Annotated in this window: 40 protein-coding genes and 3 rRNA genes (1 of these 43 only partly in view); 15 read left to right on the top strand and 28 right to left on the bottom strand. The window is 65.8% G+C overall.

The features are described from left to right. Window positions 1-234: 234 nt before the first annotated feature. Both K254_RS0117215 and K254_RS23850 read right to left on the bottom strand, forming a co-directional pair. Window positions 235-1,089, bottom strand: coding sequence for an EamA family transporter (locus K254_RS0117215; protein ID WP_231391894.1), 855 nt, complete (start codon window positions 1,087-1,089; stop codon window positions 235-237). Between the two features lie 4 nt (window positions 1,090-1,093). Further along, window positions 1,094-1,948 (bottom strand): alkaline phosphatase family protein, encoded by an 855-nt coding sequence (locus tag K254_RS23850; protein WP_196810994.1) that lies wholly within the window; start codon window positions 1,946-1,948, stop codon window positions 1,094-1,096. A gap of 77 nt (window positions 1,949-2,025) precedes the next feature. Here K254_RS23850 and K254_RS0117225 point away from each other — a divergent pair, with 77 nt between their 5' ends. The 4 genes from K254_RS0117225 to rrf all read left to right on the top strand — a co-directional run bounded on the left by K254_RS0117225 (window position 2,026) and on the right by rrf (window position 8,892). Beyond that, window positions 2,026-2,886 carry a LysR substrate-binding domain-containing protein gene (locus K254_RS0117225; protein ID WP_026556415.1) on the top strand — a complete coding sequence of 287 codons (861 nt, stop codon included), beginning with the start codon at window positions 2,026-2,028 and terminating at the stop codon, window positions 2,884-2,886. A 456-nt stretch (window positions 2,887-3,342) separates the two neighbouring features. Next, window positions 3,343-4,869, top strand: a 16S ribosomal RNA gene (locus K254_RS0117230). Between the two features lie 525 nt (window positions 4,870-5,394). Then, window positions 5,395-8,525, top strand: a 23S ribosomal RNA gene (locus tag K254_RS0117235). Window positions 8,526-8,775: 250 nt separating this feature from the next. Beyond that, window positions 8,776-8,892, top strand: a 5S ribosomal RNA gene (gene rrf, locus K254_RS0117240). Together the 16S, 23S and 5S rRNA genes form the textbook arrangement of a ribosomal RNA operon. A 209-nt stretch (window positions 8,893-9,101) precedes the next feature. Here the strand turns inward: rrf and K254_RS0117245 are convergent. The 7 genes from K254_RS0117245 to K254_RS23860 form a co-directional block, all read right to left on the bottom strand. Then, the gene (locus tag K254_RS0117245; RefSeq protein WP_026556416.1) at window positions 9,102-9,773 is read right to left on the bottom strand and encodes a DNA alkylation repair protein; all 672 of its coding nucleotides are present in this window, start codon (window positions 9,771-9,773) and stop codon (window positions 9,102-9,104) included. A gap of 215 nt (window positions 9,774-9,988) precedes the next feature. Next, window positions 9,989-13,291 carry an ATP-binding protein gene (locus K254_RS0117250; protein WP_026556417.1) on the bottom strand — a complete coding sequence of 1,101 codons (3,303 nt, stop codon included), beginning with the start codon at window positions 13,289-13,291 and terminating at the stop codon, window positions 9,989-9,991. Beyond that, entirely contained in the window at window positions 13,292-14,122 is an 831-nt protein-coding gene (locus K254_RS23855) for a DUF4194 domain-containing protein (RefSeq protein ID WP_081710213.1), read from the bottom strand. Continuing rightward, a complete protein-coding gene (locus K254_RS0117260) occupies window positions 14,112-15,581 on the bottom strand; it encodes a DUF3375 domain-containing protein (protein WP_026556418.1) in 1,470 nt (489 codons plus the stop codon). Before K254_RS0117260 ends, K254_RS23855 begins: the two co-directional genes overlap by 11 nt. 157 nt (window positions 15,582-15,738) lie before the next feature. Continuing rightward, complete coding sequence (locus K254_RS26015) at window positions 15,739-17,646, bottom strand: hypothetical protein (RefSeq protein WP_196810995.1); 1,908 nt, start codon at window positions 17,644-17,646, stop codon at window positions 15,739-15,741. Between the two features lie 91 nt (window positions 17,647-17,737). Beyond that, entirely contained in the window at window positions 17,738-21,430 is a 3,693-nt protein-coding gene (locus K254_RS0117270; RefSeq protein WP_026556420.1) for a TM0106 family RecB-like putative nuclease, read from the bottom strand. 166 nt (window positions 21,431-21,596) lie between these two features. After that, a complete protein-coding gene (locus K254_RS23860; protein ID WP_231391895.1) occupies window positions 21,597-23,573 on the bottom strand; it encodes a DUF2264 domain-containing protein in 1,977 nt (658 codons plus the stop codon). A gap of 159 nt (window positions 23,574-23,732) precedes the next feature. On the opposite strand from K254_RS23860, the gene K254_RS0117280 reads away from it, so the two are divergent. The 5 genes from K254_RS0117280 (at window position 23,733) to K254_RS0117300 (ending at window position 29,168) form a co-directional block, all read left to right on the top strand. Then, the gene (locus K254_RS0117280; RefSeq protein ID WP_026556421.1) at window positions 23,733-24,875 is read left to right on the top strand and encodes a substrate-binding domain-containing protein; all 1,143 of its coding nucleotides are present in this window, start codon (window positions 23,733-23,735) and stop codon (window positions 24,873-24,875) included. Window positions 24,876-24,990: 115 nt separating this feature from the next. Then, the gene (locus K254_RS0117285) at window positions 24,991-26,301 is read left to right on the top strand and encodes an ABC transporter substrate-binding protein (RefSeq protein WP_196810996.1); all 1,311 of its coding nucleotides are present in this window, start codon (window positions 24,991-24,993) and stop codon (window positions 26,299-26,301) included. Between the two features lie 10 nt (window positions 26,302-26,311). Beyond that, entirely contained in the window at window positions 26,312-27,238 is a 927-nt protein-coding gene (locus tag K254_RS0117290) for a carbohydrate ABC transporter permease (protein ID WP_051389333.1), read from the top strand. Continuing rightward, a complete protein-coding gene (locus tag K254_RS0117295) occupies window positions 27,235-28,149 on the top strand; it encodes a carbohydrate ABC transporter permease (RefSeq protein WP_026556424.1) in 915 nt (304 codons plus the stop codon). The genes K254_RS0117290 and K254_RS0117295 overlap by 4 nt, the downstream gene beginning before the upstream one ends. Continuing rightward, window positions 28,146-29,168 (top strand): hydroxyacid dehydrogenase, encoded by a 1,023-nt coding sequence (locus K254_RS0117300; protein WP_026556425.1) that lies wholly within the window; start codon window positions 28,146-28,148, stop codon window positions 29,166-29,168. The genes K254_RS0117295 and K254_RS0117300 overlap by 4 nt, the downstream gene beginning before the upstream one ends. Before the next feature lie 174 nt (window positions 29,169-29,342). Here K254_RS0117300 and K254_RS0117305 read toward each other — a convergent pair whose 3' ends face one another. Continuing rightward, complete coding sequence (locus tag K254_RS0117305) at window positions 29,343-30,632, bottom strand: MFS transporter (RefSeq protein WP_026556426.1); 1,290 nt, start codon at window positions 30,630-30,632, stop codon at window positions 29,343-29,345. Between the two features lie 155 nt (window positions 30,633-30,787). On the opposite strand from K254_RS0117305, the gene K254_RS0117310 reads away from it, so the two are divergent. Beyond that, window positions 30,788-32,287: a TIGR01777 family oxidoreductase gene (locus tag K254_RS0117310; RefSeq protein ID WP_026556427.1), complete on the top strand. Its 1,500-nt coding sequence runs from the start codon at window positions 30,788-30,790 to the stop codon at window positions 32,285-32,287. 111 nt (window positions 32,288-32,398) lie between these two features. On the opposite strand, the gene K254_RS0117315 is transcribed toward K254_RS0117310, so the two are convergent. Both K254_RS0117315 and K254_RS0117320 read right to left on the bottom strand, forming a co-directional pair. Next, window positions 32,399-33,709, bottom strand: coding sequence for an MFS transporter (locus K254_RS0117315; RefSeq protein ID WP_026556428.1), 1,311 nt, complete (start codon window positions 33,707-33,709; stop codon window positions 32,399-32,401). Window positions 33,710-33,770: 61 nt separating this feature from the next. Continuing rightward, on the bottom strand, window positions 33,771-35,216 hold the full coding sequence (locus tag K254_RS0117320; protein ID WP_196810997.1) for an aromatic amino acid ammonia-lyase: 1,446 nt from the start codon (window positions 35,214-35,216) through the stop codon (window positions 33,771-33,773). Between the two features lie 339 nt (window positions 35,217-35,555). On the opposite strand from K254_RS0117320, the gene K254_RS0117325 reads away from it, so the two are divergent. Then, on the top strand, window positions 35,556-36,479 hold the full coding sequence (locus K254_RS0117325) for a hypothetical protein (protein ID WP_026556430.1): 924 nt from the start codon (window positions 35,556-35,558) through the stop codon (window positions 36,477-36,479). Between the two features lie 72 nt (window positions 36,480-36,551). Here K254_RS0117325 and K254_RS23865 read toward each other — a convergent pair whose 3' ends face one another. The 12 genes from K254_RS23865 to K254_RS0117380 all read right to left on the bottom strand — a co-directional run bounded on the left by K254_RS23865 (window position 36,552) and on the right by K254_RS0117380 (window position 47,717). Next, on the bottom strand, window positions 36,552-37,403 hold the full coding sequence (locus tag K254_RS23865) for an HAD family hydrolase (RefSeq protein ID WP_196810998.1): 852 nt from the start codon (window positions 37,401-37,403) through the stop codon (window positions 36,552-36,554). Next, window positions 37,400-38,656: a cysteine protease StiP family protein gene (locus K254_RS26020; RefSeq protein WP_196810999.1), complete on the bottom strand. Its 1,257-nt coding sequence runs from the start codon at window positions 38,654-38,656 to the stop codon at window positions 37,400-37,402. The genes K254_RS23865 and K254_RS26020 overlap by 4 nt, the downstream gene beginning before the upstream one ends. Continuing rightward, window positions 38,653-40,083, bottom strand: coding sequence for a phosphoribosyltransferase domain-containing protein (locus K254_RS26025; RefSeq protein ID WP_196811000.1), 1,431 nt, complete (start codon window positions 40,081-40,083; stop codon window positions 38,653-38,655). The genes K254_RS26020 and K254_RS26025 overlap by 4 nt, the downstream gene beginning before the upstream one ends. Before the next feature lie 11 nt (window positions 40,084-40,094). Continuing rightward, window positions 40,095-41,300: an HpcH/HpaI aldolase/citrate lyase family protein gene (locus tag K254_RS0117340; RefSeq protein WP_026556431.1), complete on the bottom strand. Its 1,206-nt coding sequence runs from the start codon at window positions 41,298-41,300 to the stop codon at window positions 40,095-40,097. A gap of 8 nt (window positions 41,301-41,308) precedes the next feature. Beyond that, window positions 41,309-42,235, bottom strand: a complete 927-nt coding sequence (locus tag K254_RS24955; protein WP_155848611.1) for a hypothetical protein — start codon at window positions 42,233-42,235, stop codon at window positions 41,309-41,311. Window positions 42,236-42,237: 2 nt separating this feature from the next. Beyond that, complete coding sequence (locus K254_RS0117350; protein WP_026556433.1) at window positions 42,238-42,789, bottom strand: TerD family protein; 552 nt, start codon at window positions 42,787-42,789, stop codon at window positions 42,238-42,240. Next, entirely contained in the window at window positions 42,789-43,316 is a 528-nt protein-coding gene (locus K254_RS0117355; RefSeq protein ID WP_026556434.1) for a hypothetical protein, read from the bottom strand. The genes K254_RS0117350 and K254_RS0117355 overlap by 1 nt, the downstream gene beginning before the upstream one ends. A gap of 67 nt (window positions 43,317-43,383) precedes the next feature. Further along, complete coding sequence (locus K254_RS0117360) at window positions 43,384-44,577, bottom strand: toxic anion resistance protein (RefSeq protein ID WP_026556435.1); 1,194 nt, start codon at window positions 44,575-44,577, stop codon at window positions 43,384-43,386. 51 nt (window positions 44,578-44,628) lie between these two features. Continuing rightward, a complete protein-coding gene (locus K254_RS0117365) occupies window positions 44,629-45,210 on the bottom strand; it encodes a TerD family protein (RefSeq protein ID WP_026556436.1) in 582 nt (193 codons plus the stop codon). A gap of 111 nt (window positions 45,211-45,321) precedes the next feature. After that, window positions 45,322-45,903 carry a TerD family protein gene (locus K254_RS0117370; protein WP_026556437.1) on the bottom strand — a complete coding sequence of 194 codons (582 nt, stop codon included), beginning with the start codon at window positions 45,901-45,903 and terminating at the stop codon, window positions 45,322-45,324. Window positions 45,904-45,950: 47 nt separating this feature from the next. Beyond that, window positions 45,951-46,544, bottom strand: a complete 594-nt coding sequence (locus K254_RS0117375) for a TerD family protein (protein ID WP_026556438.1) — start codon at window positions 46,542-46,544, stop codon at window positions 45,951-45,953. Window positions 46,545-46,577: 33 nt separating this feature from the next. Next, on the bottom strand, window positions 46,578-47,717 hold the full coding sequence (locus K254_RS0117380) for a DUF475 domain-containing protein (protein WP_026556439.1): 1,140 nt from the start codon (window positions 47,715-47,717) through the stop codon (window positions 46,578-46,580). Window positions 47,718-47,938: 221 nt separating this feature from the next. On the opposite strand from K254_RS0117380, the gene K254_RS24960 reads away from it, so the two are divergent. Beyond that, the gene (locus tag K254_RS24960) at window positions 47,939-49,039 is read left to right on the top strand and encodes a type I restriction enzyme HsdR N-terminal domain-containing protein (protein WP_051389334.1); all 1,101 of its coding nucleotides are present in this window, start codon (window positions 47,939-47,941) and stop codon (window positions 49,037-49,039) included. A gap of 444 nt (window positions 49,040-49,483) precedes the next feature. After that, entirely contained in the window at window positions 49,484-49,840 is a 357-nt protein-coding gene (locus tag K254_RS26235; RefSeq protein WP_081710334.1) for an excalibur calcium-binding domain-containing protein, read from the top strand. Between the two features lie 75 nt (window positions 49,841-49,915). Here K254_RS26235 and K254_RS0117395 read toward each other — a convergent pair whose 3' ends face one another. Then, on the bottom strand, window positions 49,916-50,173 hold the full coding sequence (locus tag K254_RS0117395; RefSeq protein WP_026556441.1) for a GlsB/YeaQ/YmgE family stress response membrane protein: 258 nt from the start codon (window positions 50,171-50,173) through the stop codon (window positions 49,916-49,918). A gap of 120 nt (window positions 50,174-50,293) precedes the next feature. Between K254_RS0117395 and K254_RS0117400 the strand changes: the two genes are divergently transcribed. Next, complete coding sequence (locus tag K254_RS0117400; protein WP_026556442.1) at window positions 50,294-50,668, top strand: PH domain-containing protein; 375 nt, start codon at window positions 50,294-50,296, stop codon at window positions 50,666-50,668. A 16-nt stretch (window positions 50,669-50,684) separates the two neighbouring features. Here K254_RS0117400 and K254_RS0117405 read toward each other — a convergent pair whose 3' ends face one another. From K254_RS0117405 to K254_RS24970, 3 genes are all read right to left on the bottom strand, one after another. Next, window positions 50,685-52,376 carry a nuclease-related domain-containing DEAD/DEAH box helicase gene (locus K254_RS0117405; RefSeq protein WP_035750294.1) on the bottom strand — a complete coding sequence of 564 codons (1,692 nt, stop codon included), beginning with the start codon at window positions 52,374-52,376 and terminating at the stop codon, window positions 50,685-50,687. A gap of 190 nt (window positions 52,377-52,566) precedes the next feature. Next, window positions 52,567-54,003 carry a YqaJ viral recombinase family protein gene (locus K254_RS25820; protein WP_155848613.1) on the bottom strand — a complete coding sequence of 479 codons (1,437 nt, stop codon included), beginning with the start codon at window positions 54,001-54,003 and terminating at the stop codon, window positions 52,567-52,569. Window positions 54,004-54,098: 95 nt separating this feature from the next. Next, window positions 54,099-55,097 carry a sigma factor-like helix-turn-helix DNA-binding protein gene (locus K254_RS24970; protein ID WP_026556445.1) on the bottom strand — a complete coding sequence of 333 codons (999 nt, stop codon included), beginning with the start codon at window positions 55,095-55,097 and terminating at the stop codon, window positions 54,099-54,101. Between the two features lie 181 nt (window positions 55,098-55,278). Here K254_RS24970 and K254_RS23890 point away from each other — a divergent pair, with 181 nt between their 5' ends. Then, window positions 55,279-57,671, top strand: the 5' portion of a protein-coding gene (locus K254_RS23890) for a DEAD/DEAH box helicase (RefSeq protein ID WP_269209038.1). It continues 844 nt past the right edge of the window; 2,393 of the gene's 3,237 nt are visible here — the first part of the coding sequence; the start codon lies at window positions 55,279-55,281; its stop codon lies off the right edge, out of view.

Below are 57,671 nucleotides of genomic sequence, written 5' to 3' on the forward strand. Positions count from 1 at the left end.
CGGCACCCGGGCGGGCCGGCCACGGCCACCAGCTCCACGCAGCCGCACCGGACCTGGACACGCCCCTGCCGCCAACGGACGCCGGGTCCGCCACCGCACACCGGGACCACGGCTGCAAAAATCGCGCCTGTTGATCATTCTCGCGTCCGTCTCCGGCGGCGAAATGATCAACAGGCGCGATTCTGGGTTAAGGGTCCTCCTTGCAAGGCAGATGCAGCCGACCGGGAGTTGCAGCTACCCGAGCTGAAGCGTGGCGATGCCGGCAACTGCAATGGCGGTGAGCACGGCCCGCCTCTTGCTGAAGCGTTCCTTGAAGAACAGGAAACCGATGACGCCGGCCAAGAGAACGCTGGATTCGCGCAGGGCCGAGACCAAGGCCAAGGGCGCCAGGGTCTGTGCCCACACCACAATGGCGTAGGAAATGAGGGACAGCACACCGCCGAACATGCCGATGCGCCACCAGGTGCGAACTGATCCCAGCAAAGCAGATCGGTCCGGGGCCCGGAGCCAGCATATGCCCAGCACCACTACGCCCTGAAGGGCGAAGAGCCACATGGCATAACCCAATGGACTGCCGGATTCGCGGGCACCGGTGCCGTCCACAAGGGAATAGCCGGCTATGGCGGCACCGGTCAGCAGTGCAAAAGCCGCACCACGGCGGCTTCCTGAGACTTTGCCCGATGGCGAACCAACAAATGCCAGCGCAATCAGCGCGCCGGCTACCGCCAGGGTCGCCAACGACTGCAAGGGCGTGAGCGTTTCACCCAGGAAGACTCCCGCTCCGCCGGCAATGAGGACTACGGCCGATCCACGGGCCAAGGGATAGACCTGGGAGAAGTCGCCATGTTTGTAGGAGGCCGTCAGGATCAACAGGTAGGCACTTTGGATGGCCGTGGAGGCTGCAAGGTAGGGCCAGGATTCCACGGCAGGCATCGGAAAGATGAGAATGCCCACACTTCCAGCGGCCAAATGTGCCAGGGAGATCAGACTTGACGCAGCAAGTCGATCAGGAATGGCCTTGGCCACGGCATTCCAGATGCTGTGCAGGAGCGCCGCCACAAGGACCATCACCGCCACTGAGGCAGCCACGGGTTTAGCGGTGCCCGAAGGGGACGCCGTCGAGCCCCTCAAAGTCCAGGCCAAACACCTTCCCGGCCTGGACTGCGATGTCCGCATGGCACAGCCGGCCGATGTGCGGCCCGATCCCTGGACCTGCGGCTGCCATCCAGGCCGTGCGCTCGTGCGTGCTGTCGCCGCCGTGTCCGCCGTTGTCCACATGGCCGTGGTCGGTGACAACGACGACGGTCCAGGCTTCGCCGCCGCTGTTCGCGCGGGCGCTGATCGCCTCGAGGAGGCGCCCAACCCGGGCATCGCACCGTTCAATGGATGCCGTGTAGCCCGCCCCCGTCCCCTTGTGGTGCGCGAACTCGTCGGGCTCACCGAAGTAGACGAACGACGCCACCACGTCCTCCTGGCCAAGCCGCGCGCAGGCGTAGGCCGCCACGTCGTCATCGGCGGCATCCGATGCTGCAGCGACATCGGGCTGGGTTTCAGGGTCGACGTCGGGCAGCCACCCGCGCGAGGAGAACAGGGGCCCGCAGTGGTGGTCTCCGGCAATGGGGAACCAGCTCGCGGCTACCATTGTCGTTGCATCATCGAGCTCCGCACGCAGGCGCTCGAGAAAGTCCGGGTATTCCCGCAGCTCGGCCGGGTGGACGTCGTTGCCCAGCACCCCGTGGCGGTCGGAGTAGACACCCGTGGCGACCGTGGCCCAGACGGGGCCGGACATAGTGGAATTCCTTGCATGCACCTCGACGGGAAGGAGCACGCCGTCGGCAGCCAGCAGATCCAGATGGGGTGTCTGCGCTGCCAGCAGCGTGTCGTACCTAACGCCATCAATGCCAACCACCAATAGATGGGGCGCGGGTGCCCCTGCACGCATAGTCATGCAGCAGACCATACGCGAAGTGGTACCTCGAGGATCCGCCGTATTGACGGCCTCTGCCCGTCCTATAGATTCTGTCTATGAACCTCCACCAGCTGAAGGCTTTCCGTGCTGTTGCCACCGAGCGCAGCTTCACTGGCGCAGCCGCTTTCCTCGGTCTCAGCCAACCCACGGTGTCCGCCCATGTTGGCGCATTGGAGCAGGAGTTCGGCGTGCAGCTCTTGCAGAGAACGGCGCGGGGTACGAGCACAACGGAGCTGGGCGACGCACTGCTGCCGCTGGTGGACACGCTGCTGGAGTCCTGGAACGCAGCCGCCCTGCTCTTGAAGAACCACAGCACGTCCGCGCACACCGTGCTGCGGCTCGGCGCCGATGCACCCATCAATGCCATGGGCATCCTTGAACGATTCACCGAGCGGTTTCCGGCGGTGGACATCAGGCTGACCACTGGCAATTCACGGTCGGTCAGGGCCGACGTTCTCGCAGGGCTCGTCGATGTGGGAGTCGTCTCCGACGGCACCGTGGACCCTGCGCTGAAGTCCTACTGGCTTGCCGCCCAGGATCTGGTGGTCTTTGTCCGCGACGACAGCTATCTGGCGGGGTCCAAATCGGTCCCCTTGGCGAGGCTGGCCCGTGAGGTGTTGGTGATCCGTGAGGTGGGGTCTGTGACCCGCCGAGCGTTGACGGATGCCCTGTCCCGGGAGGATGTGGAGCCAGCGGGCTTCGTCGACGTCGACAGCCGCGAGTCCCTGCAGGCGGCAGTCTTGGCCGGGCTGGGCGTTGGAGTGATTGCCGAGGATGAGTTCACGGACCACCCGCGACTGGTGGTTCTGGATGTGGAGGGTGCGCCAATGCGCGTGGACGAGTTCCTGATCCACCGCACCGACAGGGCCGGAGCACCCGTGGTTGCTGGAGTTGTGGAGTGCCTGCGGCCCGCCTAGTGGAGGAATAGGGCCCTTGTCTGTTTCTCGATTTGCGTGTTCCCGCAAAGGTGTGTAAAGTATTTCGAGTTGCCCCGGACGCCGGGGAAACGAAAACCCCCCCTTGTGAACAGCCGGTGGAACATCCGGTGGTTCACCGCGCCCGGACTTTTCAATCAAAAAGAATTTGGTTGATTTGCTTTCGGACGGCAGGGCGGGTAAGCTTGAAAAGTTGCTCCGGCACTGATCGCCGCGGAAACCGTGATGGTTTCCAGGATGTGCGTGTTGGCCGGAAGCTCCTGTTGTTTGAGAACTCAATAGTGTGCCAAGTTTTATTGATACCAATCATTTATTAATTGGTTATCTGGACCGTTGGCCCCACCCCCGTGGTGGCGGCGGTCCGTTTAGCTGGTTTCAAATTTAGTGCACCACCACCTGCTCCTTTTCCGGGCGGTGGGGGTGTGTCTGTAATAAACATTTATGGAGAGTTTGATCCTGGCTCAGGATGAACGCTGGCGGCGTGCTTAACACATGCAAGTCGAACGATGACCCCCAGCTTGCTGGGGTGATTAGTGGCGAACGGGTGAGTAACACGTGAGTAACCTGCCCTTAACTCTGGGATAAGCCTGGGAAACCGGGTCTAATACCGGATATTTACCCTCCACCGCATGGTGTGGGGGTGGAAAGCCTTGTGCGGTTTTGGATGGACTCGCGGCCTATCAGCTTGTTGGTGAGGTAATGGCTCACCAAGGCGACGACGGGTAGCCGGCCTGAGAGGGTGACCGGCCACACTGGGACTGAGACACGGCCCAGACTCCTACGGGAGGCAGCAGTGGGGAATATTGCACAATGGGCGAAAGCCTGATGCAGCGACGCCGCGTGAGGGATGACGGCCTTCGGGTTGTAAACCTCTTTCAGTAGGGAAGAAGCGAAAGTGACGGTACCTGCAGAAGAAGCGCCGGCTAACTACGTGCCAGCAGCCGCGGTAATACGTAGGGCGCAAGCGTTATCCGGAATTATTGGGCGTAAAGAGCTCGTAGGCGGTTTGTCGCGTCTGCCGTGAAAGTCCGGGGCTCAACCCCGGATCTGCGGTGGGTACGGGCAGACTAGAGTGATGTAGGGGAGACTGGAATTCCTGGTGTAGCGGTGAAATGCGCAGATATCAGGAGGAACACCGATGGCGAAGGCAGGTCTCTGGGCATTAACTGACGCTGAGGAGCGAAAGCATGGGGAGCGAACAGGATTAGATACCCTGGTAGTCCATGCCGTAAACGTTGGGCACTAGGTGTGGGGGACATTCCACGTTTTCCGCGCCGTAGCTAACGCATTAAGTGCCCCGCCTGGGGAGTACGGCCGCAAGGCTAAAACTCAAAGGAATTGACGGGGGCCCGCACAAGCGGCGGAGCATGCGGATTAATTCGATGCAACGCGAAGAACCTTACCAAGGCTTGACATGAACCGGAAACGCCTGGAAACAGGCGCCCCACTTGTGGTCGGTTTACAGGTGGTGCATGGTTGTCGTCAGCTCGTGTCGTGAGATGTTGGGTTAAGTCCCGCAACGAGCGCAACCCTCGTTCCATGTTGCCAGCGGGTTATGCCGGGGACTCATGGGAGACTGCCGGGGTCAACTCGGAGGAAGGTGGGGACGACGTCAAATCATCATGCCCCTTATGTCTTGGGCTTCACGCATGCTACAATGGCCGGTACAAAGGGTTGCGATACTGTGAGGTGGAGCTAATCCCAAAAAGCCGGTCTCAGTTCGGATTGGGGTCTGCAACTCGACCCCATGAAGTCGGAGTCGCTAGTAATCGCAGATCAGCAACGCTGCGGTGAATACGTTCCCGGGCCTTGTACACACCGCCCGTCAAGTCACGAAAGTTGGTAACACCCGAAGCCGGTGGCCTAACCCCTTGTGGGAGGGAGCTGTCGAAGGTGGGACTGGCGATTGGGACTAAGTCGTAACAAGGTAGCCGTACCGGAAGGTGCGGCTGGATCACCTCCTTTCTAAGGAGCACCAAGCACCCACGCCCCGACGCATGTTGGTGGTGGTGGTGTGAGGAAGCAAAGCCCATTGCGAGAACGCAAGTTTCTCGGTGGGTGCTCAAGGGTGGAATATCAATGAAGCAGACCCCTGGTGGGTGGCACCGGTCGTCCCAGTACGAATGCTGCGCTTGCGCAGGGTTCTGGAAGAGACATCGACCGGTGGCTCCCTGATGGGAATCGTTTGGCACACTGTTGGGTCCTGAGGCAACAGGAACCCGCCGCGCTGAAAGGCACGGCTGGTTGGTTGTTGGCTTGGTTTCCTGCGCACGACCCCTTCCCGGGTCGCACCGCACACCTTCAGGGGTGTGCCGGTTCCGGGTGGTGGTGTGTGACGGGGTTGTTGGTTGAGAACTACATAGTGGACGCGAGCATCTTATAAAGGAAGCAATTTCTTATGAGTTGATGAACCTGGATCTGGCACACACGTGTGTGTGCTTGTTTTCATGGTTCTCTCGAATAATTATTTTGAATTCTGTGATCTTTAGTGGTCAAGTTTTTAAGAGCACACGGTGGATGCCTTGGCATTAGGAGCCGAAGAAGGACGTAGGAATCTGCGATAAGCCTCGGGGAGTTGATAACCGAACGGTGATCCGAGGATGTCCGAATGGGGAAACCCCGCCACGCGCTGCAAGGTGACGTGGTGACCCATGCCTGAACACATAGGGCATGTGGAGGGAACGTGGGGAAGTGAAACATCTCAGTACCCACAGGAAGAGAAAACAATAGTGATTCCGTCAGTAGTGGCGAGCGAACGCGGACGAGGCTAAACCGGTCCATGTGTGATAGCCGGCGGGCGTTGCATGGTCGGGGTTGTGGGACTTTCCATTCCAGTTCTGCCGGACTGGTGAGGTGAGAGTGTAGGCATAGGTGAACGGTCTTGAAAGGCCGACCGGAGAGGGTGCAAGTCCCGTAACCGAAATGCTTGTTACACCGCCTGGAGAGTATCCCAAGTAGCACGGGGCCCGAGAAATCCCGTGCGAATCTGTCAGGACCACCTGATAAGCCTAAATACTACCTAATGACCGATAGCGGACAAGTACCGTGAGGGAAAGGTGAAAAGTACCCCGGGAGGGGAGTGAAATAGTACCTGAAACCGTGTGCTTACAAACCGTCAGAGCAGGCTTGGTTCCTGTGATGGCGTGCCTTTTGAAGAATGAGCCTGCGAGTTAGTGTTACGTCGCGAGGTTAACCCGTGTGGGGAAGCCGTAGCGAAAGCGAGTCTGAATAGGGCGAGTGAGTGGCGTGATCTAGACCCGAAGCGAAGTGATCTACCCATGGCCAGGTTGAAGCGACGGTAAGACGTCGTGGAGGACCGAACCCACTTCAGTTGAAAATGGAGGGGATGAGCTGTGGGTAGGGGTGAAAGGCCAATCAAACTTCGTGATAGCTGGTTCTCCCCGAAATGCATTTAGGTGCAGCGTTGCGTGTTTCTTGCCGGAGGTAGAGCTACTGGATGGCCGATGGGCCCTACAAGGTTACTGACGTCAGCCAAACTCCGAATGCCGGCAAGTGAGAGCGCAGCAGTGAGACTGTGGGGGATAAGCTTCATAGTCGAGAGGGAAACAGCCCAGACCACCAACTAAGGCCCCTAAGCGTGTGCTAAGTGGGAAAGGATGTGGGATTGCGAAGACAACCAGGAGGTTGGCTTAGAAGCAGCCACCCTTAAAAGAGTGCGTAATAGCTCACTGGTCAAGTGATTCCGCGCCGACAATGTAGCGGGGCTCAAGTACACCGCCGAAGTTGTGGATTTCGTATAGTAGACAAGCCTTCGTGGTTCAGTCGTACGGAGTGGTAGGGGAGCGTCGTGTGGGCAGTGAAGTCGCGGTGTAAACCAGCGGTGGAGCCCACACGAGTGAGAATGCAGGCATGAGTAGCGAAAGACGGGTGAGAAACCCGTCCGCCGAATGATCAAGGGTTCCAGGGTCAAGCTAATCTGCCCTGGGTAAGTCGGGACCTAAGGCGAGGCCGACAGGCGTAGTCGATGGACAACGGGTTGATATTCCCGTACCGGCGAAAAACCGCCAATACCAAGCAGGGGACACTAACCGCCCGAGACCTGCCCGACCGCCCTTGTGGTGGAAGGGTTTTGGTGGAGCGCGGGACCTGATCCTGGGAGGTAAGCGTATTAACAGGTGTGACGCAGGAAGGTAGCCGAGCCGGGCGATGGTTGTCCCGGTCTAAGGATGTAGGGCGGGCCGTAGGCAAATCCGCGGCCCTTAAATGCCTGAGATCTGATGGGACTCCCGTAAAGGGGGGATTCGGTGATCCTATGCTGCCTAGAAAAGCATCGGCGCGAGGTTTTAGCCGCCCGTACCCCAAACCGACACAGGTGATCAGGTAGAGAATACTAAGGCGATCGAGAGAATTATGGTTAAGGAACTCGGCAAAATGCCCCCGTAACTTCGGGAGAAGGGGGGCCCCACCCGTGATGGAACTTTTCGTTCCGGAGCGGTTCAGGGCCGCAGAGACCAGGGGGAAGCGACTGTTTACTAAAAACACAGGTCCGTGCGAAGTCGCAAGACGATGTATACGGACTGACTCCTGCCCGGTGCTGGAAGGTTAAGAGGACCGGTTAGCCGCAAGGCGAAGCTGAGAATTTAAGCCCCAGTAAACGGCGGTGGTAACTATAACCATCCTAAGGTAGCGAAATTCCTTGTCGGGTAAGTTCCGACCTGCACGAATGGAGTAACGACTTCCCCGCTGTCTCAACCATAAACTCGGCGAAATTGCAGTACGAGTAAAGATGCTCGTTACGCGCAGCAGGACGGAAAGACCCCGAGACCTTTACTATAGTTTGGTATTGGTGTTCGGAGTGGCTTGTGTAGGATAGGTGGGAGACTGTGAAGCTGCAACGCTAGTTGTGGTGGAGTCATCGTTGAAATACCACTCTGGTCACTTTGGACATCTAACTTCGGCCCGTAATCCGGGTCAGGGACAGTGCCTGATGGGTAGTTTAACTGGGGCGGTTGCCTCCTAAAGAGTAACGGAGGCGCCCAAAGGTTCCCTCAGCCTGGTTGGCAATCAGGTGTCGAGTGTAAGTGCACAAGGGAGCTTGACTGTGAGAGAGACATCTCGAGCAGGGACGAAAGTCGGGACTAGTGATCCGGCGGCACATTGTGGAATGGCCGTCGCTCAACGGATAAAAGGTACCTCGGGGATAACAGGCTGATCTTGCCCAAGAGTCCATATCGACGGCATGGTTTGGCACCTCGATGTCGGCTCGTCGCATCCTGGGGCTGGAGTAGGTCCCAAGGGTTGGGCTGTTCGCCCATTAAAGCGGTACGCGAGCTGGGTTTAGAACGTCGTGAGACAGTTCGGTCCCTATCCGCTGCGCGCGCAGGAAATTTGAGAAGGGCTGTCCTTAGTACGAGAGGACCGGGACGGACGAACCTCTGGTGTGTCAGTTGTACTGCCAAGTGCACCGCTGATTAGCTACGTTCGGATGGGATAACCGCTGAAAGCATCTAAGCGGGAAGCTCGCTTCGAGATGAGATTTCCATGGACCTTGTGTCCGAGAGGCTCCCAGCCAGACCACTGGGTTGATAGGCCGGATGTGGAAGCGAGGACTAACGACTCGTGAAGCTGACCGGTACTAATAAGCCGATAACTTACACCACACCCTCCCTGGGTGGACCCGTTCTTCAAAAGGGGTCCACCATATTTGAAGGGGTGGGAAGGTCACTGCATGCTTGCGTCCACTATGTGGTTCCCGACCAACAACTTGTCGTTGTTGGCAGGGGACGAACGCCACACGTTGATCGTGGGATCCTGTTCGGGTCCCGGGTCGGGGTGTGGGATAATTGAATGAAACGTCATCGTTTCCCTAGTTTTCCCCGCCGGGTCCGTCCTGGTGTGTGGAGGTAGAGTTACGGCGGTCATAGCGTGGGGGAAACGCCCGGTCCCATTCCGAACCCGGAAGCTAAGGCCCACAGCGCCGATGGTACTGCACTCGTGAGGGTGTGGGAGAGTAGGACACCGCCGGACAACCATTAAAGGGGGGCCCCGCACCACTGGTGCGGGGCCCTTCCGCTGTTGACACGGCACCTGCGAAGGGCCGCACCCCCACCGGGGGTGCGGCCCTTCGTCATTTAACAACGTTCAACCAGGGCCCGGGGTGGGCAACCAGGGCGGCTGTGGGAAACCACACCTGGTGGATCCCTCCCCAGCCGGCCGATAGGGCGTGTGCGGTCCTTCTAGCCGGCCTGCTGCCTGCGCACCATCTCGGCGATCCAGGCCGGCGCGAACGGCGACGTGCAGTTCGGGGGAGTCGGATAGTCCTTGAGCACTTCAAGGCGCTCACCGATGTCCACGGCCCGTGCCCGCTGCCCAGGGTTTTCAATGCCGATCTGGGCCAGGGTGTGGTTCATGGCCCACTGCAGGCGCTCCGGCGCCTTGCGCATCTGGTCCTCGATGATGTCGAGCAGCCCCTCAAGATCGACGCCTTCGGGGTTCTTCACCACTCGCTCGGACGTCAGCGCCCAACCGGCGCTTGCGACCACCGGATCCTGATCGCTGAACCACGCTGCACGCAGGTCCTCAACGTGCGGATTCTTCTTGACGACGTAGTTGACGAGCCAGTCTTGAACCTTGGGCACACGCGCTTCGCGCAGCATGCCGTCCAGCTCATCATTCCCGAACGCCTTCGGACGGCATATCAGCAGGGACAGCAGCCGTGCTGCGGTGTCGCCGGTCTCCCAGAGTTTTCGTGAGAGGTCCTGCTGCGTCTTCAACCGCTTGGCGACGGCGCGCAATTTGCCGAGGTTCACACCGTGGTCGTCACCGTGCTTTTCATTCACGGCTCGTACCTTCGGGTCCTCAAGCCCGGCCAGTTCGGCCATTACCTCTGCCACCGTTGTCTCGGCCATCTGGGCCTCCTGTCCTTCGCCTTGGGATTCAGCGTACTAGGAAGGAACACCCGGCCCGCCGAAGCCCTCGACGCACCGGAACGGACGACGTCGTGGGTTGGGCATGCCTGGCACAGCGGCCGGAAGCGCTGGCAGGCATGGGAGAGCTGCTTCTCGGGACGTTGGGCAGAGTCCGGAAGCGATGTGGGTGCGCGGCGCTGGGCCGCGCACCCACATCAGCGCAGGATGATGTCGGTTGCCGTGACGGGGGAGCGTCCGGTGGAGACGAAGCCGGACACGGCGGCCTGCGGATGCTTGATGATGTCCGTGACGGATCCCAGGTGCCGCGCCAGGTCCACCTTGTCTTCCGGTGCGGCCAGCAGCAGCTGGAAGCCGAATTCCTGGAGCGCATTGATGCCCGCGCCGGCGTACTCGGAGTTCGCCTGGATGAAGGCCTCATCGATCATGACGGTGCCATAGGTGCTGTAGCCCTGGCTGTCGATGCCGAGCTGGTAGGCCAGCGCGGCGCCCATGATGAAGGACGTGAAGCGCTGCCCCTCGCCACCGGAGAGCGTGCCCGGCTCCAGCCCCAGCTCGGTCTCGCCGTTGGGCCTGTGCTCATTGCAGCTGATGGTCACGTGCTGGCGCACGTCCAGCACGGTGTCGGCCCAATGCTGCTGGGCCGGGTCGTTGAGGGCGTCGACGAGGCGTTCCAGCGCGATGTAGCTGGCGGCCATCTTCTCCTCGGTTGCCTTCACATAGGCATTGCCCAGTGCGTCCTTCAGCTCCGTGCGGAAGGTCCGGGCCTCCTCGGGGATGGTGGTGCGCACCTCGAGCTTGAGCCGGCTGCCCTTTTCAAACGGGACATCGTCCAGGATCTGGTTCAGCGGCAGGATGCGCTCCTCAATGGCGCGGCGCTCCTCTTCAAGCAGCTGCAGCAGGTCCGAGAAACGCTCATAGGAGCGGTTGTTGAAATACTCGCGGAACTCGTCCTGGCGCTGCGGCAGCCCCTCGGAGATGATCTGCTGGTACAGCTCCTCGTAGTGCGCCGCGGCGTCGACGCCGGTGCCGAAGGACGCGCTGTGCTGCGGGCCGAACTCGCGGGCGAAGGCCTTGAAGGTGTCGGTCAGGGCCACCTCGGTGCGCAGCAGCCGTTCCTTCAGTGCCGCCATCCGCTCGCCCAGGGCGAGGGTGCACTGGGCAAAGGCGGGGTCCAGCTGCTCCAAGGTGGCGGGTCCGCCGTCGGGCAGCTGGGGAGCCAACTCCTGGAAAGCCCATTCGGCGGCCGGGTGCGACTGGACGCGGGCGGCGGTGCTGGCCGCCGAGGACTGCGCCGTGGCCAGCTCGCCGTCGATCCCGGAGAGATCGTGGTTCAGCACGGCCAGACGGCCGACGCCGGTTTCCAGCTCCGCCTTCGCCGCGGCGAGGGATTCCCGGATGGCACCCAGCGTGGCGCTGGAATCCACAGTGGCCTGCAGCGCCGTCTGGAGCTTCTCCAAGCCCGCGGCCAGGGCATCGCCGTCGAGCTCGGCAAAGGTGCGCCCGTCGCGGGCCACGCGCTGGAGGGCATCGAGCCGCCCGGCGAGCTGCTCCTTGGCCTTGGAGCGCGCATCGGCCAGGGCCGTGGCCTGGGCGTGGGCGGCGGCCATGCCGTCCGCCTCCGCCTCCAGCAGGGCGATCTTGTCCACGTTGTTGAAACCCAGCAGGTAGTCGCCGGGGTTCACGGTGCGGGTGTCGCGCTCGAAGGTGTTGCTGTTGACCTTCAAGGTGCCGGCGAGGGAGATCGCGCGGTCGTGGCCGTGCAGCTCGGCGTCGCTGTCCACACAGTGGAAACCGAAGTCGCGGGTGATCTTGGCGCGCAGCCAGTCGCCGGCGTCGGAGTTCTTGAACTCGAGCTTGGTCACGAGATCGGCGTCGCCGGCGTCCGCCGGGCGCGGGGCCACGCCGATGTTGATCCAGCGCAGCTTGCCGTGGCCGTCCATGGCGTTGATCGCCTTGGTGACGGCCTTGATGTCCGAACCGCGGATCAGCAGCGTGGTGGCCAGGGACCGCAGCGCCTTCTCCGCGGCCGGGCGCCACGGCAGATGGTCCGCATCGATGTCGACCAGCTCACCGGCGAAGGGCATGTGCTCGACGTCGATCCCGGTGCTGGCCGCGAGCTGGCGGCGGGCTGCCGCGCTGGCGCCGTCGATGTTGTTGCCGCGCCGCGCATAGGAGGCAATGTCCGCGCGCAGCTTCTTCTCGGTGTTCTTGGTGTTGATGGAGGCGGCCACGGCCTCGTATTCCAGGGTGCGGGCGGCCTCGGCCTCGCCGCGTTGGTGCTCGACGGCGGCTGCCGCGCCCAGGCGGGCACTGGCCAGCCCCTGCTCGCTCCACTCGTACTCCAGTCCTGCGGCATCAAGGTCGTCACGGACCGTCGACTGCACGCGAAGACGCTCCTCGAGCTCGCGGCGGGCGGCGCGGATGTCCTTTTCCAGGATCTCGATCGCCCGGCCGCCGTGGTTGGCGTGCTGCTCGGCCAGCTGGGCGACCGCGGCCTCGGCAGCGTCCTTGGCCTCGGCCGCCGTGCGGATCTGCGCGGACTTCTCCTCACGCGCTCCGGCCAGGGTGGTGGAGCGGGCAGCCAGCAGTTCCGCCTGGAATTGCTGGCGGACGAGGGGCAGCTGGACATTTTTTAGCTCAACTGTGCGGTCAAGCTGGGCGCGCAGTTCCTTGTACTGCTGGTGCTGGGCGGGCACATGGGCCAGGGCATCGCGCTGGGCGCGGGCCTCCTCCAGCTGGCGGTAGATGCCGCGCAGGTGGCTGAAGTCCTCCACGGCGCCGCGGGCGGCAGCCAGGGTGGAGGGAATGTCCAGCACCTCGTAGCGGAAGAACTTGTTGACGCCCTTGTCCAGGCCCTTGCCGTTCTGCAGGGTGCGCAGCAGCGAGAAGGCCTTGTCATTGTCGATGCCCAGCCGGCGGCGGAAGCGCTCGGCGAAGGTCTTGTGCACGTCAAAGGCTTCGGAACCGGGCAGCGCCGCGTGCAGGGACGACGGCGAGAAGCGCCGGCTGCCGTGCTTCTCCAGCGCCGCGGTGTCCAGGGGTTTGTCGTGGATCAGATAGTGCTTGCCCACGGAGCCTTCCAGCCCGTTGGCCGGCAGGTCGAACAGGGACGCGATGGTCACGTGCCGGCCCAGACCGTCCTCAAAGACGAGGGCGATGGCGGACCAGGTGGCGCTGGGCCGCTGGAACGTGGTGCCGGCCGCCGTCTTGATCTTGCGTCCGCGCATGTAGCTGAACGTGGTGCGGCGGTCCTTGCGGTCCGCGGCCTCGTGGGCGGACTCGTTCAGCCGGGGTGCGGCGTAGAAGATGTGCTGGATGCCGTCGAAGAGCGTGGACTTTCCCACGCCCGGGTGGCCGGTGAGCAGGGTGCCGGCGCGGTCCACGTACATGGAGTGGCGGCCGTGGAAGGTGCCCCAGTTGACGACCTGGATGGCGCTGAGCCGGAACTGGCCGGGGTTGACGGCCTCGCCGAACGGCAGGGTCTGGGCGATGCTCATCTAGCGGCCTTCCTTCTCTGATGCAGCTGATTCGTCCAACAGGGTGGGCCCGCCTGTTTCGTCCGGCCCGTCGGGCCCGCCGTCGGCGTCGTCGTCCTCGTCGGCGCCCGGCTCCAGATCGAAGGCGTCCTCGGCGTTCTCCCCGAGTGCGTCGTCATTGGCAGCGCTCTCATCCAGTGCCTTGATGTAGGCCGGGATCTGCTCCACGGAATCGAACGGCAGGGCCATGGCCAGGGCATTGCTGACCCGGTAGACATGCGCCAGTTCGGTGGGCAGCAGCAGGCGCAGGGCCAGCAGGCGGGCGATGGAGGAATCGGTGAGCTCCTCCAGCCGCTTGTCATCCACGGCGCCGGGCAGGCGGTGCTCGCCCAGAATCTCCCGGGCGGCAGCGCGGGAGATGGTGGCATCGGTGCCGGAACCGGCGTGGCGGTCCAGCAGCAGCCGCAGCCGCAGGGCCAGCAGCGTCTCCTCGCGGCGCAGGGCCTTGCGGGGCGTGATGGGGGCGCTGTGCGGAGCATCGACATCGGCCGGCGTCAGCATCGCGATCTTGCGCTCGGCATCGATGGACAGCAGCAGGAAGATCTCGCTCAGGTAGCGCTGGATCGCCAGGCGGTGGTCCACGATGGCCGTCCACACCTTGGGATCGGCGGCGCCGTCCACATAGGGGCCGCGCAGCAGCCGCACCAGGGCCTGGCGGATCTGCAGCGAGAACTGGCCGGTGTCGCCGTCGAACAGGGCACGCTCGCCGCGGTAGGCATCGGCTGTGCCCGAAGCGGCGGTGGGACCCGCCGGGGTGAGGCCGTCGTCGGAGAGGTCAACGCTAGTGCTCATGGCGGGAATCCTTCGTGAAGGTGATCAGCGGCAGGTAGGCGGTGCGGGTGGAGCCGTCGATCTGGGTGTACTGCACCTGCTGGAACTGCTGGTCGTCAACGTCAGCATCGGTGCCGCGGGCGGCCAGGACCAGCCCGCGGATGGAATTGATGTGCCGCAGCTCCGCCGGGAGCGTGGCAAACGCGTCGCCCACGGTGGCGCGGCCCTTGGCCGAGGCGGCGCGGACACGGGCGACGGCGTCGTGCAGGGCGGGCATGTTGGGGGCCGGCGTGTTGGGCGTGCGGTGGATGTCGGCACCGCTCAGCGCCGGTGGCGCGGCCAGCCTGGGCGGGGGAATGTGGTCCGCCGGGTTGAAGATGCCCAGGCCCGCCAGCGTCTCAAACTCCGGCCCGTACAGCAGCGGCGCCACCACGGGGGTGCGCGGGCGCAGGTGCTCGGAGGTGGCCACGGCAACCTCGGCGGCGCGGATGGCCTTGCGCAGCAGCATGGAATCGCGGAACTCGTCGCTTTGGACGTAGGTGTGCAGGCTTTCGGAGAGGCGGCCATAGATGGCATGGACCTCCGAGGCCTGGCGGCGCAGCTCCCGCACCAGTGTGGCCAGGGTGGTGCGCTCCTCGGTGGAGAGCTCATCAATGAACTCCCGCTCCAACACCTCATTGACGCTCTGGCGGAACCGCGCCTGCTGGGCCGGATCGTTGAGGAACTCGGTGAAGCCGCGGAAGGTCTCGCCCTCGGCGGTGTTGCGCAGCACCTTGTCGCCCTCGAGGACCTGTCCCACGGCCACGCCCTTGGCCATGGAGGACTCCATGATTTCCTGCCGGATGGTGTGCAGCATGCGCTCCACGCCGTCGCGCATGCGCTTGAAATCCGAGGGCAGGGAGGACGCAAGGTCCAGAACGCTGCGGGCCGCCGCGACGGCGGTGTCCGTGGACAACACGGCGGGGCTTTGGCCGTTCTTCAGCGCCTCCACCTCCGATTGGCGGTCCGCGATCTCCGCCTCCAGCTGGGCGATCCGGGTCTCGGGGTTCGGGTCCGTTTGGTAGGAGAGCGTTTCCAGGCTGCTCAGCAGTGTGGTCAGCCGCGAGCTGTTGAGGTTGGTGCGCTCCGCGGTGAAGGTGTCCACGAAGTTCAGCACGCGCGCGCTGGCGGCGGTGGGTTCATAGACAAACTGGCCGTCCACCATGGGGCGGGCCAGGAACTGGTTCCGGACCCAGGAATCGGCGTAGTTGGAGGCCTGCCAGGCATCGTTGAGGCTCAGCTGCTCGTAGCGGAGTTCCTTGAGGAAGGCGGCCAGCGCTCCGTGGAATTCCTCCAGCGGAATGCGAGGCCTCGCCGGGGTGAACTCGGCCCGCAGGAAGGCCACGGTCCACGGTGCTGCGGAGAGCAGCTTCCAGGCCGGGCCCAGACGGAGCTCCTTCTGGGCATGCCAATTGGCCACGGCGTTGTCAGTGGAGCGCATCACGTACTTTCTGCCGGGCCAGGCTGCGGGGAGGGTAGTGTCCCATTTTATGCCATCCGGCGCCTCCGCCGGTCGCCCGCCAACCCCGGCCAAAGCGCACTTGGGGACAGTGTTGGGCCCCCGCACTGTCCCCAAGTGCGCTTTCGCGGAGGAGGAGTTAGGGTTCCATGTCTTCGTGGGCGACGACGCGGCTGAGTTCGATGGTGCCGTCGGCGCATTTCCAATAGTGCAGGCGGCGGGCGGCGCTGACGCGTTCTTCGACGTGCAGGCGCCAGCAGTGGTCGATGCCTGAGGTGCCGGGGCGGGTGACGCCGGGGGCGCTGCCGGTCTTCCCGGTCCGCAGCTCGTGGGCCTGGCGCTTCTTCAGGGCCTCCGACCGGCCGGCCAGGAGGTCGACGACGGCGCGCAGGGCCTTGACGCGCTTGTCCTTGGGCTCGGCCAGCAGGGAATCGCAGAAGGCCGGCCCCACGCTGAAGGCACGCAGCGGAAACTCCGCCTTTTCCGCGGCGGGGATGATCTTGGCCCACGTCCGCAGCACCTCGAAGCGGACGTAGTCCTCGCTGGTGGCGAACCAGCCGCGGTCGGAGCCCTTGGACTCGCTGCTGGCGGCCTTGCCGGCGTTGCGGTAGTTGGTTTTGAGCTCGCGCAGCTTGACGTCGGCCGCACGCAGCCGCTCCGCCAGGTCCTTGGCCCGGGCGTTGGCTTCATTCACCTCCACGGCCAGGTGGTGCGCCTCCTCACGCTCGCGCTGCAGCTTGGTGCCCAGCTTTTCCAGCTGGATCTGCCCGGCGTTGCCGTTGGCCAGCTGGTGGCGCAGATGGTGGACCTCGTCCTTGAGCGCATTGTTCTCGGCCTTCAACGCGTCCTGCCGCAGCAGCGACTGCTTCAGCGCTCCGGGCGCCGCTGCCGGCGCAGCAGTTGCCGGGGCGGCCGGGGCGGCGCCGGGCAGTGCAGAATCCCCGGGCTCCGGGGCGCCAGTGGTCCCGTCGCCGGCGAAGCCGGCCTCCGCCGGGGCGGCGGGGACCTCCAGCGGACCGCCAACGGCCGCTTCATCGTCGTACTTGTTCCGGCCGAGTTCCAGCCACGGAATGCCGCCCCGCAACAGGGCCGGCGCGGGCACAATGTCCTCGTCGTCGTCCACGTCCAGCATGGACAGCAGCAGTTTTCCGCCCTCAAAGCGGACCCGGACGGCCACCACCTCGCCCACACTGAGGAGATCGTCCGCGGTGTCGAAAACGTTGGACGAGATGCGGGCCAGAGGGATGCCGATGCGCTGGCCGGGGTAGAGCAGCACCTCGGCCTTGTCCGCGTGGACCGATTCCACCAGGGCCAGGGCCACGCTGCCATCACTGTAGATGCCTCTGACACTGGTGGGCGCAGCCGCCGCCGGGACCTTGAAGCTGTGCTGGGCGGCGTCGTAGCTGCCGCGGATGTCCTGGCCGGGGGCCAGCAGCCAGTCGAGGGCGATGCCGGGGAACTGGAACTCCTGGCGGATGGTGGCCTTCGCGCCGCTGGGCAGGGCCACAACGGCCCGGGCGCCGTTGGTCGCCAGGCTGACAACCGTCCCCGTGGTGTCTATGGGTGCCGGTGGGGCCGGGGCCGCCGTCCGCGGCTGGGGCACGATCGCCGCCGCCATCTTCTCGGCATCGCGGACCACCCAGGTGGCCGCATCCTCGCACTCGGCGGCGCTGCGGACCAGGTGCAGGGGGCTCTCGCGCGTATGTTCCAGCCATCGAGTGCCCGGCGGATAGGCCCGCACCGCGTTGCCAAAGATGCCCGCCTCCTTGGAGAGCAGGTCCTCCAGGTCGTACGTGGTGCGCCCGGTCTGGACCAGGGCCAGCACGGCGATGCCATCGAGCTTGCGGCTGAGCTGGACGGCATCCAGCCGGCATTCGGGGAACTTGGCATCGTGGGAAACCACGACGACGACGTCCGTGCGTTGGGGGTCCAGCAGGAGCTCGGCCAGGGCGGAACCGGAGGGCTGCAGCAGCTCGGCGGGCGCGGTGGCGGGCTCCGCCGCCACCGCGGGGGCAGGCTTGGTGCTGCGGTTCCTGCGCGAACCCATCAGATGCTCCCCTCCCGCCAGCCAGATGCGTCGTTGCAACCGGACCGTTGACTGAAAAGACTACGGCCTCTTGCTGGCAGCGCGCCGTGGATTACGAACACAGACCGACAAATGCCCCCAGATCCGTCAAGGCGTCCGGGCGGGTGGGCATGTAGCTGGTCAGCTGGCGGGAGCGGATGATGACGGCCCGCCACTGGCCGCGGGAGATGGCCACGTTGATCCGGTTGCGGTTGAGCAGGAATTCGGCGCCGCGGGGCGTCTCGGCAATGTCTGAACACGCCATGGTCACCAGCACCACCGGCGCCTCCTGGCCTTGGAACTTGTCCACCGTGCCGACCCGGACGCCGGGCAGGCCGGCGGCATCCAACGCATCGCGCACGCGGTGGATCTGCGCGTTGTAGGCAGCCACCACCAGAATGTCCTCCTGCCCAAGCGGGCGGGGGTCCGCTGACGCTCCACCGGTCCAGGCCAGCCCCACGTGCCGCCTCACCTGTGCCACCACCTCGCGGGCCTCCTCCGGAGATGAAATGGTGTTTCCGGAATGCTCCACGAACACCGTTTCCACGCCCGCGGGGACCCCGGCCAGCTGGCGCAGCGACGCCGCCGGGGCGGATTTCAGCCGCCCCTCGTAGCTCAGGTCCGAGACGGCGGAGCAGAGCCGGGGATGCATGCGCCATGAATCGGCCAGGAAGTAGCCCAGCTCCGCGGGCAGCGTGTGGTGGCCCGGCGAGAGCCAGCCCAGTGCCGACTCGTCCACGGGCTCCGGGTGCGAGCCCTGCGTGACCTGGGGCAGCTGCTGGGGATCGCCCAGCAGGAGCAGCCGCTTGGCGGCCCGCGACACCGCCAGCGTGTTGGCCAGCGAGAACTGCCCCGCCTCGTCAATCACCAGCAGGTCCAGCGAGCCTTCGGGGACCTTGGTGCCCGTCATAGTCCAGGCGGTGCCGCCGATCAGGGCGCCGTCGGGCCCGTCCAGCAGGGCCGCGAACCTGCTGTCTTCGGTGACGGTCCAGGCGACCTCGCCTGTCCCCTTGGGCTTCTTGCCCACTCGGTCGGGATCGATGCCGGCCTTTTCCACGGCGGCCGTGAGCATGTTTTCGACGACGGCGTGGGCCTGGCCCACCACGCCCACCTTCCAGCCTGCGGCCACCAGATTGGCTATGACGTGCGAGCCCACATGGGTCTTGCCCGTCCCCGGCGGGCCCTGCACGGCGAGGTAGGAGTGGTCCAGATCCCGCACGGCCGCGGTGATGGCGGCAATGTTGTCAGCGCCGTGGTCGCCGACGACGACGGCGGGCAGCGCGTCGAGCGTGGCCAGCCGGGGCGGGCGGCGGCGCAGGATGTCCACGCCGGGGTGCTTCGGCAGCGAGGGGACCATCGAACCGACGGTGCGTGCCAGCTCGCTGAGCGATTCCTGGATGCTGACGGTCCTGATGGGCTGGTCGGGGGTGAGCGCCATGGGCGCCTGGTCGTACGGCTGGACCTTGAGCGAGGACTTCTCCTGGACCACCAGCACCACGGACTCGGGGTTGGCCGGATCCGGAGCCGAATCTAGAACGGTTGTGCTAAAAAGGCCGCCGCGGGGCGGTATGGATCCCGGCTGTCCGCCGTCGGCCGGTTCCAAGCCCTCCGGCAGGGGGTGGTTGAACATGCGGAACCAGCTGGTGCCGGGCCTGAAATCGGAGCCGTCGGACATCCTGCCCTTCAAGCGCAGGGTGCGCACCTCGGTCCGGGCCCGGGGACCGGACTTGGCCCAGCCCTCAAGCTCCTGGGCCTGGTCCACCACAAAGACGTTGCGGCCCTCGGTCCACTCGTCCACGGACGTGCCCAGCCTGTCGAAGTGCCCCCACCAGAACTGCTTGTTCTCCCGGCGGTGGTATCCGGTGGCCGCCGCGATCATGGCGATGGCGCGCTCGTCGTCGCTGAAGGTGTGGTGCTTGTCCGCGGCCAGCGCGGCCAGGTATTCGTGCAGGCGCACCTCCTCCGGGCTCGGCTCATAGGCGGGCACCCCGGCGTCGTCAGCGGTTCCGGCCAACGTGTCCTGCCGGGCGGCACGGGCCGCCTGCTCCGCCGCCGTCAATCCGGGGACGGGCAGCGCCAGCAGCCAGTCGCGCAGGCGGAGGGTGGAGAGGCAGTCGTAGTGGTTGTAGTCGGCGATGGAGGCGAGGATCCGGGCCGCCTCCGCGCCATGTCCGGCCTCCTGTGCCTGGCAGTACTGCGCGTAGGCCACCACCGAGGCTCCGGCATCCGTGACATCGCCCGAGCGCAGATTGTCCTTCATGTAGAGGGGCTCGAGCTTCTTGATGGAGTAGCTGGATTCGGAAATGCGCAGCGAGTGGCGCACGGTGTCGTAGAGGTCCACCAGCAGGCCGTCCTTGAGCCAGCCATCCACAATGTCCTCCCCGCCCACATGGCGCTGGGACAGGCTGCGCAGGGCCGACTTCTCGTAGGCGGCGTAGTGGTAGACGTGCATGTCCGGATGCTCCGCGCGCCGCTCCTGGACATAGGCGAGGAAGTCCAGGAAGGCCTGGCGCTCGCCGTCGCGCGAGTGCGCCCAGAAGGGCCGGAACGCCGGATCTGCGCTGGCGTTCCCGCCGTCGTCCTCCCGGTGGTTCTCCCCGGCGGGCGCTTCGAGGACGCCGAAGAGGTACTCCAATCCCCAGCCGCCGTCGGAGTCCTGCCACAGCGGATCGCCCTCGAAGTCGAAGAAGATGTCACCCTCGCTGGGCGTGGGCAGGGTGGCGGTGGTGGCGCCGGGGAGCACCTTGTACGTGACGGTGTGCTGCTGGCCGTTCTTGGCGTAGGTGCGCCCGCCGTCGGCCTCTTCCACGCCCGTCTGCATGCGGGCCTGGCTGCGCAGCCGCGCCACGGGGCCGGCGGCCTCCGCCTCCGGCAACGCTGCGAGATCCTCAATGGTGTGGATGTTCCTGGCCCGCAGCTTGCGGCGCGTTCCGCTCGTCATGCCCGCCACCAGCAGCAGATCGCGGGTACGGGCAATCTGGCCGGCGCAGTAGTCGCACCGCCCGCAGGCGGTGAAGCCCTCGGTGCCCCATTCGACGGGGGATGCGGCGGCGCGGTGGCCGCCGGCCAGGGCGATGAAACGCGCCCGGCGCTCGCGGTACACGGGCAGCAGATCCCGCAGCGTGTAGGACTGCCGGCCCATGTCGCCGAGCACCAGGGTGGCCATCGGCGCTGGTTCGATGCCGGCTGCCAGCAATTGGTCCGCATAGGCCGCCAGCTGCAGCAGCGCACCCACCTTGGCATGCCGGGCCAGCTTGGTGTCCCACACGGCGTAGGCGGCAGCGTTCTCCGGCCGGGCTCCGGCGGTTCCCTCTGGGGCCACCGCCACCTCGACGTCGGCGCGGACCAGGAAGTCGGCAAAGCCAACAAAGGCGAATCCGGGCTCCGAGGGGGCGAAGAAGGTGGCCTGGAAGACGACGCCGGCACCGTCCCGCAGGGCCGTGATGGTGTCGGTGTGCTTGGCCTCGAAGTCCGCGCGGGTGGGCGACGCACGGGGCACCTCCAGCACACCGGTGGCGTTGGCAGGGTCCCATGGGCCCAGTTCCACCAGCAGGGAGTCCAGCAGTTTGCGCTCGTGTACATCGCCCAGCTCGGCCGCCCGCCGGTTCATCTCATCGGCGGGGAAGGCGGCCCTGGCTGCGAGGCCCAGCTTCTCGTCCAGGACGCGCAGAGTGCGGTACTCGCATTCGCTGGCGGCCACCAGATCGCTCGCGGAAAAGACCAGATCCGCCGGCTGTCCGGGGGTGGACGGTTCAAGCAGGAACATGGACTCTCCTCAGCCGCGCCACCGGGCGGCTCCCGGCACTGCTTCGAATCTAGCAAGTGCCGCTGACAACGCGGACCCGCCGGATCCACAGTGCCCAACTGGGGCGCAGAAACTGCACGGAATCTGCCGGTTTTGTGCAGTTTCCGCGCCCTAGTTGGGGTGAGGGCTACGCGGGCAGCGCCAACGTCGTCGTCAGCGTCCGGCCGCCGGGGAGGGTGACGGTGCAGGTGGCCGTCCCGCCGTCGTCGTCCACCACAACATCCTGTGGACCGGCCGACGGCGCGGTGCCGGCGAGGCGGACCAGCGAGGCGAAGACTGTGCGTCCGCCGGCGTGTCCACCCTCCAGATACGGAATGGTGCTGTGCAGCCCCAGCGGGGACTGGCCTTCAGCGGACCGGATGCCCGCCCCGGTCCAGCCGGCCAGCGGCCAGATGTTGCTGTGCAGCCCTGGCCTGGAGGCCTCGGCGCGCACAAACGACGCCGGCTCGAAACCGGCGCCGGGGCCCCCAACGGACCCGGCGATGGGCGAACCTCCGGCCAGCGCGTAGCCGCCCTCCCTGACGACGCCGGCGGCGCCGGACCCGCCGTCGTGCGCGGACGGCACGCCGGGGCCCTGGACCACGTGCAGGCGCAGCTCCCAGCCGCCGGCACTGGTGGTGGCCGTGGCAATGGTCCACGGCGACTCCGCCTCGTCCCCGCGGCCCCAGACGGGGCGGTAGAAGCTGGCCACGGAACCCTCGGGGGCCGGCAGGCGGTGGATGCGCATGCGCACCGATGGCACGCCCTCCCCGTCGAGCAGTGCAATGTGGTTGTCCAACGGGCCCGCGGGATCGTAGACCGGTGCGGTGTGGCTGGAGTAGGCCAGGCGGCTGTACTCCACGTTTTCCACCCCGGGGCCGTAGTACTTGTCGCTGCCGTGGTTCAGCAGCCGGGCGACGCCGTCGGCCGCCGTGGAGGCGAGCAGGAAGTTGGGGCCCGGGGCAATCCGGGTGCGGTCGGCCAGCTCCACCGGGGCGGGCTCCTCGACGGCGGTCCAGACGGGGTGGTCGGCGGGCAGCAGCAGGCCGATGAACGCCTTGGAGGTCCAGAACGGCGACGCCGGGCCGGAGTAGCTCTGGACCAGCGGCAGGAATTCGCCCTGCCAACCCAGCGTGGGCAGGCCGGACGGGGCGGGGTAGGAGCCGCCGTCGGCGAAGAACTGTGCGGCACCGCTGGCGATGCGCCGCAGTGCCCCGGGGGCCAGACCCGAATCGGCGCCGGCCAGCTCAGCCATGAACAGCGGAGCGACGGCGGCGTAGCGGTAGATCAGCGAGCGGCCCTGGTAGATCGGGGAGCCGGTGCCGCCAAAGAAGCCCAGGTGGTCGGGCAGGAAGGCCTCGATCCGCCCCACATAGCGGGAGCGCAGCGCCTCGGCGCGTTCCGGATCGCGCCCGGCCACCATCTGCAGCCACAGCAGCGGGTAGAGGTGCATGGCCCAGCCGCAGTAGTAGTCAAAGTAGTCGCCGTCGCCGTCGCGGTACCAGCCGCCGCCGACGTACCAGTCCTCCATCCGGGCCAGCCCGAAGTCGATCTGCTCTGCATTGTGCTCCCGGCCCACGCCGGCCAGGAACTCGGCAATCACCACCTGGAACAGCACCCAGTTGTTCCCGTTGGCCTCGCTGGTGGAGGAGCCGGACAGCCATGCGGCCACCTGGTCCTGCTCGGTGGGGGCCAGGGTGTCCCACAGCCATTCGCGGGTCAGGTGCAGGCCGATGGCGACGGAGGCGGCCTCCACCATGGGCTGCGTGCGGGTGCGGATGGGCGGCCAGGTGCCGGCGGCACCCCCGGTTCCAGCTGTCGCCATGGTGTACGCGGCGGTTCCGGCCAGCAGTCCGGCGCGGTAGCGGTCCAGATGCCCGTGCGGATCAGCGCCGGCCTCGCCCGCCACGCGGAAGGCGGCCAGCAGGAAGGTGCGGGCGAAACCCTCCAGACCGTCGGACAGTCCACCCGAGCTTGAGGCACGGCCCGGCAGCGGGATCAGCGACAGGTCCGCCGTGGCGAACGGCCGCACCGACAGCAACTGGGCGTCGGCAAAATGCAGCCAATGGTCTCGGGTCCACCCGGTGGTGGGGCTCAACTGCATGTCCGGGGCGGGGAAATCCATTGTGACCTCTGTTGTCGGGAGATTGCTGGCATCGACGGTGAAACCTGGGCCGGGTGCGGGCAGCGGTTGCCCTTGGCCATGCATCAAGACTATGTTCGGAGCAATCAAAATTTGAGTAAACGAACAATATCGAACGGGCCGACATGATTGCTGACTGCTGTGATTGCTGACAAACGCCACGACCGGCTGCTGCGCGAAATCCGCCTGCACGGCGCCGTCACGGTGACCGAATTCGCCGCCCGGGCCGGGGTGGCGCCGATGACTGTCCGGCGCGACCTTGCCGCCCTGGAGGCCGCCGGCCTGCTCAAACGAACGCATGGCGGGGCCATCGCCCTGGTGTCCGACGCCGAGCCGGACCTCCGGGGTGCACGGCCCGGGGCGGGGCTCGCGGGAGCCGGCCAGGCGCAGCGGCCAAGGGGCGCGCTGCTCACCATCGGCATGGTGGCGCCGTCGGCGTCGTACTACTTCCCCGAGATCATCCGCGGCGCCCAGGACGCGGCCCGCCGCTTCGACGCGCGCCTGGTGCTGGGCATCTCCAACTACTCCGGCGTCGAGGAGGGGCGGCAGATCCAGCGGCTCATCGCCAGCGGCGTGGATGGTCTGCTGGTCACGCCCAGCGAGGCGCAGTTGGAGGGCACGCCCACCCTGGACCTGCTGGCCGAGGCCCGCATTCCCGTCGTCGTGGTGGAGCGCTCGCTGCGTGAAGTGGCGCCGTCGCTTCCGCTGGACGAGGTCCGCAGCGACCATGTGGCGGGCACGGAGATGGCCATCGAGCACCTGGCAGCCCTGGGCCACCGCCGGGTGGGGCTGGCCGCCCGGGTTGGCAGCCCGACGACGCCGTGGCTGCAGCAGGCGTTTGAGCGCGCCGCTGCGCGCACGCAGCTGGATCCGGGGTTCCTGCATGCCCAGCTGCCCCGCCCGACGGCGGGCGAAGGCATGGACACCACCCACTACGAGCGGCTGCTGGACGAGTGCGTTGCGACGGGCACCACGGCCCTGGTGGTGCACACCGATGAGGATGCCACGGCACTGGCGGCCCTGGCCGCCGAGCGGGGGATTGCCGCCCCCGGCGGGCTGTCGATCGTGGCCTACGACGACGAGGTGGCGGCGCTCGCCGCCGTGCCGTTGACGGCCGTATCGCCACCGAAATACGAGGTGGGCTACACGGCCATGGGCCAATGCTGCGAGCGGATCCTGGACGAGGCGAAGGGCCATGTGCGCGCGCTGCGCCGCGTGCGTCTTTTGCCCACGCTGCGGATCCGGGAATCGACAGGAAGGCTTGCGGAGGACGCCATCGCCTGATGTTCGCAAATGTGCGTTCGGACATGATTGGCTTGACCCGGCCATGACCTGAACATTGTGATGGACCTCATCATCGTTTTCTTATGAGGAGAGTCACATGTTCAGGATGCGGGCAATGAAGCTCGGTGCAGCCGTCGTCGCAGGAGCGTTCCTGCTGACCGGCTGCGGCGCGGCAGGTGCAGACACCCCCAAGCCCTCGGCGGCGCCGTCGCTGCCGTCGTTGGAGAATGCCAGTGGCGAGGTGGCCTTCTGGTCCTCCGTCACCAACATGCAGCCGGTGGTGGATGAGTTCAATAAAACACACCCGAACATCAAGGTCACCTACTCGGTGGTGCCGTCCGGCACGGCCGGCGGCTACGCGAAGCTGAGCACCGCGCTGCAGGCGGGCAACGCCCCCGACGTCGCCACCATCGAGTACCCGTACCTCTCCGGCTATGCCTCTGCAGGCAACCTGAAGCCGATCTCTGACTACGTGGGCGAGGACGTCCTGGGCAAGTTCCCCGGCCAGATCACGGACCTGGTCAAGCTCGGCGGCAAGTCCTGGGCCATGCCATACGACGCCCCGCCGATGGCCTTCTACTACCGCACCGATGTGCTGGCCGAGGCCGGCGTCGCCAAGGCCCCCGCCACCTGGGACGAGTTTGAGGCCGCCGGCAAGGCGCTGAAGGCCAAGAACCCCAACGCCTACCTGGCCTCCTTCTACCCGAATGACGCCAATGTGCTGGCCGGCCTGGCCTGGCAGGGTGGCGGCAAGTGGTTCGGCGTCGAGGGTGACAGCTGGAAGGTCACCATGGACGACCCGGCCACGGCGAAGGTTGCGCAGTTCTGGCAGCGCATGGTGGATCAGAAGATCGTCAAGGTGGAGCAGGCCTTCAGCGACGAGTGGTCCCAGGATCTGCAGCAGTCCAACGTTGTCGGCGTTGTCGGTGCCTCCTGGAGCGCCACCGGCATCATCTCCCGCACCAAGGGCCAGGAAGGCAAGTGGGCCGTGGCTGAGCTCCCCAACTGGGGCAAGCCGGCCAACGCCATGCTGGGCGGATCCACGTTCGCCATCACCAAGGACAGCAAGAACCCCGAAGCCGCAGCAGTGTTCACCCAGTGGATGAGCACCAGCCAGGATGCCGTCAAGGCCCGCGGCAACAGCGGCTCCGCCTGGTTGGCCTACCCGGGCCTGTCGGACATCGCCAAGAACGCCTTTGACGCCTCGCACTTCGGTGGCCAGGACATCTACTCGGTCTACCAGAAGGCCTCCGACGCCGTTCTGCCCGGCTGGAACTGGGGCCCGGACATTGCCTCGACCCTGACGCCGCTGCACGACGGTCTGGGCAAGATCACCACTGGCCAGACCATCGAGGACACCATCAAGCAGGCCGACAAGTCGACCACCGATGCCCTCAAGTCCCGCGGCCTGTCGGTAACGGACTAACCCTCCTGCCATGACCCGCATCGATTCCTCTCCTCGCCCCGTCCGCCGCCGCCAACCCGGCGCCGGCGGACGGGCGGCCGCCATCTTCCTGGCGCCCTTCTTCACGCTGTTCGTGGCGACCATGCTGGCGCCCATTGCCTACGCGGTGTACTTGAGCTTCTTCGCCGAAAAGTCCTCCGGACTGGGCTTCGGCGGAACCCAGACCATCTTCGTGGGGCTGGGCAACTATGCCTCCGTGCTGGCCTCGGAAACCTTCACCGGCGGCCTGGTCCGCCTGGGCATGTACTGCCTGATGTACATTCCCGTCATGGTGGGCATGGCGCTGGCGCTGGCACTGCTGCTCGACGTCGCCGCCAATGGAGCGCGGAAGCTGTTCCAGCTGCTGCTCTTCCTGCCGCACGCCGTCCCGGGTGTCATCGCGGCGCTGATCTGGATCTACCTGTACACCCCCAGCATCAGCCCCATCGTGCAGGCGGCGGCCTCGGGTGGAATCGAAATCAACTTCTTCGACGCGCATCTGGTGCTGCCGGCCATCGTGAACGTATCCGTGTGGGAGTGGACCGGCTACAACGTCATTATCCTCTTCACGGCCCTGCAGGCGGTGCCGCGCGAGGTCATCGAGGCCGCCGTCATGGATGGTGCCTCCGGGCTGCGGACGGCGTTCAGCGTCAAGCTGCCGCTGATCTACCCGGCCCTGGGCGTGATCATGCTGTTCACCATCATCGGAACCCTGCAGCTGTTCACCGAACCCACCATGATGCACAACGCCACGGCGTCGGTGACGAGCACCTTTGTGCCCAATATGTGGGCCTACGATGCGGCGTTCAACCGGCACAACCTCAATGAGGCGGCGGCGTCGTCCATCATCATCGCCCTGCTCGCGGCCACGCTGTCGTTCGTCGTGACCAAAATGACTTCAAGGAGCAACAAGGGATGAGCACCGTTCTCGATCCGACGACGACGGCGGCCGCCCCCAGCGGCCGTGCCCTGCCGCCGTCGCCCCGTCCCCGGCGCCTGCCGCGGGCATCGACCATCTCGGTCAATGGGCTGCTGGTGGTGGGCTGCGCCTACATGGTGCTCCCGCTGCTGTGGCTGGTGTTTGCCTCCACCAAGAACCTGGAGGACCTGTACTCCACCTCCGCGATGGCGTTTGGCGAGATATCCCTGTTTGAGAACATCGGCGCGGTGTTCGCCGAGGGGAACGGTGTCTTTGGCCTGTGGATGCTCAACAGCATCCTCTATGCCGGCGTGGGCGCCGTCCTCGGTGCGCTGATCTCCGTGGCGGCCGGCTACGCCTTCGACAAGTTCTCCTTCCCCGGCAAGGAGAAGTGGTACTCGTTCGTCCTGCTGGGTGTGCTGGTGCCCAACACCGCCACCGTGCTGCCGCTGTACCTGCTGGCCTCCAACATTGGCATGACGAACAACATCTGGTCGGTGCTGATCCCGGCGCTGACCAACCCGTTCGGCGTCTACCTGGCCCGCGTCTACAGCCAGGCCTATGTGCCCGGCGAGGTGCTGGAGGCCGCCCGCGTGGATGGCGCCGGCCCCATCCGCAGCTTCTTCTCGTTGGGCCTGCCGATGATCATGCCGGGCTTTGTCACCATCGCGCTGTTCCAGTTTGTCGGCATTTGGAACAACTTCATGCTGCCGCTGGTGATGCTCTCCAATGAGAAGCTGTTCCCGGTCTCACTGGGCATCTTCTCCTGGAGCAGCCAGGCCTACGCCTTCCCACACTTCTACCCGATGGTGATCACCGGCTCCATGCTCTCGATCCTTCCGCTGCTGGTGGCCTTCATTATGCTGCAGCGCTTCTGGAAGTCCGGCCTGACCGCGGGAAGCGTGAAATGAGCCCGGTGCAGGAGCCGGCCCTGAAGGTGGCACTGGCCATGGGGTCCGACGTCGCGGCCCGCATCTTTCCGCCGTCGCGCCTGGCCGACCTGGGGCCGGGGCTGGAACTGTTGTCCACCGAGGTGCTGACCAGCTTTGACACGCCCCTGGCGGCGGAGTTGCTGCCCCAGGTCGACATCCTCCTGACCGGCTGGGGTGCGCCGCTGCTGACGGCGGAGGTCCTGGACCAGGCGCCGAAGCTGCGCTACGCTCTGCACGCCGCGGGGTCGGTCAAGGAACACATCACCGACGCCGTGTGGGAGCGCGGCATCCAGGTCACCACCGCCGCCGAGGCCAATTCCATTCCCGTGGCGGAATATACGCTGGCCATGATCCTGCTCGCCAACAAGCGCGTGCTGCAATTGGCGGACCATCTGCAGGCCACACGGGCCTGGGTGGAGCCGGAAAACCTGTTCCCGGCCATGGGCAACTTCGGCCAGACTGTGGGGCTCGTGGGGGCGTCCCGGATTGGCCGCCGCGTGATTGAGCTGCTGGCACCCTTCGATTTCTCCGTGGTGGTGTCCGATCCCTTCCTCTCCAACGAGGAGGCAGCCGGGCTGGGTGTGCGGCTGGTGGATCTGGAGGAGCTGGTGGCCATCTCCGACGTCGTCTCACTCCATGCGCCGGACCTGCCGGAGACCTTCCACCTGCTCAACGAGGAGCTGATCAACGCTCTGCGCCCCGGGGCAACGTTCATCAACACCTCCCGCGGCGCCTTGGTGGACCAGGAGGCACTGGCCCGCCGCGTTGGCCGGGGAGACCTGTTTGCGGTGCTGGACGTGACAACGCCGTGGCTGCTGGACCCCGGGCATCCGCTCTATGGGCACCCGAATGTGCTGCTGACGCCGCACATCGCGGGGTCGCTGGGCGTGGAGCTGGACCGCCTGGCCTCCTATGCCCTGGCCGAGGCACGGCGCGCAGCCGCCGGACAGCCGCTGCGCTACCCGGTGACGGCCGGCCAGCTGGCCCGCAGCGCCTAGCCGGCACGGTCTGTTCCGGGCCGACGACGGCGGTGCCACCCATGTACGCACACGGGTGGCACCGCCGTCGTCGTCGTTTGCCCTTTCACCCAACGCCGAACGAGCAGTTGGGGACAGTCTGCGCGGCGAACACTGTCCCCAACTGTTTGTTCGAGGACGGAAATTGGTGGGGAATCAGCGCTGCGCGGAACGGTCCGGCGCGGGGACCGGCGTCGCGGTCCGGAACCGCGCGGACCCGGCCCGGACGCCCAGCAGCACCACCGGGAAGAGCACAGCCAGGGCCATCATGTTCACCCAGAAGAAGCCGCCGGCGGCCAGAATCGGCCCGGCCAGGGCTGCCATCGCCGCGGCGCCGAAGTTCATCATCATGTCGTTGGCGCCCTGCAGCGGCACCCGGATCGCGGCCGGAGCGGACTGGCTCAGCAGCGACGATCCGCCGATCAGGCAGGCGGACCAGCCCAGCCCCAGGATGCCCAAAGCTGCCGAGAGCTGGACCGGGCCCGCCGTGTCCGAGCCCAGGGCGCCCAGCAGGATCGCCACCAGGAAGATGCCGCAGCCCAGAAGCACCACGGGCGCGGCGCCGATCTTGTCCACCAGGAAGCCGAATATGGGGCTTGCGGCATACATCCCCAGGATGTGCAGGCTGATGACGATGCCAATGATCTGCAGCGAATGCCCCTGGTGGTTCATGTGGACGGGCGTCATCACCATGACCCCCACCATGATCATGTGCCCGCCGGTGACGCCGGCCAGGGCGAAGAGCGAGTGCGGATTGCGTGCGGCGATCCGCAGCGCGGCCCAGGTGCCGTGCCTCCGCGAGGGCCGGGCAGCGTCGTCGTCCTTGCCCCTCTTGGCATCGTCCGCGGGGCCCTCGGAGCCGATCCGCGGGGCACCCAGGAAGAAGACGGTGATCACCAACGACGCCGTGGCGAAGGCCGCCAGCGAAAAGAGGAACGGCCCGGCGAGGGGCACCATACCGAGGATTTCGCCCAGCCGGCGTCCCGGTTCGGAGAGGTTGGGGCCGGCCACCGATCCGACGGTGGTGGCCCAGATGACGATGGACATGGCCCGTCCCGCCTTGTCGGCGGCCACGCCGTCCACCGCCGCATAGCGCGCCTGCAGTCCGGCCGCCGTCGCCGATCCAAAGAACAGCATGCCGGCGGCCATCATCCAGAACTGGCCCAACGTTGCGGCCAGCAGCACCAAGACGGCGCCCACTGCGCCGAGCGCAAAGCCCGTCCCCAGCGCTGCGCGGCGGCCCGAGCGCATCGCCAGCCGTGCCAAGGGAACTGCCACCAGTCCGGCGCCGAGCGTTGATGCGGTCTGGACAAAGCCGGACGCCGCGGCCGTGCCGGTCAGTTCCTCCGCAAGCATGCCGCCCACGGCAACACCGGAGGCAACCCCCACGCCGGAGAGCAATTGGCCGGCCACCAGCACCAGCTGGTTCCGTTTGGCGTTCGTCATGGGGTGAGGGTCCTTTCGCTGCCGCGCCCTGCTCGGGGGTGCTTGGCCCAAGGGTGCCGGCACGGACAATGTATTGCTTCGTATTGCTTCGTATTGCTTCCAACCTAGTCTGCCTCTGTCCGGGACAGCGGCAAACGCTGGTGGGAGGATGGGCCATGGGCACTTTTCGGTACACCACCAGGCTCCCGCACCCGCGCAGCGAGGTCTTCGAGTGGTTCCAGCGTCCGGGCGCGCTGATGCGGTTGAACCCGCCGTTTGGCGGCACTGTGCGGCAGGAACCGAGCCGTGGCATCGAGCCGGGCTCGACGGCGGTGCTGGGCATGGGGGCGCCGGGATCGGCGGGCATGTGGCTGGGCTCCAGTGCGGCGCTGGCCGCGCGCACCCTGGGCCTGCCGCCGCGGCTGCGCCCCGAGGTGCTGTGGCATGCGCGCCACACGGCGCTGGTTCCCGGCGAGAGCTTCACCGATGTCATGGCCTCCGGCCCGCTGGGAAGCTGGGAACACACCCATTCCTTCAGGGACGCGGGCCCGGACGGCACCGTCATGGAGGACAACGTCGAGTACCGGCTGCTGCCGGACGCACTGGCTGGATCCGCCGCCGCCTCCGTACGCCCGGCGCGGGCCGCCGTCGCCCTGGCCGAGGAACGCTTCGAGCGGGAGCTGCGGCGCTTCTTTGGCTACCGCAGCCGGACCCTGCGGGCGGATCTGGCATTCCACCACCGGCACGCCGGCCCGCCCCGGACGATTGCGGTGGCCGGGGCCTCGGGGTTGATCGGCCGGCAGCTGTGCGCCCTCTTGGGCGGCGGCGGGCACCGCGTCATCCGCCTGGTCCGCGGCCAGGTGCGCCACGCAGACGAGGTCTTCTGGGACCCGGAGACCGGCGCGCTGGACCCCGAGGACCTGCGCGGGTGCGACGTCGTCGTGAATCTGGCCGGGGCGACCATTGGCGGGCGGTTCACCGAGGCGAACAAGGAGCGGATCCGCCGCAGCCGGATCGACGGCACCACCCTGCTGGCCGAGGCGTTGGCGGGCTTGGCCGCCGACGGCGTGGCGCGGGCGCTGGTCTGCGGATCGGCCGTGGGCTACTACGGGGCCACGCCGCACGGGAAGCTGCGGAATCCGGCACTGCTCACGGAGGATGCACCCGCCGGCGACGACTTCCTGGCGGCCGTCTGCCGCGACTGGGAGGCGGCCTGCGAACCGGCAGCGCGGGCGGGGGTCCGCGTGGTGAATGTGCGCACCGGCCTGGTGCTCACGCCCGCCGGCGGGCTCCTGCAGCAGCTGCTGCCGCTGTACTTGGCCGGTGTAGGCGGACGGCTGGGCAGCGGGGAATGGCAGAGCTGGGTGAGCATCGACGACATCGCGGGGATCTTCGCCCACGCGGCCCTGGACGATTCGATGGCTGGCCCCTTCAACGGCGTCGGGCCCGAACCGGTGCGCGCGGCGGAATTCGCCAGCACGCTGGGGTCCGTGCTGCACCGCCCCGCGTCGGTGCCGGTCCCCGCCTTTGGGCCGCGGCTGCTGCTGGGCGCCGAGGGGGCGCACATCCTCGCCGGGGCCAGCCAGCGCGCGTCGTCGGCGGCCATTGAGGCCGCCGGCTACGATTTCCGGCACCGGACGCTGCCACAGGCTCTCCGCCACGTGCTCGGGCACTAGGGTGCGGGCGCGTCCCCGGCTGGCGACGCACCTCCCCGCTGGGGACGCAGTTCTGGACGCGTCCCCAGCGGGGAGATGCGTCCTGGGGTCCGCCGTCGACCACCCGGGACCTTAGACCAGCTGTTCCTTCTGGGTTTCGGGGGCCCAGAACACGGTGGCGAGCAGGCCGATCAGCAGCACGCCGGCCAGCCAGTACATGGAGCCGGAGACGCCCCACGCACTCAGGCTCAGCGGCAGAATGAACGTGCCCGCCGCGGCGGCGATGCGGCTCACGGCGTTCAACAGGCCCACGCCGGAGGCCCGCAGTGCCGTCGGGAACAGCTCCGGCGGGTAGACCTGGGTGATGTTGGAGCCGGCCGACATCACGAAGGTGTAGATGACAAAGGGGATCATCACGATCGCCGCGGGCAGCTCGTTCACCAGGCCCAGCACCAGCAGCGATGCGGCCAGGATGGCAAAGGTGGCGATGGTAAAGGTGCGGCGAGGCAGCTTCTGCACAAACCACAGGCCCACAATGCCGCCGGCCAGCAGGAACAGGTTGATGATCAGGTTCTGCAGATCGTAGTCGGTGACATGCAGCCCCTCCAGAATGGTCGGAACGAAGGTGTAGATGGCGAAGTACGGCAGCACCAGGGCGCTGTAGAAGATGGCGCCAAAGGCCGTCCGCTTGCGCATGCCCTTGCTGAACAGGGCGCGGTAGCGTGCGGAGTGGGACTCCACCTCGAACTCGCTGGGATCCAGCTCCACCTTGAGGAACTTCCGCACAATGGCGCGCGCCTCCTCGGTGCGGCCCTGGCTGATGAGCCAGCCGGGGGATTCGGGCGTGCCGATGCGCACGATCAGCACCAGCAGGGCCGGAATGGCGCCACTGGCCAGCAGCCAGCGCCAGGTGTCCGGGCCCAGATCAACCCAGGTGCCGATGACATTGGCCACCACATAGCCCACCGTCCACAGCACGGTGAGCGAGGCGAGCATGAAGCCGCGCTGTTTGCGCGGGGCGAATTCGGAGAGCAGGGTGGGGCCGACGGCGTAGTCGGCGCCGAGGCCGAAGCCGATCAGCAGGCGCAGCACAAACAGGGTTTCCACATTGGGTGCCCAGAACTGCGCCACCGAGGCGAGAACAATCAGGATGAAGTTCAGCGCGTAGACGCGCTGGCGCCCGATAATGTCGCTGACCCGGCCCAGCACCAGGCTGCCCAGGAAGAGCCCAATGAGTGCCGAGCTGGCCAGCATGCCCTCCCAGAATCCGCTGAGCCCCATCTGCGTGGTCAGCAGGGGCAGGACGGCGCCAATGATGCCCAGCGAGTAGCCGTCGGAGAAATTCGCCCCAAAGGTCATGGCCGTGATCTTCGCGTGGAAGCGGCCAAACGGGAGGGTGTCCAGCGTGGTGCCGGCGGGCTTTTCTGCCTGGGAGAGGGTCATGGGTGCCTTTGGGTCATGGTGCAGGTGGAGAAGACGTGCGCAGGGCGCAGGAGGTTCAGGTCTAGGACTCGATCGGTTGCTGCAGGAAGCCGACGGCGGCGGCCAGGTCGCCGCCGAGGGGCCTGTCGGCCAACGAGGCGTCGAAGAGGCCGCGCGCCTTCGCCAGGTACCGGCCCAGCTCCGTCCCGGATGGCGGTTCGGCGCCGGTGATGGACAGGGCCCGCACAGCGGCGTAGAGCTCGCAGCCCAGGGCCGTGGCGGCTGCCTCGAGGCAGCTGTGCAGCTGCTCCGCCGCCTGGGAGGCAAAGCTGGAGTGGTCCTCGAAGCCGCGGGAAATCACGGCGGCGCCGAGCGTGGCCGGCGCCGCGGCGTTGCGCAGCCGGGCCAGTGCCGCGGCGCAGTTGTACTCCAGCAGCATGATGCCGCTGCTGCCCGGCTCACCCACCGCCAGGAACGGAGCCTGGCCGGTCATGCCTGGATCGGAGAGGTTGTTCAGCCGCGCTCCGGAGAGCTGGGCGGTGCTGTAGATGGCCAGCTTGGTGTGGTCCAGGGCCAGCGCCAGCTCCACCAGATGGAAGTTCCCGTTGTGGAAGACGTCGCGTGCGGCGGGGCTGACCAGCGGATTCTCCGTGGAGGCGTTCAGCTCGATCTCCAGGACCTGGGTGAGCGCATCCAGGCTGCTGCGCAGGGCGCCGGCCACCTGGGCCAGGGTGCGGAAACCGAAGGAATCCTGCACGCGCCACTGGTGCTGGGCATAGCCGGTGAGCAGGTGCCGGATCTGCGCGGCGGCCCAGGCCTGGCCAGGCAGCGGACGGGCCAGATGCACCTCGTCGGCAAAGGGCTCAAGGGAGCCGTTGACGGCCATCAGGGAGCAGGCGCTGGCGTGCAGATAGTGCTCCAGCCACAGCTCGGCCTCGGCCAAAGCCAGTGCCGTGCTGGCGGCGGTGAGGGCGTTGGTGGAGATGAAGGGCAGGGCATCGCCGATGGCGGGCGTCCAGTACGAGCGCAGGGCACCGCTGGCCAGCGGCACCTCGCCCATCAGGCCCAGGGCGATCTCGGCGAAGGCGGACAGATCCGCCGTGCCGATGGCGCCGTGGCTGTGGACGCGCGGCAGATCGCCGTCGGCCAGACAACGCAGGAGGGCGTCGATGATGTCCGGATGGATGCCCGAGCCGCCCTTGAGCAGCTGGTTCATCCGCACGAGCATGGCAGCGCGGACCGCGGTGGACGGCAGCAGTGCTCCCGATCCGGTGGCATGGCTGCGCAGCAGGCGCAGATCCTGCGCGTTGCCGGCTTCGGCTCCGTCGACGGCGACACCGCGGTTGGCGCCCACGCCGGTGGTGCGGCCATAGACGGGGCGGTGGGCGGCGGTTTCGACGGCGGTTTGCCAGGCGCGGCGGACCTGCTCACGGGCGGCGGGATCCGCGTCGACGGCAGCCGGCTTGGCGGCAAGGGAGGCCAGCTGCGCTGCGCTGAGCCCTGTTCCCTTCAAGACTGTGTTGCTCAAGGTGCTGCCCATTCTGTGTCCGACCGTACGTTGTTGGCTTCCCAGTCCATCCCGGATTGGCCCGCGGGACAAGGTGACGCAGCCCACGGACGTCTGTGATGGCAGACATAGCGGCCAATCTGCAGCTTTCCGCCCTGATGCCGCCGGCTCCGCGTCAAGGGTCCAGGGGCATCGGGTGTCCGGGATTGGAGGCAGTGCCGCAGTTGATTCACAATCGATGGGATTGTGGCAGTCCACGGGCATAGCTGGTAGACAGTGCATGGGGACACGCCCGGGGATATGCTTTCCCTGGCCCCCTTTTTCACTCTGGGGCGGCGGCAGAATAGGTGGGGGAAATCGGTGCACAGCGACAATCGGGGACTCCCTGCGCCCAGCATCCGCATCTCGCTGCTTCCTGACATCGCCGAATCCGTCGAGCTGCTGTGCCGGCGCACCTCCCTTGACGCGACGGATCTGTTCACCACCGTGCTGCGGCTCTACGCTGCGGACAGCCGCGTGGGCGACGACATGGAACCGGGCTCGGGTGAATTTGCCGACGAGGTTGACGAGACCATCTTGACCCGGCCCGCCCGCAGCGGCGCGGACTGCGTGGCCAGCGGGCTCCCGCCGTCGTCGGCCGCTGCCTGCCACGACGCCGTCTGGGCCTACGACGTCAGCCGCTACAACCGCGGCATGGGGCCCTACCCCTTCCCGGGTCCGCTGGATGAAGCAGCCGTCTCGCTGCTCCTGGGTGCCGGATTGTCCGTGCTGCGCACCAGCGACGGCTACACCCGCGAGGTGCTGGATTCGCTGCGCAACGGCACCTCGCTGGTCGAGGCCAAGGAGGATGCCTGGCGGGAAATGGCCCCGCACCTGGCCGCCTACGCGCCGTCGGCCCTGAAGAAGAGTGCGCACTCGCAATATGTGGAGAAGCTGGCCCAGGATCCGCCGCTGATGGACGGCTGGCTGGCGCGCCTGACGCACGTGAACCATGAATTGTCCGCCGGCATTGCCCAGTGCGATGCGCTGATGACCCAGCTGGAGCGCGACAGCGAGTATCTGCACCTGCAGCTGGTGGCCGGCACCGTGGGGGCGTCGCAGCTGGACGCCACGGAATTGGCCGCCTTCGAGGCCGACGTCGCCCGCCGCACCGCCATCATGAACGGACTCCGCGGGGACATTGACGCCCTGATCCGTGAGCGCGCATTCAAGGGCGAGATCATCGACGGCGCCTATGGCCTCGCCGACAACGAGGACAACGATGCCGAGCAGCGCCGGCACTAGCGTCCCAGCCGGTTTCGAACACATGTGCCGCCGGGGAGTACGCGTGCGCATGTTCCCCGGCGGCAATCATGTTCATTTCTGGGGTTCGACGACGGCGCCGCTGTGTTTGCTGTCTAGCAGCGCGTTGATCCCGGCCAGGATTTCCTCGCCGGCCAGGGCGCCCGCGTGCTTGGTGATGCGCAGGTGCGGGGCCCGGTAGTCCGTGACGTTGAGCTCTCCATGGCGGGGGCGGAAGGCGGCCGTGGCACCGTGGAGCATGTCCTGGTCCAGCAGCGAGTCCCCGGCGGCGATGACATAGTCCGCGTTGGTGCGCCGGCGCACCTCCGCCAGGGCCGTGGCCTTGTTGATCGGCACCGGGATGCAGTAGAGCTTCCGGCCCTGGATGGACACCGTCCACCCGGCGGCGGTGCAGAAGGCCTCCAGTTCCGCAACGAATTCCTCCGGCATGGCCAGCCTGTCGATGATCGCGTAGACGAAGAGGTCCTCGGCCCGGCGAAGGCGCAGCACCCAGGGGGCAAAGTCCGCCCGGCCCAGAAAGGCCTCGACCTCGGCAAGCGGCTTGGATTCACGCTTCACGCGGGCCGCCATGTGGCCGTGCCAATGCGCATCCGTCTTGCCGCGGTGCAGGATGACTCCGCCATTGGTGGTGATCGCGAACTCCGACGGCGGCCCGGGCAGTTGCACGCGGGAGTACTGGGCCACGGTGCGCGTGGTCGCCGGAACAAATGTGGACGATGCCTTGATGGCGGTGATCAGCCGTTCCGATGCCACGGTCATGTAGGACTGCGGCGCGCCCTCGTACATTTCCACCACATTCAGGGACTTCGCCTGGTGCTCGGGGGCGGCCAGGGCCAGCGCCTTGCCGGAGAAGATGAGCGTCCTGTCAAGATCGCAGGCCACCAGCGGCAGCGGCGCAGCCGTCACTGGGCGTCCCCCGCGGTGACGGGAGCCGCGGTGACGGGAGCCGCGGTGACGGCGGCGGAGGCGGGTACGACGACGGCGGGTCCCGCCGGCGCGGGCGGCTCGGCGTCGTCGTCGGCACCGGCCAGGGGGCGGATCAGCCCCACGCAGCTGTACGGCAGCCCGGGAACCTCTTCCACCGGCACGCCGCGCTGTTGGGCCAGCAGCAGCACATGGCCCAGCTCGTCCAGGGCGTCCGGATTGGCCAATACCTTCCACGGGACCCGGCGCAGCAGCACCCGGGTGGTTTCACCCACGCCGGGCTTGACCAGGTTGATGTTGTCGATGCCGTAGCGGCGGCTGAGCGTTTCCACCGCCTCCCAGCCGGACCAGGTGGGCGCGCCGTCCATGGTCCGCGGTAGTGCCAGGGCCTCCGCCACATCGCCGCGGACGGCGCCAAAGTGGCTTTGGACGGCGGCCAGGAAGTCCATCGAGACATCGCTGCCGGCCAGTTCGGCGTAGAACTTGGCGCCGTGGAAATCGTTGGGCCCGATGTGGCGGGTGTTGAAGACCGTGCGCGACACCAGCCCCGAGACGGTGGAGTTGAGGCAGGCGGAGGGGATGAGGAAGTCGTCGCGCGTGCCGTAGATGTCCGCACAGTGCCCCGGGTCCGCCAGCACCGCCAGCTCGGAGCTGAAGCGGATCCCATCGCTCTGGGCAAAGCGGTCCAGGGCCGACGCCAGCTCGCGGGAGATGGCGCCCTTGCCGGTCCAGCCGTCCACAAAGATGATCTGCTCCGGGCGGTGGTGCGCGGCCAGATAGCGCAGCGCCGTCTCGTCCAGCCCCACCCCGCGGACGATGCTCATCGTGTAGTGCGGAATGTCCAGGCCGTGGATCTGCTGGGCCCAGCGGCGCATCAGAATGCCAACGGGCGTGCCGGCGCGGGCCAGCGAGACGAGCACCGGCTGGTTGATGCGGGCGGCCAGGCCCTGGCCGGTGACCACGCCGACGGCGGTGGCGATCCGCCTGGCCGACCGCTCCAGGGCGCTGGCGTAGAGCTGCTGGTACTCGGCGGTGGGGGTGTACTCCACGGGCAGGGACTCGGCGTAGTTGGCTGCCCCGGATTGGATGGCCGCTTCGCGCTCGGCGGTGGGGGCCTCCAGGGCGAGGCCGCCCAGGTCCTTGAGCAGCCAGCGGACATCCTGGGCCGGGTAGGAGCCAAAGTCCGGCCCCGTCAACGGGGTGGGAAGTCCGCTCGGAGCGGTGCTGGTGGTCATGGGGTGGGGGAATTCCGTTCAGCAGTGGCTGGGATGGACGCGGGCAGATGCACGACGACGACGTGGCGGCAGTGCGCGGCGAGGGCCTCGGTGAGGCTTCCGGCACCGTCTACGGTGGTTGGATCGGTGCCCGGCTCGGGCAGGACGAAAATGGTGTCGAAGCGACGCCCGGAGCCGGAGACGTTGTAGGCGAAGCGGATGCCCGGGCCGTCCTCCGTCACGTCATGGCTGGCAAATGTGGCGGCCGAGGCAATGGCGTAGTCCGCCCTGTCCAGCGGCACGATGGGGGAGCGCGTGGTGGTGGAGAAGTGCACGGGTTCCGCACCCGCGAAGCCGTCCAGGGCGTGGGCCACGGCCAGGGGCAGGTGGATGAACTCCTCGGTGCCCAGCACCAGCGTCCCGCCGGAGGCCGGGAGCTGCGGCGCCAGCTCGGCGGCAATCTGCGCGGCCACCGTATCGGCGGTCTGGCCGGCGGCCCGATCCCCACCGGGCTCCTTGCCGAACCTGCCGCTGCGCTGCGCGGGCACGGTGCCCTCATCCAGGGTGATGGTGGTGATGCGTGCAGGTTCCCGGACGGACGCAGTGGCCGGAGCAATAGACATCCCCGCGATCAGCACCTGCGCCCGCTCCAGAATGTCCGGGGCAAGGTCGATGGTGCCGCAGCCCAGCGCCACCACGGCGATGTCCGTCCCCAGCTCGGCGGCCAGCTGCTCAAAGCGGACGCGGTCCGCGTCGGTGCGCAGGTCGATGAGCGAGGCCACGATGTAGCGCCCATGCGGCACCAGGGAGTGCAGGGCACGGATGGTGTTGATGATGGTGGAACCGGTGCTCAGCTCGTCATCGACCAGCACCACCGGGCCGGCCTTTTCCAACCACTGCGGATCGGTGGGGAGCAGCCGGTGCGAGGTGGCGTGCGAGTGGCCCTCCTCGAACCCCGCGGAGGCGGTGGCCCCGGCCGGTGCGTGCCGCGTGGAGTGGAGATAGTACGAGCCGATGGACTCCGCCACCAGCGCCCCCAGCCCCGTGGCGGTCTCCGCATAGCCAATGGTGATGGCGCCGGGATGGTCCGTGGCGAGGCCGTCCAGGGCCGCCAGCAGCGCCCGGCCGCGGGAGCCGTCGTCGGCCTCCAGCAGGTGGCCAAGGTCGACGGCGGCGGCACGGGTTCCGGGGCGCTCGCGGCCGGCGATGGCATCGGCCACCAGCACGCCCAGCAGGCGGCCGGCCGCCATGGCCAGCGCGGGGCGGGTGGGCACATGCTTGGCCAGCACCCGGGAGACCAGCAGGTGGGCGCGCTTGGGGTTGCGGCGCAGGGCCAGCCCCACCAGATCCTCCACCGGCAGCAGGCTGCGGTCCGGATCGGTGTGGATGGCAACGCCCAGGGCACCCCGGACAAAGCCACCCGTCCAGACGGGTGCGTCGGCCGGCACGGCAGCATTCCTCACGCCATGCTCGCTTCCAGCAGATCCACGAATCCCACACCCTCCGCCGCCACGCCAAACGCCTTGGCACGCAGCAGCGTCTGCGCCGCCCAGGACTGGTGCGGCTTCATCTCATTCATTTTGTTGCCATAGGGCGAGGCCGCAGCACCGCCGCCGGTCTTGCCATGGATTTCCATGGCATCCAGGTACTCCTCATGGGTCACCACGGACATCGCATGCACCAGCGGAATGTGCGTGGGATGGATGATCGTCTTGCCCAGCAGGCCGTTGGCATGGTCCAGGCCGATCTCGCGCATCAAGCCGTCCAGATTGGCCAGCAGGATCCGCCCGCGCAGCTCCTCCTCGTCCGCCTCGGCGAAGGGGGTGGCGCGCAGCTGCGGGCGAAGCAGTCGCTCGCCGTTGGAGAAATGCTCCCAGACCGGGCCGGAAATGACGTAGCCATCCTCGGGGCGGCCCAGCACGTTGACGATGTCCGCGATGACGGCGGCCACCACCTTGACGTCGTAGATGGTCAGATCGCGCGAGCGGCGCAGGCCAAAGGCGCTGGACATGTCCGTGGCGCCGATCCGCACGGCCAGGATGTCCTCGCGGTTCTCGCGCAGAACCCGCCGGATGTTGGTCAGCGCCCGGGCCCGGGACTCCGTGTGGATGACGGCGGCGGACTCCAGAATGGGCATGATCCGCAGCCGGCGCCGGCCGTCCTCCCCGCCCTGGCCGCAGTCGCGGTGGATGCGGTGCAGGGCGTCCAGGAAGCGCTGGGCCGCGCCGGCCTCGTCGTCGAACTTGGGGATGACAAAACCGGCCAGCACATCCAGCGAGGATCCGGCGCGCCGGGCCAGGTCCTCCATCTGCTCGGGGGTGCGGACGCGGACGAACAGCAAAGGCCTGTCGTTGACGGTCGTGGAGGCATCCGGACCGGTGTCCCCGCGGTGCAGCTCGGCCAAGGTGGCCACCACGTTCTCCTCGGCGGCGGCCACCTCGTCGTCGGCAATGGAATCCTCCAGGCACAGCACCATAGAGGTGCAGCCGGCGGCGCCCTGCTTGTCGATGTCGCGCACCAGCGTGGGCCGGTTCCCCGGCGTGTACAGAGTGGCGCCCAGGGCCACGGCCAGCAGCGCCGGATCCGAGTCGAGGTGCAGTTCCTCGGGCTGGCGGTAGAAGAGCTGGCTGGACCGCTCCGGGCTGAGGTAGTTGAAGTGGCGCATGATGGCGCTCAGCCTCGTTCCCGCTGTGCTGCGACGTGGTGGGTCATGGTGAAGCCGAATTCGGCCCAGATTTCCTGGTCCGTCATGCGTTCGGGCAGGGGCTCGGCGCGCAGTTCCAGCAGCCCGCCGATCTGCAGCAGGGACAGGACAAACATCTGCCCGTTGGACGGCGCGGGCACGGTGAGGGTGGCGCCGTCGAAGATCCGCACACCCAGTGGGGCCGGGCCGCGGCCCATGAACAGGGCGCGGCGGAGCGTGCGGACGTGGCGCAGCGAGACCAAGGCATCCTGCTCCTGGAAGCCCACCAGCGGCCGGTTGCCCGCGGTCCGGGAGGGGGTTCCGGCAGCGTCGCCGCGCACCGTGGCCCCGCCGGTGGTCTTGTCCATGGTCTCCCAGGCGATCGCCCCGGCGCCCGTGACCAGCAGGGTGCCGATGGCGGACTGGCGCGCGTTGAGGCGGACCATGGGGGTGTGCTCGTCCAGCTGGCGGACGTCGTCGATGCCGGGGGCGGCAAAGAGCAGCCGGGTGGGCGAGGGTTTTGCGTGCGACGGCGGTGCGGTGCGGGTGGCCTGGTGCGACGACGGCGCGGGTGCCGCTTGGGAGCCGCCGCGCCCGCCGAGGACCAGGGAGCTGGAACCCGACCCCGAGCTCTGGGCGGTGGCCGTGGGGGCCGGGCGGGAGAGCGAGAGCCCGGCGCTGCCGGACGGAGCGGAGGATGCCGCCGGAGCGGACGGGGGGCGCGACAAGGACAGCCCGCCGCCCGACGGCGCTGCCGCCGTCGCCGTCCGTCCCAGGCTCAGCGATGCCGAGGCAGGCGCGGATACGGGCGCGGCAGCAGGCGCAGCAACAACAGGAGCCGCGGCGGCCGCGCCGGGCTTGATCCGCCGGCGCAGGTACGGCAGATCCGTCCGCGGCCGGGAAGAATTCGGGCCCACGGCTAGGTGTCGATCCGGAAGTCTTTGGCGACGCCGGCCAGGCCAGTGGAGTATCCCTGGCCCAGGGCGCGGAACTTCCAATCGTCCCGGTGGCGGTAGAGCTCGCCGAACATCATCGCCGTGATGTTGTCCGCGGCGCTGATGGGCACGTTGAAGCGCACCAGCTCGCGGTTCTCCGCCGTGGCCACCCGGATGTACGCCGAGCGCACGGAGGAAAACGTCCCGTTGCCGCGGGTGTCCGGGTCCACGTAGACGATGAAGGCGATCTTGGCGACGTCGGCGGGAACCAGTGACAGGTCCACGTCGATCTGCTCGGTGTCGTCGTCGCCGGCAAAGACCACCGAGCCGTCGGCGCTGGCAATCTGGTTGAAGAAGACCATGTGGTCGTTGGAGAGCGCGGCCCCGGAGGAATCGCAGAGCACGGCGAAGGGCACCAGCTCGGCCTGCGGGCCCAGGCTCGGGATGGTTTCCCAGCCCATGCCCACCAGCACCTTGGCCAGGCCCGGGTTTTCGGCGGTGAGCGCGGCGTTGGCGCCGGGTACAAGGTTTCCCATTATGGAGAGTCCAATCGAGGGGGCGTGCCAAGTTCCAGACCGGCGCCGGGGCCGGAGAACTTGTCCGCTAGGAAGCGGCCGTGGGTGGAGAGCTCGGCGATGGCGCCGATGCGGATCTGGTTCAGCAGGTCCGCGATGGTGGCCTCCAGTGTGGCCAGCTGTTCCACGAGCAGGGCCGTGGCGCGGGAGTCCGGGGTGCGGTCCGCCGGCGGAATGGCCAGGAAGGAGCGCAGCGGCGAGGGGATGTAGTCCGAGATGATGGCGCCCAGCAGCACGCGCTGCTCGGTGGAGGCGTTCTGCGCGGCGACGGCGGCAACCACCGTGCGGAGCAGGTCATCGATCTGGCGCAGCTGTGAGGACACCAGCGGCGGCAATTCGGCGCCCGCGCGCCGAATTGCCGTCCGCAGATTGTCCAGGGACGCAGCGGTCTGCGCGTCCTCGGATTCAACACCCTCCTGGTAGCTGGGCTCGACAATGCCCGCCGCCGGGGCACCCTTGAACAGGGAGCCAACAAACTTGCGGATCACTATGCTGCCGCCACTACTTTCGCGTCGTTGATTCTGTTGTTAAAGCTGGAACTGCCAGCAGGAACTGCTAGTCCTGCGAGCCCTGGCGGGACCGCTCCAGGTACGGCTTGGCCTTCTCCAGCCCGGCCTCTAGAGCGTGCACTGTGCCTTCCATGTTCTTCGCCGCTGTGGCGCGGAAGGTGTCGATGGCATCCATGGTCGCAAAGACGTTGTCGAAGGCCTTCTGCAGGGTCTCGACGCTGACGCCGGAGTTGGACGCCTGCTCGTGGATGCGGACGGTCTGGTCCTTGAGCATCTCCGAGGTCTTCAGAATCATGTTGTTCGTGGTGGTGTTGATGGCATCGATCTGGTCCAGCACCATCTTCTGGTTCGCCAGCGCCTGGGCCACGATGACGGCGGTCCGCAGCGCGGCAATCGTCGTCGTCCGGGCCCTGTCGACACCCTTGATCAGTTCCAGGTTGTTCTTGCGGATCAGGTCCATGGCCAGGTAGCCCTGCACCGAGACGGCCAGCTGGGTCAGGATGTCCTGGTGGCGCTGGCGGATGGGGAAGAGCACGTCCGCCTCAAGCTTCTGCGCCTCCTCGATCTGGCCGGAGGCGCGCTTGGCATCGATCTTCTCGACGCAGGCGGCATCCAGGGCCTTGGCGAAGACGGCGTACTCGCTCAGCGTCTGCATGGTCTCCCAGAGCTGCACCTTCTCGCCCGCCAGGGTGGCGTTGTCCTTGAGCAGCTCGTCCTGGCCGGCCATCAGGGACTTGATGATCTTGTCCAGCTGGGTCTGCGCCGACTCGTACTTCTGGAAGTACTTGGCCAGCTTGTTCCCGCCCGGAATGAAGCCCAGGATCTTCCGCCCCACGCCCAGATCGGCGTTGTTCGGCGTCAGGTCCTCCACAGTGGAGCGCAGATCGCCCAGCGTAGTGGCCACGGACACCTGCGCACTGTTGCCAGTCTTCTTGGCACCGGCCACCGACGTCGACGAGCGCTCCAGCATGCGGCTGGAGAACCCGCTGGAGGAGGTGATCTCCGCCCCGGCCAGCTTGGAGATCCCCTCCACCTTGGTGGTGAACTCCGGGCTGCGCGGATCGATGTTGGCAATCTCCGAGACAAACTCCCGTGCCTGCTGGCTGATCTCCACCTGGCGGTCGGCCGGAACCGGCACCATGCCCGGGGCGTTGTCCGGCTCCACAATGGCCGGCGCATCGGGGGCGCGCAGCACCAGGGCCGCTTCGTTGGTGTCGGGCGGGGTAAGGGGCATGCTCATCGTGGTGCCAGTCTCTCCGTGGTGGGTCAGCTGTGGGAAAAGGGTGGTGGCTTAGCCGAAGACGACGCCGAAGTCGCCGGCAATGCCGGCCAGCCCCGTTGCGTAGCCCTGGCCAACGGCCTTGAACTTCCAGTCGGCACCGTTGCGGTAGACCTCGGCGAAGACCATGGAGGTCTCCGGCGCGGCGTCTTCGCTGAGGTCGAAGCGCACAATCTCCGTGTCGGTGGCCTGGTTGACCACGCGGCAGTAGGCCGAGCGGACCTGGCCGAAGTTCTGGCGGCGCTCGTCGGCCTTGTCGATCGAGACGGCAATGACCACGCGCTCGACGTCGGCGGCAACCTTGGTCAGATCGATCAGGATCTGCTCGTCGTCGCCGGCACCTTCGCCGGAGCGGTTGTCACCCAGGTGGGAGACGGAGCCGTCGGCAGCGGTGGGCTGGTTGTAGAAGATGAAGTCGGCGGAGGAGCGGACCTTGCCGGTGGCGCTGATCAGCAGCGCCGAGGCATCCAGGTCAAAGGGCTCGCCGCTGGTGGTGCGCGGGTCCCAGCCCAGGCCAACCAGTGCCTTCTGCAGGCCCGGATCGGTCTTCGTCAGGGAGAGGTTGTTGCCTTTTGCAAGTGTCAGTCCAGCCATGGAAGCGGTCCTTTGTCGGTGCGGGGCTGCTGTGCAGCCTCAGTGGAGTGGGTGGTGGTGGCTGCCGCCGCGCTGTGCGGCGGCAGCCACCGGTGGTGCGTGGGGTTCTGCCTAGTCCAGGGTGATGCCGTAGTCGGTGACCAGCCCGTACAGGCCGGCGGCGTAGCCCTGGCCCACGGCCCGGAACTTCCACTCACCGTTGTGGCGGTAGATCTCGCAGAAGATCATTGTGGTCTCGGCCGCAGCGTCCTCGCTGAGGTCGTAGCGGACCACCTCGGTGTCGGTTTCCTGGTTGACCACGCGGCAGTAGGCGTCGCGGACCTGGCCGAAGTTCTGCCGGCGGGTGTCGCCCTGGTCGATGGAGACCACGATGACCACGCGCTCAACGTCGGCGGCCACGAGGTCCAGATCAACCAGGATCTGCTCGTCGTCGCCCTCGCCCAGACCGGTGCGGTTGTCGCCCTGGTGGACCACGGAACCGTCCTTGGCCGCGAGCTGGTTGTAGAAAATGAAATCGTCCTGCGAACGGACTTTGCCATTGGCGCCAATCAGCAGGGCGGAGGCATCCAGATCGAAGGCGTCCCCGCTGGTGGAACGGGGATCCCACCCGAGGCCCACCAGAGCGCGGCGCAGACCGGGGTCTGCCTTGGTCAACGAGAGGTTGCTGCCCTTGCTGAGGGTCAAAGAAGCCATTCGACTACCTTTCCTTTGCTACTACTGTCGAAACGTTGGAGCTGAGCTTAAAGTGCCGCCGCTGCGTGGGGCACCAGGTCCCCGGCGGTGCGGCCGGTGGCGCGGTCGCCGATGGCCTTGAAGGACCAGCCGGTGCCGGTGCGGGACACCTTGGCCATGATCATGGCGGTGTGGGTGCCGGCGTCGGTGAGCTGGTAGCGGGCCACCTCGGGGGTGCCGGCGGTGGACTCATCGACCAGGCGGCAGAAGGCGTTCTGCACCAGATCGAAAGTCTGGCCGCTGTAGCTGGAGATGATGAAGACGATCTGCGACACGGCGGGGGACACCCGGCTGAGGTCCACCAGGATGGACTCGTCATCGCCGTCGCCGGCGCCGGTGAGATTGTCACCGGTGTGCTGCGTGGAGCCGTCCTTGCTGGCCAGCTGGTTGAAGTAGACCACGTCCACTGCCTTGCCGGAGGCGTCAAAGAAGATGGCAGAGGCATCCAGATCGATCTCGGCCGGCTTCTTCAGGCCGCCAAAGAGGCCGCGCTTGACGGGCGCTGCGGAGTCCCAGCCCAGGCCCAAACGCACCCGGGTGAAGGGGGCGCCGTCGTTCTTGGCGAGCGAGAGCGTCTGGCCCTTTTGCAGTGACAATCCCATGGAATTACCGTCCTTGATTGATGTAGAGGGGTTTCAGGTGGAACGAGTGGTGCTTGCTTCAAGTTCCTTGCCGGCCGCGATCCGCTTGTTGCGGGCGACGGAGGAGATGAACGCGGCGCCGATGAAGAGGACGCCGATGAGGCCCGTGATGACCTCGTTGATCTCGATGCTGATGGTCAGCAGCAGGATGGTGGCCAGGGCGCCAATGGCCCAGTGCGCGCCGTGGTCCAGGTACTCGAACTCATCCAGGGTGCCCTGGCGGACCAGGTAGACGGTGAGCGAGCGGACGAAGATGGCGCCGATCAGGCCCAGTCCCAGGGCGATGATGATCGGGTCCGAGGTGATCGCGAAGGCGCCGATGACGCCGTCGAACGAGAACGACGCGTCGATGACCTCGAGGTAGAGGAACAGCATGAAGGCCGCTTTGCCCACGGCCTTCCCGACCCCGGTGGTCCCGGTGGTCGAGCTTGTCGAGACCCGCGAGACCCGCTTGGCGATCGCACCGGCGTCGTCCGCGTCGGTGTCGCCGTCGTGGTCCACATCGAACAGATCGCCCAGGCCCTTGACCAGGAAGTAGGTGACCAGGCCGAGGATGCCGGCAAAGAGGATCTGCGTTTCCTTGCCATCGGCGGCCAGCTGCGCGGAGGCCACCAGCACCAGCAGACCGATCACCATGGAGGCCCCGTTGAGCCGGCCCATGAAGGCCAGCGGCCGCTCCAGCACCGAGATCCAGCGCAGCTCGCGGTCCTCGAACATGAAGTCCAGGAAGATCATCAACAGGAAGATGCCACCAAACGCGGCGATCTGCGGGTGGGCCTCGTGCAGCAGGTAGGCGTAGCTGCCCTCCGTGTGGATGTCGCCCTTTTGCAGGGCAAGGTCAATGGCCTGGATGGGGTTCAGGTTGGCCGTGACGCCCACGATCAGCAGCGGGAACAGGACGCGCATGCCGACGACGGCGATCAGGATGCCGACGGTGAGGAAGATTTTCTGCCAGAAGGCGCTCATCTTTTCCAGAATGCGGGCGTTGACCACGGCATTGTCGAAGCTCAGGCTGACTTCCAGAATGCCCAGAATCGCGCAGAGGATGAGGGCGTTCAGGCCGCCGTAGAGGAACGCCACAACCAGGGCCACGGCGGAGATGCCGAATGACCAGCCAAATGTTTTGATGAACACGCTGAGACAACCCCTTCCCAAGTCCGGGCCGCGGCATCGTGGGACACGGCAGAACTTGTACCTGTCCCAGGAAGAATCCCCCAAGATCTCACTACATTATCTATGCAGCCGGTATTGCCATCCTAATCATCACGGGGGACATACGGGGCGCGTGGGGGCGGTGGCTATGTACTCTGTCGACAAGTAGTTCACGTGCAACTGCAATGAGGTGGGGGATCGCCATGATTGAAAATGCTTTGTTGGACGCCAAGGCCCAGCAGCGGGCTCAGGCACTGACTGCATGGGCCGCCGATGCCGCCGGCCGCGGGCACGCCGTGCCGGTGGAGTCGGACCTGATCGCCATTGCCGTGGGGCGCACAGTGGATATCGCCACCCCGGACCGGTCGCTGGTGGATGCCTGGTCGGCCACGTTGAAGTGGATTCTCTCGCAGGCGGCCTTTGGCGTGGTGGATCCGCATGTGCACCTGCCCGAGGAGCTCTCGGCACCGGTGGGGCGGGTTTCCATGGCGGTGGTGGCTGAGGTCGTTCCTGATCCGGCCGCCGAACCGGAGGCCGTCGTCGTCGTTCCTCCGACCGCGAAGAAGGCCCCCGCCGAGCCGGCCGCGGACAAGTCCTCGGCCAGGGCAAAGGGGACCAAGTGGGAGGCCGACGCGCGTGAGCAGGTTGAGTCCGCCGTCCGCCGCTTTGCCAAGCCGCTGGCAGATCTGCTGGCCCGTGACGCCAATGAGGGCGACACCCGCCTGCTCATCACCGACATGCTGTGCGAGGGGTTGGGCTACGACAAGTTCCGCGACCTCACCACCGAATACATGGTCCGGCAGGACTTTGCCGACTACGGCGTGCGGATCGACAAGCAGCTGGTGGCGTTCATTGAGGTCAAGCGCGTCAGCCAGAAACTCAACGAACGCCACCTGCGCCAGGTGCAGATGTACGCCGTCAACGAGGGTGTCGAGTGGATGATCCTGACCAACGGCGTGGTCTGGCAGGCGTACCACCTCACCGGCGGGCTGCCGGTGTTGGTGAACCTCGCCTTTGAAATCAATCTGCTGGGCGCGGAATCCGTCCAGGAGAAGGCCAATGCCCTGTTCAACCTGCACCGGGAGGCACTGAAGCGCCGCCGCATCGACGAGCTGTGGAAGCACCGCGCGGCTACCGAGCCCGCTGCGCTGCTGGACGTGATCCTCTCCGAGCAGATGATGGATGAGATGCGTCGGGAGATCAAGCGCCGGACCGGGATTACCACCACCATTGAGGCCATCGAGGAAGTCATTCGAACCGAGATTGTGGACCCCAAACTCATGGCGAAACTGTACAAGTCCTAGCTGCTTCTTGAGTTCACAGACAAGCCGTCCCAGCATTCACCATTCGTGCCCCTTGGCAAATGTTGACCGTAACAGTGCGGGCGCCGCGGCGTTGCTAGCCTTGCGTGGTCGCACGAGCGGCAGACAAACTTTCCAGGGGGAAATCCAGTGAAGAACATCCAATCGACTGCACAGGGTCCGCATCGGAAACTTGCCGCAGCAGCCGTAGTTGTTGGGCTTGCGCTTCTTGTTGGCGGATGTGGCGCCAAAGGTGCAACCGACCCTTCTGCCGCTGGTGCCACGTCGGATCGCACGGCGCAGACATCGTCGGCGACCCCCTCGGCCGCGAGTTCTCCTTCGGCAACCAGCCTGGCCCTGACCAAATGTGCCACACCGGAGGCCTCCAAGACCCAACAGGGAACCGAGTTCATCTGCACCGTGGGGGTCGACGGCACCGTCCTGTGGATGGACAGGGCATCTTCGGTCAAGGTGGTGGCCGCAAAGAAGGCCGCTGACGACAAGGCCGCGGCGGAGCAGGCCGCCGCCGCTCAAGCCGCAGCTGACAAGGCTGCCGCCGACCAAGCTGCGGCTCAGGCGGCCGCCGCACAGGCGGCCGCCGCACAGGCGGCCGCTGCAGCCCAAGCCGCCGCCGACAAGGCCGCGGCAGAACAAGCTGCAAAGTATGTGCAGGCACCTCCGGCCGCCGTGTACTACAAGAATTGCACTGCAGCCCGGGCCGCGGGTGCGGCACCTGTCTACCGAGGGCAGCCCGGTTATGCAGCGCACCTAGACCGCGACAACGACGGCATCGGCTGCGAATAATAGGCACGTTCAGAGGCGGCGGCCAGGAAGGATTCCTGACCGCCGCCTCTGTTTATTTCTGGGTTTATTACTGGCCTATTTCCGGCCCTTGATGGCTCCGTAGGCTCCGGCCACGACAGCGCCGCCAATGAGGGCCAGGACCCAGGTGCGAATGTCGAAGAAGTCACCCAATCCCGTGCGGAAGACCAGCGAGCCGATCCAGCCGCCCACGATCGCGCCGACCACGCCCAGGACCAGGCTGGTTCCCCAGCCACCTCCCACGCGGCCTGGCATCACGTTCTTGATGATGGCGCCAACGATGAGTCCAAGAATAATGAATCCGAGAATTCCCATTTTGTGCTCCTTCGGTTGATGGCTTGTGCCGTTGGTTCAGCACGAATCACGTCCCTACATCCCACGGTGTTGATCGGACTGTGTCAAGGGGCGCGAGGTTCCGCCGGTAGCGTGTAGGGCATGATCGACTTCAACAATGCATCCTTCGCCAAGCTCGGACCCTGCGATATGGCCGAAGTGGGCTCGGATGTCAGCCAATTGATGATTCAAGGCGAGAATCTCTTGGCCGCGTTCAAGGGGATCCGGGACTACGTTGTTTTCACCGACAAGCGGCTGATTGCAGTCAACGTGCAGGGCATGACGGGCAAGAAGCGCGACTACACGTCCATGCCCTATTCGAAGATCCAGTCCTTCTCCGTGGAAACTGCTGGGACCTTTGATCTGGATGCGGAGCTTGACCTGTGGTTCAGCGGTCTTGGAAAGGTCCGTCTCGAGTTCAAGAGCGGAGTGGACATCCGCGGACTCTCACGGCTGATAGCCACCCACGCGCTGTAGCCAGATTTCCAGGCCCTCAGCTGACCTGCGGTGCCCACCGCTCCGCCCGGTTGAGGGCCAGCTCGAATTGGTTGCCGCCGGCCTCCCTGAGCAGGTCCGTCGAGCCAACCACCACCAGCAGACTGCGGGCCCGCGAGAGGCCCACGTAGAGCTGCTCCGCCGCCCGTTCCAGGTCCTTGAACCCGTTCACGCAGAGAATAACGACTGAGCGCTCCAGCCCCTTGAATCCGAGGACGTGGCCGTAGAACTCCGCCTCGTTCGCGTGGAACTCGCGCCAATACTCCTCTACGGTGCCGTTGTCGAAGTGCTCCTGGTGGATGGGGTGGCGGTTCTTGGTGGTCAGCAGCGCCATCTGGTTGTTGGCCCAGCCCTCCTCGATGAGTGCGTCCACGCAGTCCGCCGCTACATCCAGCGCCTCGTCCGTGGCACAGCCCACGAGGCGCACGGGCAATCCCGTCCCGCCGCGCGGGGTGAAGAACTCGCTGGCAAACGGTTTGAAGGACTCCGCAATCTTCCGCGTATTGCGCAGGTTCTCGTCAATGTGGATGGGCACCAGATCTGCCAGCTGGTTGGGCGTTTCGCCCGGGCCGCCCCAGCGCTTGTACACGTCCTGCCGATCGTCCATGAAGGCGTACACCTCGCCGTGTTCCGGGTCCTTCATGCAGGCGAGCAGCGCATCCCACCAGGAGGGCGCGAAGTCCTGCGCCTCGTCGATCACGACGGCATCGAACTTTTCGCTGTCGGGAAGCCCAGCAGCCAGCTCGGCCAGCAGCCGCGGCATTTCATTCTCAAAATAGTCCGGGCCGGTGCCGTTGGGCACGCCGAGTTTGGTGACAAAGGCGTGGAACTCGCCCGTGAAAGCGGGTTTGGCATGCCGCCAGGTATTGACCCGGTTCTGCAGGTACTGGCCCAGACCCTTGTTGTAGCAAAACAGCCCCACGCGCTTGCCAGCCTTGCTCAGCGTCGCGGCCTTCTCCACGGCCAGCCACGTCTTGCCGCTGCCTGCGCCACCGGTGAACTTGATACGGGGGAGAGAACGTGTGGCTGCGAGGAGTATCTGTTGGCGCTGGGTCAAGTGGTCCTGGAGATCCTCGGTGATCGCGCCGGTTGAGGGACCAAGGCCGCCGGCCGCCGTCGTCGGCGAACCAAGGTTTCCGGACAGGTGCTGGATGATGCGCTCCAAATAGGCCGGTGCCAGCGGCGAGGCGCCGCCGCCCTCCTGCTCAATCGCGGCACGGATCCTTTCCGCGGGGGTGGTCACGTCCATCTGGTCAAGGATGAGGCTGCGCGGGCAGCCGGCCATCGCCCAGTCTGCCGGAACCGGTGTGTACGGCAAAGCCACCATGTAGGCGAAGCGGCTGCTCAGAGGGGTGCTGGCTTGGCCGCTGAGCCAGTCTTTGAACGCGTGCATGGAGTTCTGCGACTGGGCCACCGGACTCTGGATCTTTCGCCAGCCACCCCTGTCGGATTGCTGCCACTGCCCGTCCTTGATGGCGATGCGGCCGCCTTTGACCTCGATGGCGGCCATGCCGACGCCGGGCCACAGGACGAGCAGATCAATCTCGTGCTCTGCGCGGCCATGCCGGACCAACACAGAATGGGCGACGACGGCGTCCTCCGGCAGGCTGTTGCGGAGGCTTTCCCACACCGCCTTCTCGGCAAGCTGGCCCTCGCCAAATTCCGGTTCCGCAGGAATGCATCGCACCATATTCATCGGTCCTTGCCGCGCCCCCAAGGCGCAAGTGATCCACAGTTAGGGCAAAGCTACCTCACAGGAGTGGTGCAGCGCGGAGATCCCGTTGGAGTCACCCGATGGCCGAAGGCGAATCTTCCTGGTGCAACCTCTATGACTTCAGTGGGTAGAGGAAAAAGCTTTGCATTGGTCCGATCGATAGCGGCTACCGCCAGTCATCCAAAAACTCGACAGGCACCTCAGGGAGTCTCATTGCAAATAGTGCGAATGCAATGTCGATCTGCTCGCAATCAAGTTCTTTGGCCAATGAAGGCAACCATACCCCGGTGTAATACCGGCTCTCGATATCTGCCCATTCGTTATACGTCCAGGTGCGTTTCCTCCGTTGGGACGGTTTTCTGTTCAGCGGAGATTGGACGTTGAGCAGTTGGTGGGACAGTTCCTGCAAGATCTCCTCTTCGGTTGCCCAGGATCGGTCGCGAAGAATTTCCATTAGCGAGGCCCCTTCATGGTAGTCGAAGAGCAACTTCATTGAAGCTTCTGTCGCCCAAGTCTGAGCCCGTTGCTCTGCGTGTCGGAGCTGTTGCTGTCTTCCAAATTGCTGGGGCAAATTCTTATCAGAGACATGGTCCTCCGCCAGGCTCCCAGATGTGTCAAGCGCCTCGGCCACGTCAGGTGACCATGGCACTGCGTGCTCCTCTTTGACGGCGGCCATCGGCTGCGTTGAGTGGATGACAGGAGCCGGAGCCTCGAAGGGCTGTCCAGCCTTTGCAGCGTCAAGCTCTTCCAAGAAATGGTTGGCATGAGCTTCTAGAACGGCAATGCGTGCTTCATCACGTGCAATCCAGGCATATTCTCGTTCGAGGGAGCTTCGGTTCTCAACGACGAATAGCGATTTCGACGCTCCAGTGACGTGAAGCTGCCATTGAATCTGATCTCGGTACGTTTTTGCGGCACTTGCGAGCGGTTTGATCGAAGTCTTGATTTCACAGACGACCCCAGTGCCAATGCCGTCGGGGGTTGCCAAATGCCGGGGGTTTAGCCCGATGCAAAGGAGGCGGTTTGGATCGATTCCGAACTTTGCTGCGACCCATGCGGCGATTATCGGCTCGCGTGTGATTCCGTGCTCAAACTGAGCCAACCGGGGACCCTCGTAGCCGGACAACTTCTCCTGGAGAAGCTTTGACCGCTGAGTGCTAGGTGCGCCGTTCAAGAGGACAATCCGCTTCAAATCGGTGCCTGAGACTCCCTCGCGCCTAGCGCTCAGCCATACTTCTCGTTCATCAGAGGATACGAGGCTCCCATTGGTGCCAACAAAGAATCTTGTACCCGCGAAGCTTGACCTGTCACCTTGGAGACCATTGCCGTAGGTGGACGACGCGCTGGTGGCGGATGTTGAAACGGTCGGCTCAGATGAAGCCGCTTCTTCCCAATCAGTAATCTGGACGGAAGTGGCCATGGCAACGACTTCTGGCCCAGTCGACATCCCAGGGCTAGATTGAATCCCTCCATGACTTGCTTGCTGAGGGGGATGCTTCTGATTCTTAGTCGGTTTTCCTGGGTTGCCCCGACGAATGCTTTTCAACGCTGAAAAGATGAGTCCGCAGACGGCCATCGCTACAGCAACGATGAATATCTCCATGAACGCCTCCGACTCCACGACTAGTTGGAACAAATTCCTCCACGATCCACTGAATGTAAGTCCGGCCTAGGTGGATTGCAGTAATGACACAGTCTCTATCCCTGACACTCTCGAACCGCTTGGTTCCATGTGCTGTAGACATTTCTCACTGAAGCGAGGGTTGGTCGGCTCCGGCCGGAGGACGCCTCGCTCTTGACCCAGGTGTCATAGCCTTCGGCTGTCGCGCGAGTATCTGCATATTCCATAGCCATGCAATAGTCCTGAACAGCGTCCGTGTATTCCGTCTGTGTGAACTTGACCAAGCCCTTGCCTCGACCCAGCGGTGATGTGCCAATGCCCATATTCTGCAAAGCGTTGTTCCACCCATTCAGTCGCTTAATGACGGTCTGGTGTGTAGGTGGCCAGGGCATTGAACCCTGTCGTGACACCAATCCCAAGGCGCCGACGAGTTCATTGCGAAGCTGGTCATAGCGTTGATGTGTGATGCTGCATTTTGGTTCCGTCAACGCGTATTTCTGGGCGGCGCCGATGACCCCCAAAATCGTTGCAATATCCTCTGAACCTACGCTGGCAGTCGAAAGTGCGGCTTTCAATTCGTCCATGAGGGCCAAGTCCAAGCAGACGACTGCGTACTCGAAATCTGGCGCCAGACCCAGGTCAGACCCCAAGAGGTACCAAATGCCAGCAGCGATGGCCTCAGCTGAAAAGATTTCTTCGGACGGCGCCTTGTCGAAGACGATCTTCGAGTCGCGAAGTGCGTCGTCCGCCAGATCTACATCGATTGTAGGAAACACTGTCTTTAGCTTCACGATTGCGTCTGAACGCGTGATGCCGCGGTTGGCTAGTTGCAAGGCGAGATTGCCGAACCTGTCCATAAACAGCTGGCGTGCGGTCTGCGTTTCGACAGTACGCGCTTCGAGTCGCTTGCGCCGTGATTCTTCGGCGTTGGTGCCGCCTAACTTCGAAATGATCTGCCTAACTCGTTCGCGCGTGACTCCAAAACTCTGTCCGATTGCGTCCAAGGTCTCGCCATCCGAATAGCGCTCAACCATCACGGCGTTTCGTTCATCTTTTGTTAGTTCAACCGTCGTCATGTAGCTATTCCTATCAAGAGGCGCCGACATCCTGTGCAGGACAGGGGTATTTGGCACGTCACAAAGTTGATTCGGGCACCACTGCCGGCGGAGGAGGGATACGGCCCCGACATGGTGCTGTCGGCACGGTTGAAGAATCGTCACTGTGACGGTTGTCCCAGCTCTCCATTACCCTGGCCTGGTGAGCACAATTATTGGGGAAACCACCAAGGATTCCGTGGAAGACAGCGCCTCCCACGAGGCACCGGAACAGAACACTTATCAGAATTCTGAAGGCCTCCCGGAGGGCCTCTACGAATCACTCCTCACCACGGAGCTCACAGGCAGACTCGCGGCCGTCGCGGATCTGGAACCGGCGTTTGAAACGGTCCACAGGGACGCTGCCGCGGAGGTCCTGTCCAGGCACCTGGGTGACATCATCAGGAAGCGCATCGACAACGCCAGGCCCGAGGATCGCGTGGCACTGGCGAACCGGCTGATCGCGGCCCTCGGCGAGCAGGACAACATCGGGGAACAGGCAGTCGACGTCATCAGCCCCGGGCCGGAGCAGCTCATCTCGCTCGCCGCCCCGGCAACGCTCCGCCGTCGGAATCTCCGCAGACCAGCCACCAAGCTCAGCGATGCCGCCCTTCTGACGAATGCCAAGGATGATCCGTCGTTGGCCGGCGAAATCCGCAACGAGATGGCCAGCGCCAACCGCGTTGACCTGCTCTGTGCCTTCATCCGGTGGACGGGGCTCCGCGTGATTGAGCCGGCGCTGCGGGATCTGAAGGACCGGGGCATCAAGTTCCGCGTCATCACGTCCACCTACATGGGCGCCACCGAGCGCCGGGCGGTGGACCTGCTGGTAACGAAGTACGGCGCCGAGGTGAAGATCAACTACGAGACGCAGTCCACGCGTCTGCACGCCAAGGCCTGGCTCTTCCGGCGCAACACGGGTTTCGACACTGCCTATGTGGGTAGTTCAAACCTCAGCAGCGCCGCTATGTTGGATGGCCTCGAATGGAACGTCCGGCTTTCCAGCGTCGGGACACCGAGCCTGCTGCAGAAGTTCGAAGTGACCTTCGACAGCTACTGGGAGCAGCGTGCCTTCCAGTCCTATGATCCCGAGCGCGACGGCGCCAAGTTGGATGCCGCGCTGCGGCGCAACGGCGGCCGTGTCATCGTCCAGAACGACGACGGAGATACCGGGCTTGAGATCGAACCGCACCTTCACCAGCGGGAAATGCTGGAAGACCTGGAATCGGCCCGCGAGGTCCATAGCCACCACCGCAACTTGGTCGTGGCTGCCACCGGCACGGGCAAGACGGTGATTGCGGCGCTGGACTACAAGCGCCTCTGCGACGCGACTGGACAGAAGCTGTCCTTGCTGTTTGTGGCCCACCGGCAGGAAATCCTGAGTCAGTCGCTCAGCACCTACCGGACAGTGATGAAGCAGGGTTCATTTGGCGAGCTCTACGTCGGTGAGCACAAGCCGTCAGAGTGGAAGCAGGTGTTTGCCAGCGTCCAGTCGCTTGCGGCGCTCGGCGTCGACAAGATCGAACCGGAGCAGTTCGACGTCGTCGTCATCGACGAGTTCCACCACGCCCAGGCATCGACATATCGGAAGATACTGGACCATCTTCGCCCCCTGGAGTTGTTGGGGCTGACCGCGACACCGGAACGCGGCGACGGCATCAACGTTGCTGATGCGTTCTTTGAGGGCAGAACCGCAAGCGAGCTCCGTCTCTGGGACGCCCTGGACGCCGACCTGCTGGTGCCGTTCCACTACTTTGGCGTGGCCGACGATGTCGACCTGAGCCAGGTGGAGTGGAGGCGAGGGAACTACGATTCCGCGGCCCTGAGCAAGTTGTATACGGGCAACGATGCCCGGGCAGCCAAGGTGATCAAGGAACTGCGGGACAAGGTAGTCAGCACGGCGGAGATGCGTGCGCTCGGCTTCTGCGTTTCTGTAGCACATGCGTGCTACATGGCAGACGTCTTCAATGCCGCAGGCATCGCGTCCGTTGCCCTGTCTGGGGAAACGCCCACTGTGGAGCGGGCGGAGGCGCTGGTCAAGCTCCGATCGGGCGAGCTCAGCTGCGTCTTCGCGGTGGACCTGTTCAACGAAGGTCTGGACCTGCCTTTGGTGGACACCATTCTGCTGCTGCGCCCGACTCAGAGCGCAACCATCTTCCTGCAGCAGCTTGGCCGCGGCCTGCGCCGCGCGGAGGGGAAATCGGTCCTGACTGTGCTGGACTACATCGGCCAGCAGCGGCGCGAATTCCGCTTCGACGCCAAGTACAGAGCCCTCACCGGGTTGGGTCGCAAGGCTTTGGAAAAGGCCGTGGACGACGAGTTCCCATTCCTGCCGTCTGGATCCCAAATTGTCCTGGATCGTGTAGCGCAGCAGATCGTGTTGGCCAACATCAAGGCGCAGCTGAGGTTCAACAGGAAGCAGTTGATCGAGGACGTCCGCTCCCATGGGCAGGTCCATCTGGCCGACTTCCTGCGCGAATCTGGCAATACCCTGCAGGACATTTACCGCAAGACCGGTGACTCCTGGACATCCTTGATCCGAGAAGCCGGGCTCGC

Origin of the sequence: Arthrobacter sp. 35W (genome assembly GCF_000482545.1) — a bacterium.
Taxonomy (GTDB): domain Bacteria; phylum Actinomycetota; class Actinomycetes; order Actinomycetales; family Micrococcaceae; genus Specibacter.

Excerpts from the sequence above, each read along its gene's own strand:
- K254_RS0117250 (WP_026556417.1), bottom strand. The coding sequence starts at position 13,291 with ATGAGCATCGCCCAGACCCTGCCGTTCGGCGAGGCCGTCAACCCCGGC.
- K254_RS0117260 (WP_026556418.1), bottom strand. The coding sequence starts at position 15,581 with ATGCGCTCCACTGACAACGCCGTGGCCAATTGGCATGCCCAGAAGGAG.
- K254_RS0117395 (WP_026556441.1), bottom strand. The coding sequence starts at position 50,173 with ATGGGAATTCTCGGATTCATTATTCTTGGACTCATCGTTGGCGCCATC.
- K254_RS26020 (WP_196810999.1), bottom strand. The coding sequence starts at position 38,656 with ATGACCACCAGCACCGCTCCGAGCGGACTTCCCACCCCGTTGACGGGG.
- K254_RS23855 (WP_081710213.1), bottom strand. The coding sequence starts at position 14,122 with ATGAGCACTAGCGTTGACCTCTCCGACGACGGCCTCACCCCGGCGGGT.
- K254_RS0117305 (WP_026556426.1), bottom strand. The coding sequence starts at position 30,632 with ATGACGAACGCCAAACGGAACCAGCTGGTGCTGGTGGCCGGCCAATTG.
- K254_RS0117315 (WP_026556428.1), bottom strand. The coding sequence starts at position 33,709 with ATGACCCTCTCCCAGGCAGAAAAGCCCGCCGGCACCACGCTGGACACC.
- K254_RS24960 (WP_051389334.1), top strand. The coding sequence starts at position 47,939 with ATGATTGAAAATGCTTTGTTGGACGCCAAGGCCCAGCAGCGGGCTCAG.
- K254_RS23860 (WP_231391895.1), bottom strand. The coding sequence starts at position 23,573 with ATGGATTTCCCCGCCCCGGACATGCAGTTGAGCCCCACCACCGGGTGG.
- K254_RS0117370 (WP_026556437.1), bottom strand. The coding sequence starts at position 45,903 with ATGGCTTCTTTGACCCTCAGCAAGGGCAGCAACCTCTCGTTGACCAAG.
- K254_RS0117290 (WP_051389333.1), top strand. The coding sequence starts at position 26,312 with ATGACCCGCATCGATTCCTCTCCTCGCCCCGTCCGCCGCCGCCAACCC.
- K254_RS26235 (WP_081710334.1), top strand. The coding sequence starts at position 49,484 with ATGGACAGGGCATCTTCGGTCAAGGTGGTGGCCGCAAAGAAGGCCGCT.
- K254_RS0117270 (WP_026556420.1), bottom strand. The coding sequence starts at position 21,430 with ATGTTCCTGCTTGAACCGTCCACCCCCGGACAGCCGGCGGATCTGGTC.
- K254_RS0117285 (WP_196810996.1), top strand. The coding sequence starts at position 24,991 with ATGAAGCTCGGTGCAGCCGTCGTCGCAGGAGCGTTCCTGCTGACCGGC.
- K254_RS0117340 (WP_026556431.1), bottom strand. The coding sequence starts at position 41,300 with ATGCGCCACTTCAACTACCTCAGCCCGGAGCGGTCCAGCCAGCTCTTC.
- K254_RS26015 (WP_196810995.1), bottom strand. The coding sequence starts at position 17,646 with ATGGGTTCGCGCAGGAACCGCAGCACCAAGCCTGCCCCCGCGGTGGCG.
- K254_RS25820 (WP_155848613.1), bottom strand. The coding sequence starts at position 54,003 with ATGGAGATATTCATCGTTGCTGTAGCGATGGCCGTCTGCGGACTCATC.
- K254_RS0117225 (WP_026556415.1), top strand. The coding sequence starts at position 2,026 with ATGAACCTCCACCAGCTGAAGGCTTTCCGTGCTGTTGCCACCGAGCGC.
- K254_RS0117360 (WP_026556435.1), bottom strand. The coding sequence starts at position 44,577 with ATGAGCATGCCCCTTACCCCGCCCGACACCAACGAAGCGGCCCTGGTG.
- K254_RS23850 (WP_196810994.1), bottom strand. The coding sequence starts at position 1,948 with ATGACTATGCGTGCAGGGGCACCCGCGCCCCATCTATTGGTGGTTGGC.
- K254_RS0117295 (WP_026556424.1), top strand. The coding sequence starts at position 27,235 with ATGAGCACCGTTCTCGATCCGACGACGACGGCGGCCGCCCCCAGCGGC.
- K254_RS0117365 (WP_026556436.1), bottom strand. The coding sequence starts at position 45,210 with ATGGCTGGACTGACACTTGCAAAAGGCAACAACCTCTCCCTGACGAAG.
- K254_RS0117375 (WP_026556438.1), bottom strand. The coding sequence starts at position 46,544 with ATGGGATTGTCACTGCAAAAGGGCCAGACGCTCTCGCTCGCCAAGAAC.
- K254_RS0117310 (WP_026556427.1), top strand. The coding sequence starts at position 30,788 with ATGGGCACTTTTCGGTACACCACCAGGCTCCCGCACCCGCGCAGCGAG.
- K254_RS0117245 (WP_026556416.1), bottom strand. The coding sequence starts at position 9,773 with ATGGCCGAGACAACGGTGGCAGAGGTAATGGCCGAACTGGCCGGGCTT.
- K254_RS0117405 (WP_035750294.1), bottom strand. The coding sequence starts at position 52,376 with ATGGTGCGATGCATTCCTGCGGAACCGGAATTTGGCGAGGGCCAGCTT.
- K254_RS0117400 (WP_026556442.1), top strand. The coding sequence starts at position 50,294 with ATGATCGACTTCAACAATGCATCCTTCGCCAAGCTCGGACCCTGCGAT.
- K254_RS0117300 (WP_026556425.1), top strand. The coding sequence starts at position 28,146 with ATGAGCCCGGTGCAGGAGCCGGCCCTGAAGGTGGCACTGGCCATGGGG.
- K254_RS24970 (WP_026556445.1), bottom strand. The coding sequence starts at position 55,097 with ATGACGACGGTTGAACTAACAAAAGATGAACGAAACGCCGTGATGGTT.
- K254_RS0117350 (WP_026556433.1), bottom strand. The coding sequence starts at position 42,789 with ATGGGAAACCTTGTACCCGGCGCCAACGCCGCGCTCACCGCCGAAAAC.